The 57,671-nt window shown below is 34.6% G+C and carries 46 protein-coding genes, 1 tRNA gene, 1 pseudogene and 3 riboswitches (2 of these 51 running past the window's edge); of the genes and pseudogenes, 34 read left to right on the top strand and 14 right to left on the bottom strand.

Translation table 11 applies throughout. The features are described 5' to 3' along the window. Together ACX5JI_RS18870 and ACX5JI_RS18865 are read right to left on the bottom strand one after the other, a co-directional pair. Nucleotides 1-149, bottom strand: partial view of a Phr family secreted Rap phosphatase inhibitor gene (locus tag ACX5JI_RS18870; RefSeq protein ID WP_459502576.1) — the beginning only. 199 nt of this gene lie to the left of the window's left edge; 149 of the gene's 348 nt are visible here — the first part of the coding sequence; the start codon lies at nucleotides 147-149; its stop codon lies beyond the left edge, outside the window. Continuing rightward, nucleotides 149-1,189, bottom strand: a complete 1,041-nt coding sequence (locus ACX5JI_RS18865; protein WP_459502585.1) for a response regulator aspartate phosphatase — start codon at nucleotides 1,187-1,189, stop codon at nucleotides 149-151. Before ACX5JI_RS18865 ends, ACX5JI_RS18870 begins: the two co-directional genes overlap by 1 nt. A 534-nt stretch (nucleotides 1,190-1,723) precedes the next feature. Between ACX5JI_RS18865 and ACX5JI_RS18860 the strand changes: the two genes are divergently transcribed. The 10 genes from ACX5JI_RS18860 (at nucleotide 1,724) to yhbH (ending at nucleotide 12,449) form a co-directional block, all read left to right on the top strand. Further along, nucleotides 1,724-2,443 (top strand): YebC/PmpR family DNA-binding transcriptional regulator, encoded by a 720-nt coding sequence (locus tag ACX5JI_RS18860; protein WP_459502575.1) that lies wholly within the window; start codon nucleotides 1,724-1,726, stop codon nucleotides 2,441-2,443. 134 nt (nucleotides 2,444-2,577) lie between these two features. Further along, on the top strand, nucleotides 2,578-3,039 hold the full coding sequence (locus tag ACX5JI_RS18855; RefSeq protein WP_459502574.1) for an NUDIX hydrolase: 462 nt from the start codon (nucleotides 2,578-2,580) through the stop codon (nucleotides 3,037-3,039). Between the two features lie 639 nt (nucleotides 3,040-3,678). Continuing rightward, a complete protein-coding gene (locus tag ACX5JI_RS18850; protein ID WP_459502573.1) occupies nucleotides 3,679-4,455 on the top strand; it encodes a transglycosylase domain-containing protein in 777 nt (258 codons plus the stop codon). A 190-nt stretch (nucleotides 4,456-4,645) separates the two neighbouring features. After that, the gene (locus ACX5JI_RS18845) at nucleotides 4,646-5,299 is read left to right on the top strand and encodes a DsbA family protein (RefSeq protein WP_459502572.1); all 654 of its coding nucleotides are present in this window, start codon (nucleotides 4,646-4,648) and stop codon (nucleotides 5,297-5,299) included. A 115-nt stretch (nucleotides 5,300-5,414) separates the two neighbouring features. Continuing rightward, nucleotides 5,415-5,488: transfer RNA gene (locus ACX5JI_RS18840), tRNA-Gly, on the top strand. 209 nt (nucleotides 5,489-5,697) lie between these two features. Further along, on the top strand, nucleotides 5,698-6,840 hold the full coding sequence (gene queG, locus ACX5JI_RS18835; protein WP_459502571.1) for a tRNA epoxyqueuosine(34) reductase QueG: 1,143 nt from the start codon (nucleotides 5,698-5,700) through the stop codon (nucleotides 6,838-6,840). A gap of 44 nt (nucleotides 6,841-6,884) precedes the next feature. Continuing rightward, nucleotides 6,885-7,772 (top strand): amidase domain-containing protein, encoded by an 888-nt coding sequence (locus tag ACX5JI_RS18830; protein WP_459502570.1) that lies wholly within the window; start codon nucleotides 6,885-6,887, stop codon nucleotides 7,770-7,772. Between the two features lie 58 nt (nucleotides 7,773-7,830). Continuing rightward, nucleotides 7,831-8,319, top strand: coding sequence for a tRNA (uridine(34)/cytosine(34)/5-carboxymethylaminomethyluridine(34)-2'-O)-methyltransferase TrmL (trmL, locus tag ACX5JI_RS18825; protein WP_459502569.1), 489 nt, complete (start codon nucleotides 7,831-7,833; stop codon nucleotides 8,317-8,319). Nucleotides 8,320-8,699: 380 nt separating this feature from the next. Then, nucleotides 8,700-10,595 carry a PrkA family serine protein kinase gene (locus tag ACX5JI_RS18820; protein WP_459502568.1) on the top strand — a complete coding sequence of 632 codons (1,896 nt, stop codon included), beginning with the start codon at nucleotides 8,700-8,702 and terminating at the stop codon, nucleotides 10,593-10,595. A gap of 678 nt (nucleotides 10,596-11,273) precedes the next feature. After that, nucleotides 11,274-12,449: a sporulation protein YhbH gene (yhbH, locus tag ACX5JI_RS18815; protein ID WP_459502567.1), complete on the top strand. Its 1,176-nt coding sequence runs from the start codon at nucleotides 11,274-11,276 to the stop codon at nucleotides 12,447-12,449. A 213-nt stretch (nucleotides 12,450-12,662) separates the two neighbouring features. On the opposite strand, the gene ACX5JI_RS18810 is transcribed toward yhbH, so the two are convergent. From ACX5JI_RS18810 to ACX5JI_RS18790, 5 genes are all read right to left on the bottom strand, one after another. Further along, entirely contained in the window at nucleotides 12,663-13,364 is a 702-nt protein-coding gene (locus tag ACX5JI_RS18810) for an MgtC/SapB family protein (RefSeq protein WP_459502566.1), read from the bottom strand. A gap of 85 nt (nucleotides 13,365-13,449) precedes the next feature. Continuing rightward, on the bottom strand, nucleotides 13,450-16,134 hold the full coding sequence (mgtA, locus tag ACX5JI_RS18805) for a magnesium-translocating P-type ATPase (RefSeq protein WP_459502584.1): 2,685 nt from the start codon (nucleotides 16,132-16,134) through the stop codon (nucleotides 13,450-13,452). 150 nt (nucleotides 16,135-16,284) lie between these two features. After that, nucleotides 16,285-16,851 (bottom strand): undecaprenyl-diphosphatase, encoded by a 567-nt coding sequence (locus ACX5JI_RS18800; protein WP_459502565.1) that lies wholly within the window; start codon nucleotides 16,849-16,851, stop codon nucleotides 16,285-16,287. 35 nt (nucleotides 16,852-16,886) lie between these two features. Beyond that, nucleotides 16,887-17,999 carry an FtsW/RodA/SpoVE family cell cycle protein gene (locus tag ACX5JI_RS18795; protein ID WP_459502564.1) on the bottom strand — a complete coding sequence of 371 codons (1,113 nt, stop codon included), beginning with the start codon at nucleotides 17,997-17,999 and terminating at the stop codon, nucleotides 16,887-16,889. Between the two features lie 178 nt (nucleotides 18,000-18,177). Then, the gene (locus ACX5JI_RS18790) at nucleotides 18,178-18,522 is read right to left on the bottom strand and encodes a magnesium transporter MgtE N-terminal domain-containing protein (RefSeq protein ID WP_459502563.1); all 345 of its coding nucleotides are present in this window, start codon (nucleotides 18,520-18,522) and stop codon (nucleotides 18,178-18,180) included. Nucleotides 18,523-18,677: 155 nt separating this feature from the next. Further along, nucleotides 18,678-18,853: riboswitch (M-box (ykoK) riboswitch) on the bottom strand. A 620-nt stretch (nucleotides 18,854-19,473) separates the two neighbouring features. After that, nucleotides 19,474-19,637, top strand: a riboswitch (M-box (ykoK) riboswitch). Nucleotides 19,638-19,798: 161 nt separating this feature from the next. On the opposite strand from ACX5JI_RS18790, the gene ACX5JI_RS18785 reads away from it, so the two are divergent. From ACX5JI_RS18785 to ACX5JI_RS18730, 12 genes are all read left to right on the top strand, one after another. Then, nucleotides 19,799-20,743, top strand: coding sequence for an LCP family protein (locus ACX5JI_RS18785; RefSeq protein ID WP_459502562.1), 945 nt, complete (start codon nucleotides 19,799-19,801; stop codon nucleotides 20,741-20,743). Nucleotides 20,744-21,022: 279 nt separating this feature from the next. After that, a riboswitch (M-box (ykoK) riboswitch) is annotated at nucleotides 21,023-21,188 on the top strand. A 256-nt stretch (nucleotides 21,189-21,444) separates the two neighbouring features. After that, entirely contained in the window at nucleotides 21,445-22,773 is a 1,329-nt protein-coding gene (gene mgtE / locus ACX5JI_RS18780; RefSeq protein WP_459502561.1) for a magnesium transporter, read from the top strand. A 1,110-nt stretch (nucleotides 22,774-23,883) separates the two neighbouring features. Continuing rightward, nucleotides 23,884-24,144, top strand: a complete 261-nt coding sequence (locus tag ACX5JI_RS18775) for a hypothetical protein (RefSeq protein WP_459502560.1) — start codon at nucleotides 23,884-23,886, stop codon at nucleotides 24,142-24,144. A 238-nt stretch (nucleotides 24,145-24,382) separates the two neighbouring features. Continuing rightward, nucleotides 24,383-28,294 (top strand): SpaA isopeptide-forming pilin-related protein, encoded by a 3,912-nt coding sequence (locus ACX5JI_RS18770; RefSeq protein WP_459502559.1) that lies wholly within the window; start codon nucleotides 24,383-24,385, stop codon nucleotides 28,292-28,294. 35 nt (nucleotides 28,295-28,329) lie between these two features. Next, entirely contained in the window at nucleotides 28,330-29,982 is a 1,653-nt protein-coding gene (locus tag ACX5JI_RS18765) for a SpaA isopeptide-forming pilin-related protein (RefSeq protein ID WP_459502558.1), read from the top strand. Between the two features lie 343 nt (nucleotides 29,983-30,325). Next, a complete protein-coding gene (locus tag ACX5JI_RS18760) occupies nucleotides 30,326-30,874 on the top strand; it encodes an NfeD family protein (RefSeq protein ID WP_459502557.1) in 549 nt (182 codons plus the stop codon). A 12-nt stretch (nucleotides 30,875-30,886) separates the two neighbouring features. Next, complete coding sequence (gene floT / locus ACX5JI_RS18755) at nucleotides 30,887-32,446, top strand: flotillin lipid rafts scaffold protein FloT (RefSeq protein WP_459502556.1); 1,560 nt, start codon at nucleotides 30,887-30,889, stop codon at nucleotides 32,444-32,446. A gap of 526 nt (nucleotides 32,447-32,972) precedes the next feature. Next, the gene (locus ACX5JI_RS18750; protein WP_459502555.1) at nucleotides 32,973-33,686 is read left to right on the top strand and encodes a response regulator transcription factor; all 714 of its coding nucleotides are present in this window, start codon (nucleotides 32,973-32,975) and stop codon (nucleotides 33,684-33,686) included. Then, nucleotides 33,683-34,741 (top strand): sensor histidine kinase, encoded by a 1,059-nt coding sequence (locus ACX5JI_RS18745; RefSeq protein WP_459502553.1) that lies wholly within the window; start codon nucleotides 33,683-33,685, stop codon nucleotides 34,739-34,741. Before ACX5JI_RS18750 ends, ACX5JI_RS18745 begins: the two co-directional genes overlap by 4 nt. Before the next feature lie 120 nt (nucleotides 34,742-34,861). Then, nucleotides 34,862-37,165, top strand: coding sequence for a binary toxin-like calcium binding domain-containing protein (locus ACX5JI_RS18740; protein ID WP_459502552.1), 2,304 nt, complete (start codon nucleotides 34,862-34,864; stop codon nucleotides 37,163-37,165). Nucleotides 37,166-37,527: 362 nt separating this feature from the next. Next, on the top strand, nucleotides 37,528-37,839 hold the full coding sequence (locus ACX5JI_RS18735) for a heavy metal-binding domain-containing protein (protein ID WP_000587631.1): 312 nt from the start codon (nucleotides 37,528-37,530) through the stop codon (nucleotides 37,837-37,839). Between the two features lie 213 nt (nucleotides 37,840-38,052). Continuing rightward, nucleotides 38,053-38,319 carry a YnaG family membrane protein gene (locus ACX5JI_RS18730; RefSeq protein ID WP_459502551.1) on the top strand — a complete coding sequence of 89 codons (267 nt, stop codon included), beginning with the start codon at nucleotides 38,053-38,055 and terminating at the stop codon, nucleotides 38,317-38,319. A 154-nt stretch (nucleotides 38,320-38,473) separates the two neighbouring features. Here the strand turns inward: ACX5JI_RS18730 and ACX5JI_RS18725 are convergent, their stop codons facing one another. After that, a complete protein-coding gene (locus ACX5JI_RS18725; protein WP_459502550.1) occupies nucleotides 38,474-39,268 on the bottom strand; it encodes an EcsC family protein in 795 nt (264 codons plus the stop codon). Nucleotides 39,269-39,515: 247 nt separating this feature from the next. Here ACX5JI_RS18725 and ACX5JI_RS18720 point away from each other — a divergent pair, with 247 nt between their 5' ends. From ACX5JI_RS18720 to ACX5JI_RS18710, 3 genes are all read left to right on the top strand, one after another. Continuing rightward, nucleotides 39,516-39,770 carry a hypothetical protein gene (locus ACX5JI_RS18720; protein WP_459502549.1) on the top strand — a complete coding sequence of 85 codons (255 nt, stop codon included), beginning with the start codon at nucleotides 39,516-39,518 and terminating at the stop codon, nucleotides 39,768-39,770. 186 nt (nucleotides 39,771-39,956) lie between these two features. Beyond that, a complete protein-coding gene (locus tag ACX5JI_RS18715; RefSeq protein WP_459502548.1) occupies nucleotides 39,957-40,901 on the top strand; it encodes an alpha/beta hydrolase family protein in 945 nt (314 codons plus the stop codon). Beyond that, nucleotides 40,874-41,704 carry an ankyrin repeat domain-containing protein gene (locus tag ACX5JI_RS18710; protein ID WP_459502547.1) on the top strand — a complete coding sequence of 277 codons (831 nt, stop codon included), beginning with the start codon at nucleotides 40,874-40,876 and terminating at the stop codon, nucleotides 41,702-41,704. The genes ACX5JI_RS18715 and ACX5JI_RS18710 overlap by 28 nt, the downstream gene beginning before the upstream one ends. A gap of 49 nt (nucleotides 41,705-41,753) precedes the next feature. Here the strand turns inward: ACX5JI_RS18710 and ACX5JI_RS18705 are convergent, their stop codons facing one another. The 6 genes and pseudogenes from ACX5JI_RS18705 to ACX5JI_RS18680 form a co-directional block, all read right to left on the bottom strand. Further along, nucleotides 41,754-42,899: a hypothetical protein gene (locus tag ACX5JI_RS18705; protein WP_459502546.1), complete on the bottom strand. Its 1,146-nt coding sequence runs from the start codon at nucleotides 42,897-42,899 to the stop codon at nucleotides 41,754-41,756. Then, nucleotides 42,896-44,232, bottom strand: a pseudogene (locus ACX5JI_RS18700) (F390 synthetase-related protein). The gene ACX5JI_RS18705 and the pseudogene ACX5JI_RS18700 overlap by 4 nt, the downstream one beginning before the upstream one ends. Continuing rightward, nucleotides 44,225-45,076 (bottom strand): MBL fold metallo-hydrolase, encoded by an 852-nt coding sequence (locus tag ACX5JI_RS18695; protein WP_459502545.1) that lies wholly within the window; start codon nucleotides 45,074-45,076, stop codon nucleotides 44,225-44,227. Before ACX5JI_RS18695 ends, ACX5JI_RS18700 begins: the two are co-directional and overlap by 8 nt. Beyond that, nucleotides 45,073-46,059, bottom strand: coding sequence for an NAD-dependent epimerase/dehydratase family protein (locus tag ACX5JI_RS18690; protein WP_459502544.1), 987 nt, complete (start codon nucleotides 46,057-46,059; stop codon nucleotides 45,073-45,075). The genes ACX5JI_RS18695 and ACX5JI_RS18690 overlap by 4 nt, the downstream gene beginning before the upstream one ends. Beyond that, complete coding sequence (locus ACX5JI_RS18685; protein WP_459502543.1) at nucleotides 46,056-47,219, bottom strand: ATP-grasp domain-containing protein; 1,164 nt, start codon at nucleotides 47,217-47,219, stop codon at nucleotides 46,056-46,058. The genes ACX5JI_RS18690 and ACX5JI_RS18685 overlap by 4 nt, the downstream gene beginning before the upstream one ends. Beyond that, nucleotides 47,209-48,198 carry a beta-ketoacyl-ACP synthase III gene (locus ACX5JI_RS18680; RefSeq protein ID WP_459502542.1) on the bottom strand — a complete coding sequence of 330 codons (990 nt, stop codon included), beginning with the start codon at nucleotides 48,196-48,198 and terminating at the stop codon, nucleotides 47,209-47,211. The genes ACX5JI_RS18685 and ACX5JI_RS18680 overlap by 11 nt, the downstream gene beginning before the upstream one ends. A gap of 88 nt (nucleotides 48,199-48,286) precedes the next feature. Between ACX5JI_RS18680 and ACX5JI_RS18675 the strand changes: the two genes are divergently transcribed. From ACX5JI_RS18675 to ACX5JI_RS18635, 9 genes are all read left to right on the top strand, one after another. Beyond that, nucleotides 48,287-48,553, top strand: a complete 267-nt coding sequence (locus ACX5JI_RS18675; protein WP_459502587.1) for a hypothetical protein — start codon at nucleotides 48,287-48,289, stop codon at nucleotides 48,551-48,553. 650 nt (nucleotides 48,554-49,203) lie between these two features. Continuing rightward, nucleotides 49,204-49,875, top strand: a complete 672-nt coding sequence (locus ACX5JI_RS18670; RefSeq protein ID WP_459502541.1) for a response regulator transcription factor — start codon at nucleotides 49,204-49,206, stop codon at nucleotides 49,873-49,875. Further along, on the top strand, nucleotides 49,872-51,134 hold the full coding sequence (locus ACX5JI_RS18665) for a sensor histidine kinase (protein ID WP_459502540.1): 1,263 nt from the start codon (nucleotides 49,872-49,874) through the stop codon (nucleotides 51,132-51,134). Before ACX5JI_RS18670 ends, ACX5JI_RS18665 begins: the two co-directional genes overlap by 4 nt. Nucleotides 51,135-51,457: 323 nt before the next feature. Next, nucleotides 51,458-52,234, top strand: coding sequence for a transporter (locus ACX5JI_RS18660; protein WP_459502583.1), 777 nt, complete (start codon nucleotides 51,458-51,460; stop codon nucleotides 52,232-52,234). Nucleotides 52,235-52,256: 22 nt separating this feature from the next. Continuing rightward, nucleotides 52,257-53,036 (top strand): C39 family peptidase, encoded by a 780-nt coding sequence (locus ACX5JI_RS18655; RefSeq protein WP_459502539.1) that lies wholly within the window; start codon nucleotides 52,257-52,259, stop codon nucleotides 53,034-53,036. Nucleotides 53,037-53,162: 126 nt separating this feature from the next. Next, nucleotides 53,163-54,770 carry a sensor histidine kinase gene (locus ACX5JI_RS18650; protein WP_459502538.1) on the top strand — a complete coding sequence of 536 codons (1,608 nt, stop codon included), beginning with the start codon at nucleotides 53,163-53,165 and terminating at the stop codon, nucleotides 54,768-54,770. Continuing rightward, nucleotides 54,767-55,474, top strand: coding sequence for a response regulator (locus ACX5JI_RS18645; protein ID WP_459502537.1), 708 nt, complete (start codon nucleotides 54,767-54,769; stop codon nucleotides 55,472-55,474). The genes ACX5JI_RS18650 and ACX5JI_RS18645 overlap by 4 nt, the downstream gene beginning before the upstream one ends. 122 nt (nucleotides 55,475-55,596) lie before the next feature. Further along, on the top strand, nucleotides 55,597-56,925 hold the full coding sequence (locus ACX5JI_RS18640; protein WP_459502536.1) for a 2-hydroxycarboxylate transporter family protein: 1,329 nt from the start codon (nucleotides 55,597-55,599) through the stop codon (nucleotides 56,923-56,925). Nucleotides 56,926-56,994: 69 nt separating this feature from the next. Next, nucleotides 56,995-57,671 carry the 5' portion of an NAD(P)-dependent malic enzyme gene (locus tag ACX5JI_RS18635; protein WP_459502535.1) on the top strand. The gene runs 523 nt beyond the window's last position, so the window shows 677 of its 1,200 coding nt (coding positions 1-677); it begins with the start codon at nucleotides 56,995-56,997; the stop codon falls past the right edge of the window.

Below are 57,671 nucleotides of genomic sequence, written 5' to 3'. Positions count from 1 at the left end.
ATATTTACTGCTAAATCAGGTCTTTGTGGTGCAGGAGTGTCGGCGTGACCTGCTTGATATGTGAATGAACTATATAAGCCAGCAGATACAATACCGATAACGGATAAACCTAAAACAACGGAACCAACCTTTTTAATTTTCTTAAACATTATTTTAATGCCCCTTTCTCAAATGTTTTTTCTTTAGCTTGTAATGCTGTGTGGAAATACTCACTTGCTTTTACATGGTCGTTTTCACTGTAAAACTTAACTGCTAGTTTCTCTGTATATTCTTGAGTGTAATTATATAGTGATTCTTTGTCGAAATAGGTAATTCCTTCAAAGATAATTTTTTCTAATCCTTCGGCTGTGGTATTATTATTTAATGCTTTCAAAATAGTAAAGTGATGTATATATTCTTCATTATTCAATTCAGTACAAATGTTTAACCCTTTTATAAGTAATTCTTCAGCAACATTTATTTCACCTAGCTTATGATGTTCTCTAGCTTGTAGAAAAATAGCTTTGAAATGCATTGGTTTTTTCTCTGTTACTTCTGATAGGTGGCGAATTGCTAGTGTAGAAAGATTTTGGTTTGCATATAACCAACCTAAGTTATTGCGAACACTTAAAACTAATTCGCTTTCATCAAACTTTTGGAAAATACTAATTGCTGAATTATACTTTTCCTCCGCCTGTTCAAATTGCTTTAAATAAACACATGAAGCACCTAACATGTTTTTGCATAATCCAATTCGTAATTCATAGCCCTCATTATTAGTGAAAATTTCTTTTGCTTTTGTTGCATATTGAATTGATTCTATTGGTTGGTAGAAATGATAAAGGAAAATACAAAAACGATAATAAAATTCAGCTTTTTCAAGTTCGTCAGGCACATACATTAAGAGTTTTTCGGCTTTCTCAAAATGTTCACTAGCTTCAGTATAGTTTGTAGTTAATGTGGCATGAATGGCTTTGAAGAAGTGATAATAATAGGATAGAAAGCTGTTGTTGGGTATATCAAAGGAGTTAATTTCATTAAAGCTATCTTTTGTAATGCTTAAACCATCAGTTAATACGTTATATCTAAAATCTAACAGTGAGTAATATAATGATAGATTCTCTTCTTTCTTTATATCGGAAAGCTTATCCTCAATTTCTTGTTTTAAATTTGTTGCCTTTGAAACATGTTGCTGTAACATAGAACATATTTTCACTTGTGGTGTGTCTTATGGAAGTGTTCAAGTTCCATTAGCAATGATTAAAAAACATCAATTGTCTACACACTAATTTACAAAGACGAGAGAATCGTCTTTTTTTATTTGTCTTCGGATTGATCATATTGTATATACTAAGTATTGTTTACTTGGATAAGGAGTGTTTTTTGCGTACCCAGATGAGCACTGCTTACCGGTCAATTACAATTCCAACATAAACGTAAGTTAACTTACGGAAAAATTACAAGTATCTCGGTAATTGAGTATTGAGATAGTTATCGTCTGCGGCTCGTCACTTTCATTTATACTGCCAAATCATGTTATTGAAGTATTAAATTCGTAATGAATTATAGAATTAAGGTATAATATAATTCGGTGCATGAACAAAATGATATCAATTTATATTATGTCAATAATGTGAGCCGATAATGAACTTTTTGTATTTATTTTGAAAAAGTGTTGAATAAACATTATATTTCATATTAATATTTTTTATGTAGATTTAAACGTGAAAGAGAGTGAAATAGTATGGGTCGTAAATGGAACAATATTAAAGACAAAAAAGCATCAAAGGATGCAAATACAAGCCGCGTATATGCTAAATTTGGACGTGAGATTTATGTAGCAGCAAAACAAGGTGAGCCAGATCCAGAATCGAATCAAACGTTAAAAGTTGTACTTGAGCGTGCAAAAACGTATAGTGTACCAAAAACGATTATTGATCGTGCGATTGAAAAAGCAAAAGGTGGTTCAGAAGAAAATTATGACGAGCTTCGTTATGAAGGATTTGGACCAAACGGATCTATGGTAATTGTAGATACACTTACAAACAACGTGAACCGTACTGCAGCAGATGTACGTGCTGCATTTAGTAAAAACAGTGGTAATATGGGTGTAAACGGATCTGTAGCATATATGTTTGATGCGACAGCTGTTATTGGGCTTGAAGGAAAAACAGCAGATGAAGTACTTGAAATCCTAATGGAAGCAGATGTAGATGCACGTGATATTTTAGAAGAAGAAGAGGCAGTTATCATTTATGCTGAGCCTGATCAGTTCCATGCGGTACAAGCAGCACTTAAGGATGCTGGTATTACAGAGTTCACAGTTGCTGAACTAACAATGCTTGCACAAAGTGATGTCACTCTTTCAGAAGATGCACAAGTACAATTTGAAAAAATGATTGATGCGTTAGAAGATTTAGAAGATGTTCAACAAGTTTACCACAATGTGGACTTAGGCGAGTAATATATGAAAAAGAGACCTTTTGTTATTTAAAGCAAAAGGTCTTTTTTTATTTATAAATAAAAGGGATTTTCTCTTCTATTGATGAATATTAAAATATATTGTATTAACAATTAATATTCTCTGGAGGTTTCATTATGGAATATATAGCACCTAAGCACATTGTTGCTGTTTCGGCATGTATAACGAATGAAAATAATGAAGTTCTATTAGTAAATGTACAGTGGAGAGCTGATACGTGGGAAATGCCTGGAGGCCAAGTAGAGGAGGGCGAACCTCTTGATCAGGCAGTTTGCCGAGAAGTATTTGAAGAAACGGGTCTTATAGTAAAACCAGTTGGAATTACAGGTCTTTACTATAATGCTTCAAAGTATATTTTATCGGTGGTCTTTAGAGCAGAGTATGTAAGCGGAGAAATAAAAGTCCCACCAGAAGAAATAAAAGAAGCAAGATTTATTGCTTTGAATGAAGATAATATTGATGAATATATAACACGTCCTCATATGAAATCAAGGACACTTGATGCGATAAAAGCAAACACCTTTATTCCGTATGAAACTTGGAAAGTAGACCCTTATAATTTAATAGGGAGATTATAAATATATAAATACAAATTGAAAAAATGACATAAAACCATTCTTTTTAGATGGGAGAGAGCAGCCGGCCATGGATAGAAGCGGTCAGTGCCTTTTTTAGTCCCATTCCATGTGAAAACAAAAGGAGAAAATGAGTGAAGGTCTCTGTTTGTTCTTCCTAACCAGAATGTATCTGTTAGAAAATCAAATTGGATTTATATAGATGAAAGGACAAGTGATTTGAAATATCTCAAATTACTTGTCCTTTTTATGTATAATATGTGTTTAGTGTGATGCTTAAAGAGGTGAAAATAAGTAATAAAATAGAATACACGTATACCATTTGTAAGAACGTTTGTTTGGTGCTATAATTATATTCTCTTTCTTAAGATTACATTTGTAAAACTACTCTCTAAAAAGAAGGTTAGATGAAAACTATTTAAAGCTGAAAAAGGCTAGATGGTATAATGGAAGAAAGATTAATATGTAATTTTAAGATCCATTAATATAAATAGAGATGTACTGTTTTTCTGTTAAAATGTATATTTTATAACTTACAACATTGTAAGATAGGTGTAAGAAAAATCGATGGGAGAGCGTTTGAGTAAACGATATTCTTAATATAAGGAAGTCTATACGCTGTAAGGAAAAGAGGTGTGCACAATGAAAGAACGAGTACTGTCTAGAGGCAACTACCAACAAAAAGTTTTATTCAATCCAATCATAAAATTTCTGTATAAAGCTATTATTTTATTATTATTACTTTGTTGTACATTATTATTGATTGGAAATGTAATGGTTGAACGAAGCGATATCAGTAAACTACATGTACCTAATAAGTTAGAAGTGCCAGAGTCATTGGCTCATGCTTTTATTGCGACAGAAGATAGAAGGTTTTATCATCATAATGGTCTAGACTATATAGCAATTGTTCGAGCTTCTGTTGAAAATATAAAAGCTGGTCGTGTTGTACAGGGGGGAAGTACAATTACACAACAGCTTTCTAAAAATGCTTTTTTATCTAATGAACGTACATTTTCTCGTAAATGGAAAGAGCTTTTCTATACAAAGAAAATTGAGCGTACATTTACTAAAGATGAAATTTTAAAATTATATGTAAGTAATATTTATTATGGAGAAGGAGCATGGGGAATTGAAAAAGCATCCCGGTTATATTTTGGTAAAAAGGTAAATCAATTAACATTGAGTGAGAGTGCAATGATGGCTGCTGTTGTGAAGGCACCTGCTTATTATTCTCCTACTCAGAATTATGATAAAGCAGTAGAAAGACGAAATATCGTTTTAAAGTTAATGGAGCGAGAAGGATATATTAGTCATGATGAATATGTGCAAGCGGTTGGTGAAAAGTTAGTGATTCGTCATGACATTTTGAATAAGCATTCGTTGCAAAAAGTAGCTCGTGAAAAGGCAGTAAGTTAAAGGCGAAGTTCCGTATAGGGAACTTCGTTTTTTGGAATAGAATAGTCAAAGATGGGACACAATATTGACACATTTGTCGTATTTTTAGAAATTATGTGAGCGTGTTCATTGCACGACATGTATAAGTATTGATATTATGTGTAATGTGTACAACAATGTATACAGAATATGAATTTAAAGAGGAATGTATATGAAATCATCAAACAAAATCATGGCTCTTGGTATTGTTTTTTCTATCGCAGTATTAATTGTAATCGGGACAATCGCATACAGTATCATAAATGACAAAAAAGACAAAGGGGATGAGATGTTCGCTTATTCCTCGCAACAGTCTTTAGGTAAGAAAGATGCTCCTGTTAAGGTTGTAGAATTTGGAGACTTTAAATGTCCAGCTTGTCGAACTTGGGATGCGACAGTATTACCTCGTTTAAAGGATGATTATATTAATAAAGATAAAGTACAGTTTTATTTCATTAACTTCCCGTTTATCGGAAAAGATTCTGATTTAGGTGCTGCTGCTGGTGAGGCGATTTATAAACAGGATCCAGAATCTTTCTGGACATTCTATGATGAAATTTATCAAAGTCAGAAGAAAGATACTGAAGAATGGATTACAGAAGAATTGCTTCTTAATATAGTGAAGGAAAAGCTTCCGAAAATTAATGTAGACCAGTTTAAAAAAGATTTACATAGTAAAGAAATTCAAGATAAAGTACGTAAAGATTCAGATCGTGCAAAAAAACTGAAAGTACAAGGTGCTCCCTCAGTATATGTAAATGGAAATCTTGCAAATCCAGATTATGACAGTATAAAAAAGGCAATTGATAAAGAATTGAAAAAGTGATGAGTATACTCATCACTTTTTCGACTTTTTTCGATAAAATTCTTGCCTAGCATTTTGTAACGTGCTATACTACTTTACATAAGTTATTCAGATAAATTAAATTTTTTTCATATTTGCGGGTGTAGTTTAGTGGTAAAACAAGAGCCTTCCAAGCTCTGGTCGAGAGTTCGATTCTCTTCACCCGCTCCAAATTTCATTTTATATTCTCATAATAAATTGTGATCAACGCAGTGTTTCGTTTCTAAGATAAACGGGGCATTGCGTTTTTTAATGTTTGGAAATGAAGATTTTATACGAAAATAGAAGTAAGGACTATGATGAAGAAATGAATTGCTAACCATCAGTAGGTGATTACTTGTTTGATGAGGATATGTATTCATCGTAGAAGGAGGCAAAGCATGGATTTTGAGCAATTAAAACAAGATGTAATAGCGTATAGTAAAACAATTGGAATAGATAAGATAGGCTTTGCGAGTGCTTCACCATTCGAAGAATTAAAGCAACGTTTAATTCAGCAGCAACAATTAAATTATCAGTCTGGTTTTGAAGAACCTGATATCGAAAAGAGAACAAATCCGCAGCTACTATTACCGGGAGCAAAATCAATTATTGCAATTGCATTAGCATATCCATCAAAGTTGAAAAATGCACCGTTAAGTAAGCGAGGAGAACGTCGTGGTATTTTTTGTCGTGCTTCTTGGGGACAAGATTATCATCTTGTTTTGCGAGATCGTTTGCAAAAATTAGAGGCATATTTAATTGAGAAGCTTCCAGATATAGAAGTAAAGTCAATGGTAGATACGGGAGAGCTGAGTGATCGTGCTGTGTCAGAACGTGCTGGTATTGGATGGAGCGGTAAAAACTGTTCCATTATTACACCAGAATTCGGCTCCTATGTATATTTGGGTGAAATGATTACGAATGTACCATTTCCACCAGATCAGCCAATAGAAGATCAGTGCGGAAGTTGTACAAAGTGTATTGATATTTGTCCAACCGGTGCACTTGTACAGGGGGGACAGTTGGATTCCAAAAAATGTATTGCTTTTTTAACACAAACAAAAGGTTTTCTCCCAGAAGAATATCGAGATAAAATTGGAAATCGTATTTATGGCTGTGATACGTGCCAAACAGTTTGCCCAAAGAATAAAGGTAAGGACTTCCATAACCATCCAGAAATGGAGCCGGATCCAGAGCTTGTTAAACCACTACTAACGCCGTTATTAACGATAAGTAACAGAGATTTCAAAGAGAAATATGGAATTATGTCTGGATCTTGGCGGGGGAAAAAGCCATTGCAACGAAATGCAATTTTAGCTCTTGCTCATTTTAAAGAAAGTACAGCAATTCCTGATTTAATTGGTGTTATGAAAGATGATCCAAGACCTGTGATTCGAGGTACAGCGGCATGGGCTTTAGGGAAAATCGGTGGTGAAGGTGCGAAAGAAGCTATTGAAAAAGCGATGGAACGTGAAAAAGATGAAGAAGTTCTTCACGAAATGAATCGTGGTCTTGATTTATTAGCTGAGAAAAAACAGTAGTGAATGTCTCCTTTTTTCATAATGTAGTATGGGAGGGAGACGAAATGGTTGTGAAATCACATATTGAAAAACAGATGAAACAATTTTTAGGTTATATTACAAATAAACGTGTAAGTGTTGAGGCGGTTCCTGTTGACCTACTGCAGGTACTACAGCGAAAAAGGGATTTGTTTCAAAATCGTGATGCTGAAATTGTAAAGGCAACAGCAGATATATCTTTTATAGGACAATTAAATAGTAAGCAATATCAAGAAGTAGATTATCAAGTTCATTTAAAATATTTAGTTCATCATCATGACTTATACTACATGGAAGAAGAACAATTAGAACGACGCATTTATATAAAAGATGGAAGCATTGTAGAAAATAAGGAAATTGAAGTAAAAGAAGTGATGGGGCAAGGTGAAACGTTAGAGCGTGAGGGAATGAAAGGAAAGTCTGGTTCGTATCAATATAACCGTTTAGAAGCCGTCAAATATGCAGAGCATTGGTGGGATGATCGGAATCCAGCGTATCGTAACTTTCCTGATAATTGTACGAATTTTATTTCACAGTGTTTGCATACTGGTGAAACGCCAATGACTGGGTATCCTAACATTCGTAAAGGATGGTGGCAAAGGGAGAATCAGTGGAGCTGGAGTTGGGCTGTTGCCCATTCATTTTATTGGTATTTATCAGGGGCTACAACAGGATTATGTGCTAAAGCGGTAGAAAAACCAGAAGATCTTCTACTTGGTGATGTAATTGTTTATGATTTTGAAGATGATGGTAGATGGAATCATACAACGATAGTTGTAGCTAAAGATGCGGACGGTATGCCTCTTGTAAATGCCCACTCGGCTAACAGCCGCAGACGTTATTGGAACTATGAAGATTCCAGCAAATATACGCCAAAAATGAAATATAAATTTTTTCATATTATTAATGGGTAGAGATTTTTTATTCAAGTGGTATAATACGTAGTAGACAAAAGATTGAGGTGAATATCACGTGGGAGTACATGTTGTTTTATACCAACCAGAAATTCCAGCAAATACAGGAAATATTGCACGTACTTGTGCAGCTACTGGAACAGAGTTACATTTAATTAGACCATTAGGATTTTCAACGGATGATAAAATGTTAAAACGTGCAGGTTTAGATTATTGGCAGCACGTAAAAATTACGTACTATGATTCGATTGAAGAGTTTTATGAAAAAAATAGTGATGGTGAATTCTTCTATTTAACAAAGTATGGCGAAAAAGCACATACAGCGTTTAATTATAGTAATGTAGAGAAAGATTATTATTTCGTATTTGGAAGAGAAACGAACGGATTGCCAGCAAACGTAATCGAAGAAAACTTTGATCATTGTTTACGTATTCCGATGACTGATAAAGTGCGCTCTTTAAATTTATCCAATACAGCAGCAATTTTAATTTATGAAGCATTTCGTCAACAAAATTATCCAGGTTTAGATTTAGAAATTGTGTACTAAATAGATAACAAAAAATGATGGGCTTATGCCCATCATTTTTTGTTTATACCTGGTTTATCATTGTACCCTGCAGTAAAAATTGCAGTCAGAAATGTAAGTGAGACACCTAAAATTAATAATAATTTCATATGAATCCTCCTTCTGTATGTTTTATTTAGAGCTGAAGTTTATGTAGATTCTGTGGGAGTAAAGAAGAAATATTCGTAAGAATGAGAGGGATCGCCCTCTGTAATATAATTATACAGAATTTTCTTTTTAAATTGGAGTGAAATTTATAATGTTTGGAGAAGATTTCATTTTGATTTAAAGAATGTTTCAGGACATCCTCGCATACCTTTTATAATAATCCGATTGAACAAGGAGATGGGGGAGGAGCTATAATGGATATTCTAAAGAAAATTGAACAGCACCGAGAAGCAGAAGAACATTTAAAATGGGAAGGTACGTTTGCGGAATATTTAGAGCTTGTAAAAGATCGACCATGGGTGGCTCAAACTGCACACTCTCGCATTTACAATATGATTAAAGATGCTGGCATTGAGGAAGTAGATGGTAGAAAAAAATACAATTTCTTTAGTAATCAGCTGTTTGGATTAGAAGATGCTTTAGAGCGTCTTGTGGAAGAATATTTTCATCCGTCTGCGAAACGTTTAGATGTTAGAAAACGGATTTTACTATTAATGGGGCCAGTTAGTGGTGGGAAATCAACGTTAGTTACGATTTTAAAAAGAGGGTTAGAAACATATTCACGTACAGATCGAGGAGCTATTTTTGCGATAAAAGGTTGCCCGATGCATGAAGACCCTCTTCACTTAATACCACACCATTTACGTGATGACTTTTACGATGAATATGACGTAAGAATTGAAGGGAACTTGTCACCATTAAATGTGATGCGTTTAGAAAAAGAATATGGCGGGAGAATTGAAGATGTAATTGTAGAACGGATTTTCTTTTCGGAAGATCGCCGGACAGGGATTGGTACATTTAGTCCTTCAGATCCAAAGTCACAAGATATTGCCGATTTAACAGGGAGTATTGATTTTTCTACAATTGCGGAATACGGTTCAGAGTCGGATCCACGTGCATACCGTTTTGATGGAGAACTAAATAAAGCAAACCGTGGCATGATGGAATTTCAAGAGATGTTGAAATGTGATGAAAAGTTTTTATGGCATCTATTATCTCTTACACAAGAGGGGAATTTCAAAGCGGGGAGATTTGCACTTATCTCAGCAGATGAATTAATTGTAGCGCACACGAATGAAACAGAGTATCGCTCTTTTATTTCCAACAAGAAAAATGAGGCATTACATTCAAGAATTATTGTGATGCCAGTTCCATATAATTTACGAGTTAGCGAAGAAGAACATATTTATGAAAAGATGATTCGTGAAAGTGATGTTTCAAATGTACACATTGCACCGCACACACTTCGCGTTGCAGCAATGTTTACAATTTTAACACGCCTCAAGGATCCGAAGCGTCCAGATATTGATTTAATTAAAAAGATGCGTTTATATGATGGGGAAATGGTGGAAGGTTATAATGCGATTGATGTAGAAGAATTGCAACGTGAATATCAGGATGAAGGTATGGGTGGTATTGACCCGCGTTATGTCATTAATCGTATCTCATCTACTATTATTAGAAAAGAAGTACCATCGATTAATGCGCTAGATGTGTTACGTTCGCTGAAAGATGGATTAGATCAACACCCATCCATTAGTAATGAGGACCGAGAACGCTATATGAATTTCATTTCATTAGCACGGAAAGAGTACGATGAAATTGCTAAGAAAGAAGTACAAAAAGCATTTGTGTATTCGTATGAAGAATCGGCTAAGACGCTTATGGATAATTATTTAGATAACGTTGAGGCATATTGCAATAAATCGAAACTAAGGGATCCATTAACAGGTGAAGAAATGAGTCCAGATGAAAAGCTAATGCGTTCTATTGAAGAACAAATTGGCATTTCAGAAAATGCGAAGAAAGCTTTCCGAGAAGAAATTTTAATCCGCATTTCTGCTTACGCTCGTAAAGGAAAACGATTTGATTACAACTCACATGAACGTCTTCGTGAAGCGATCCAGAAAAAATTATTCGCTGATCTGAAAGATGTTGTGAAGATTACAACATCCACGAAAACACCAGATGAGAATCAGTTGAAGAAAATTAATGATGTTGTAGCACGCTTAATCGATGAACATGGCTATAATTCGTCATCAGCCAATGAATTGCTTCGTTATGTAGGTAGCTTGCTCAATCGATAGTTTGATAATAAAACGCTGTCTCTTATGAAACCGAGAGGCAGCGTTTTTGTATCCATCTGATTGAAATGATGAAATTCTACGATATAAATCCATTTTAACTTTCCAACATCTAAATTGCGGTTATGAAAACAAAGGGAAGTCGCCACTTATTACTTCTTTTTGTTTGTACATGGCATGGGGCTAAAAGGGAACTGACCGCTACTACACTTGGCTGGATGCTCTCTTCTAACTAAAAAGTAAGGGGTTTGTCGGTTTTTCAATCTGTATTTATATAGTGAATGTTTCATTTCATATATGAGCTTGTCCAAATAAAATAAATTAAGGTGCAATTTCATGAATTTATTGTCAATTATTTTCACAATATGCATATGATAGAGTAACCAACCATTCATACAGAAAAAGCCAACACAATACAATATGTTGCAAAATGAAAAAGTGTGCAACAATGAATTGTGTTTCTTTCTTATCAGCTGAAGAACGTACAATTGATAATGAATGTCAAAGCTTTTGTTAAGGATGCTCGGAGTAAAAATTAAGGGTGCTTTATGAATATGGAAAAAAGAAAATTCTAATGAACAGAATTCTTGTTACTGTTTTTGTTGCTACATCAAAACCTCAAATTCTTATATTACTGTTTATTAGAGAAAATAAGGAAAATTACAGTAAGGAGGGAAAAGGATGGGCGAAGAAAATCAACCAAATTATACAATTTCACAGGAAAATTGGTCCCTCCATCGCAAAGGACATGATGATCAACAGCGCCATCAAGACAAAGTACAAGAGGCAATTAAGAATAACTTACCAGATCTTGTGACAGAGGAAAGTATAGTGATGTCTAATGGTAAGGACGTTGTCAAAATACCTATTCGCTCTTTAGATGAGTATAAAATTAGATATAACTATGATAAGAATAAACATGTTGGGCAAGGAACTGGTGATAGCAAAGTTGGCGATGTGGTTGCAAGAGATGGATCTGGAGGTCAAAAGCAAAAGGGACCAGGAAAAGGGAAAGGTGCAGGAGATGCAGCTGGGGAAGATTATTATGAAGCAGAAGTGTCTATTTTAGAATTAGAGCAAGTGTTTTTCAAAGAACTGGAGCTACCTAACTTAAAGCGGAAAGAACTGGATGAAAATCGGATTGAACAAATTGAATTTAATGATATTAGAAAAACAGGGTTATGGGGAAATATTGATAAAAAACGGACGATGATATCAGCTTATAAACGAAATGCTATGAACGGAAAGCCGGCTTTTCATCCAATTCGTCAAGAAGATCTGAAGTTCCGAACATGGAATGAAGTAGTGAAGCCGGATTCAAAAGCGGTTGTATTAGCAATGATGGATACAAGTGGATCTATGGGACTTTGGGAGAAATATATGGCGCGTAGCTTCTTCTTTTGGATGACAAGGTTCTTACGTACAAAATATGAAACAGTAGATATAGAATTTATTGCTCATCATACAGAAGCAAAGGTTGTAACAGAAGAAGAATTTTTCTCTAAAGGAGAAAGTGGAGGAACAATATGCTCCTCTGTTTATAGAAAGGCACTAGAGCTTATCGATGGAAAGTACTCTCCGGATCGCTATAATATTTATCCATTTCATTTTTCAGATGGAGATAACTTAACGTCGGATAATGCTAGGTGTGTAAAGCTTGTGCAAGAATTGATGCAGGTATGTAACATGTTTGGGTATGGGGAAGTGAACCAGTACAATCGCCACAGTACACTCATGTCGGCTTATAAAAATATTAAAGATGAGAATTTCAGATACTACATTTTAAAACAGAAAGCAGACGTATTTCACGCAATGAAGAGCTTCTTTAGAGAAGAATCCGGTCAAAAAATGGCATGAGATCTTGATAAATGGATTTTAGAGAACAGTTTTGTTGGAATGATATGTAATAGTATCATAGTCAGAAGGTACCGTGAAATAAATAATGGGTGCCTTTTTCTTTTGTGTAGAATATATATAATGTTATTCCAAAAAGGGATAACGTTATATATATGTTCTACACTGAAAAGATAAAGGTTGTTTACAGTTCTATAATACGTAATCATAAAAGCGTTAATCTTCATCTTGGTCTATAAGAGCTTTCCAACCTACAGCTGTCACACTAACTTCTAAACTTAATCGATTTACAATTTTTTCAATAAGTTCTGTTTTCTGTGCGTTACAATGTAGAAATGCCTTTACAATTACTTTCTTTTCTTTCTCAATGTCTTCACTATACAACTCTTGAAGGCCCAGTTCTTCTGTATATACCATATGCATTAGCAATACCCTAATATGGTTTTCATCTTTCTCTAAACATGTGACGGATATTACATAACGTATTTCTTCTTGCTGGTGTCCTTGAGATTTTTTATTCATAAATACGCCCATAGGCCGGAGAAAAATGTGTACGAAAATAACACCACAAGCACCAATGATACCTGCTTTTAAAAAACCAGCTCCAATAAGAGTACCTACGGCAGCGGCACACCATAATGTTGCTGCTGTATTCAAGCCGCGAATACTAAAGCCTTCTCGAATAATGACACCTCCACCAAGAAAACCGATACCACTTACAACTTGAGCAGCGATACGAGTAGGGCTTTGTTCTTCTACCGTCATAACAGATAACAGTACAAATAAGCAGGCTCCAAGGGAAACAAGTGCATTTGTTCTTAATCCAGCCATCCGATTTCTCCATTGTCGTTCTGTTCCAATACAAGCACCTGCAAGTATTGCGGCTAGTAAACGAATAACGATATCTTGCCAAACCATATTTTCACCTCCGTATATATAATAAAGTGATATTTCCAGCGGGGAGTGCATCTTTCACTGCTGGAAAGCCTTCATCAATCGGATACTAAAGCCAACTATGAAACGTTTTGATGTATATTCGTTTTAATAATTGAGTTAATATAGCGTATCCAGCTATAATTCCTATTACCCATAAAAAGTAACGAAATGGCAGTGGGGAAAACCCTAATATTTCACTGAAAGGTGAGAATGGCAAATACATGCCAACTATCATTATAATTGTTGTTAGTAATAGCACAGGAGAAGAGGCTGTACTTTGAATAAAGGGAATATGTTGCGTACGAATCATATGCACAATTAACGTTTGAGTAAGTAATCCGACTATAAACCATCCAGCCTGAAACAAGGAGTGTTCGGCGCTTGTATTTGCGCTAAAAACATTCCATAGCACACTAAAAGTTATTACATCGAATATACAACTTATTGGTCCGATACATAAGATGAAATTACGTAAGTCTTTCGTATCCCATTTTCTTGGTTTTTCTAGAAACTCTTTATCTACTGTGTCCCAAGGAATGGAGAGTTGGGATAAGTTGTATAATAAGTTCTGAACTAGTAGTTGAATTGGTAATAGGGGAACAAAAGGAATGAATATACTAGCTAATAATAAACTACATGCATTTCCAAAATTCGAACTTCCAGCCATTTTCATGTATTTTAGTATATTCCCAAATGTCTTTCGTCCTTCTATAATACCGATTTCTAATACATCTAGGTCTTTTTCAAGTAGCATCATATCAGAACATTCTTGAGCGATATTGTCTGCCGTTTTAACAGATATACCAATATCAGCTTCTTTTAGAGCTAAAACATCATTAATACCATCCCCTAAGAATCCGACTGTATGCCCATCTTGTTGTAATGTTTTAATAATACGGAGTTTTTGTGTAGGATTTAGTTTTGCAAAAGCAGTTGTTTTTCGGGCTAACTTTGCAAGCGCTCGTTCGGGCAAGCGGTCAATTTCATAGCCGAGTACGACTTCTCCTACATCAATACCTACTTTCTTGCAGATGTTTTTCGTAATACACTCATCATCCCCTGTTAAAATCTTTATAGCTACTCCCTTATCTTGTAGAGAGCGAAGTGAAGAAATGGCAGATTGTTTCGGAGGATTTAAGAACCCTAAAAATCCAACAAGCACCATATCAGATTCATCTTCAGTAGAATAGGCCTCAGATGTGTCCGTATTGCATTCTTTATACGCAACTGCAATGACCCTCAGCCCTTGTTCATATAAAAAATGAACAAGCTGGTTATTTTTATGCTGTATATGATTAGTAATAGGAACTACAGAATGGTTCAATTGTATATGGCTACAAATGGACAAAACTTCTTGAACAGATCCTTTACATACCATAAATTGTTTTCCAGATTGCTCTTTTACAATGCTAGAAGTACGGCGCCTTTTGAAGTCGAATGGAAAATCGATGACTTTTGAAAATTGAGAAGTATCGAGAGTTCTGTTTGCTTGTGTATATTGCAAGATAGCTTGGTCAATTTCATTCTTTGTTCCTGTTTGAAAATAGCTATTTAAATAGGCCAATCTGAAGACATGTTTAGATTGTTTCCCTTCATTATTTAAACAACGTACCAATTGCATATTCTCTTCCGTTAGAGTACCTGTTTTATCAGTACAAAGAATGTCCATTGCTCCAAGGTTGTAAATAGAGCTTAATTGTTTTATGATAACCTTCTTTTTACTCATATTTACAGCACCTTTTGCTAAATTAGCTGTTACAATCATTGGCAACATCTCTGGAGTGAGTCCAATGGCTATAGCTACCGCAAATAAAAAAGCTTCCTGCCAATCGCCCTTCATAACACCGTCTATTACCATAACAAAGGGAATCATAATAAGCATACATTGAATGAACAGCCAACTCACTTTACTGATTCCTTTGTCAAAACTAGTTTCAGAGGATATTTTTGCTCGAGTTTTTGTTAAAAAACCAAAAGATGTGTTAGCTCCTGTAGAAATAACAACTGCTTTTGCGAAGCCGTCCATAATATGTGTTCCCATAAAACAAAGGTTTTCTAATTCTATTAAGTTCCCTATGCTTCTTATTTTTCGCTTTTTATACGTGTAATAATATTTGTTGGACTTTTCGACGGGTATGACTTCACCAGTTATTGTTGATTGGTTCACTAGTAAATTTTTTGATGAAAGAATGCGAACATCAGCCGGAACAATATTGCCAGCAGAGAGAAAAATAATATCGCCTGGTACAAGTTTTTCAGGGGAAACTTGTACTTTCTCACTTTGTTCGGTTTGTCCTGTATTTGGTTGTTTAAATCGTTGTGTTTTTTCTCTTAATACAGTTACGGATGCAAGAGGTATTTCTTTTAACTTGTTTATCCATTTTTGTGCACGAAACTCTTGGATGAAGCGGATTATTGAACTTAAAATTACTATAATTGCTGCAATGGTCGCACTTTTTATGTCATTTGTAATAAAAGATATGATACCTATAGCAATTAGAATAAAAATAAAAGGATTTTTGAAGCAGATAAGAAAGCTCATATACCATGATTTTGTTTTTTCGTATATGATTTTATTGTTCCCATAAATATCGTTTCGTCTGCTTGCTTCTTGACATGAAAGTCCGTTTGGATTTGTTTTTAGCATAGATAAAGCAGAATGAGTATCACATTTAGCAAGTTCAACCATCATTTTGTGATTTTTGTTTAATACTTCTTTGTGATTTGAAGCATATCGTTGTATATGTTTCAATGTCATAACAACGGCCCCCTTACTCTATTTTTTATAACTTAAGATCGGAATTATTCATCAATATATAGTGAATGTTTGATTAATGCAGATTTTTCATTTTCTCACTTCGTTTTTTCTTCTTGCTGAATTTTGAAGTGGAGATGACGGTCTTTATTTTGTTTGTAATATAGATAATTGGAAGAGTTTCTTTATAAACTTTGTTTTACATAGGTAATGAATACTTACAGCTACTACAGATCCGAAGATTGCCCCAGCTAATACATCAAATGGGAAATGTACGCCAACCCAAATTCTTGAAAGAGCAATGAGAACGGCTGATACTAAAAGGATGAATCCTAAACGGTTATAATATAGCCATACTGTAACGGCAATAATAAATGCACTAGTAGCATGATCACTAGGAAAAGAAGAGTTTGCAGCGTGTTCAACAAGTTGATTTATATGCAAGTGAGAAACAAATGGTCTGTCTCTATAGAAGAAGAGTCCAATTATTCTATTTAGTGTAAAACCAAGGCTACATGCTAACATGGTTTGAAAGATTACGATTCGACTTTTTTGTTTATTGAATATCCAAAAAAATAAGAAAGCGATAATTAATATATACTGAGCGTATTCAGCAAAAAATATCATTATATAATCTAATACAATATTTTTATTTACTTGTTGATTAATACGTTCGAAAATTTCGTAGTCTACGTAGCGTGTTGAAAGTAACATTTTTTCCTCCATAAAGTAGTGAATTTGGGTTCTTACTATTTTACTTTATTGAAAATTGAGATATTTAAAAGTATTCCCATCGCCATTAAATTTGCTATTAATGAACTGCCACCAAAACTAATAAACGGAAGAGGTGTCCCTGTAAGAGGAAATAGCCCTGTAATTCCTCCTAAATTGACAATAGACTGTATGCCGATCATGCTCCCTATACCAATTGCTATAAAACTTCCAAATGGGTCTTTACATTGTTGTGAGATTTTAAAAGAACAAAGTACGATATTCAATAATCCGATTAAAATAATGAACACACCAATAAACCCAAGCTCTTCAGAAATAATAGCCATAATAAAGTCTGTATGAGGTTCTGGCAAATAACCATATTTTTGAATGCTATTCCCTAAGCCGCGACCACTTATTCCTCCAGAACCAATAGCAATGAATGAATTTACAAGTTGATATCCATTTCCTTGTACGTCATGAAATGGATTGAGGGCAGTTGTAATACGTGCCATTTGAACTTCTGATAGACCATATTTAATTAAAAAATATAAAGATGGTACCCATAAAATAGAGCTTAAAGAAAACCATTTTAGAACAGCGTTTATATTGATCCCAGAGCAAAGAAAGATACTCATTCCTATCGCTAATATGAGAAGAGCAGAGCCTAAATTTGGTTGCTTATAGATAAGGAAAAAGGTTGTAATGAGAAAGAAAATAATTTTTCCACTTCCATACCAAGCTGGTTTATGAAAGTGTTGGCGTATGGCGAAAAAACGAGCCATTACAATTATGGTTCCTAATTTTATGAATTCAGCTGGTTGTATTCCAAATATCCATGATTGTGCATTGTTAACAACCTTTCCTTTCCATAGAACTAAGAAAAGTAGCAAAATACCCCCTGTCACAATAATTACTGAGATGATGCGCTTTTTCCATATTCGAAAAGGAAGAGTCATACAAATGATCAATCCGGCAGTTCCTAAGAAAAACTTGGTTAACTGAGAACGAAAGAAATGATCACTGTTATAACCGTAATGTTGCACAGCAACGATAGAGCTCGCACTATAAAGCATGATGAGACCTATCGTACATATAATAAAAAGAGAGAGGAGTAATCGGTAATCGAGTAACTTTAATGTTTTTTTCATTTGTATCTATCTCTTTCTATATAGGATTAAAGGTTTTCCGCATAGTGTTAAATCCGATATCCTTATATTATGTTTTTAAGCATTATAAACAGGATATAAAAATAATGAATCAGTATTTTCTAGAGAAGGAAGAGAGAAATGTAAAGAAATCATTTCGTTATGCTGTAATGAAAATACTTCAACTAGAAACGAGGTATTGCGAAGCCTTCTGTTTATGTGAATAAGAGTATTTTTCTTCTCTTTTTTTGATAAACAGATCTATTACATTCTCAATTTGTTGAGAGTCAATTGTGAGCATCATATTTACAATAATATCTATCGGTTGTTTATCTAATAATTGTTGTGCTTTATCATTACATAAATTAGTAAGAATATAATATTGTGTTTTTCGGTTAAGATAACTTAAAATTTCAGCACTTTTTTCATTAGGCAAATAATTGATGAACCATAGTTGTTCTTGGTAAGAAAGATTTTTCATTTCGAGTGCAATATCATACGGCTGTTTTTTTAGAATTAATTTCATTTTTAGTCCCTCCTTATTTACATACCAAGTTCATATTTTTGAATTCATACAAATCACTGTGTAGTGCTGTTATTTGGGGGGATTTCACATTCTTATACAAAAATCCCCTCTAGTATTCAACTAGAGGGGATGAAAAAAGACATGACTAAATAAAACGTTACTCCCCTAGTCGAGCTTTGGCACTATACAACGTAAAGTAATGAAGAGTCATTACTTAGCTATCTTAAGAAGAGCCTTAATCCGACAATTCCTGTTCTACCCATTGGCATCTTTCGATATTTTTGGGCAATAGCCTGTGTTTGTATAGGAGCCTCACCTAACAGGTTTAGCTAATATGAACTTGTTGTTTCTTTCGTGTAGAAAGCATAATATATTATTTTTTAATTTGTCAAGTGCGAAATTGTGCTTTTTCATAGATTTGTAAAGTGTAACGTATTGGCTTAAATTTCAGTATCTAGACTTATGAAATAGACGAAGTGGTACTATAGATGAATTTTTTTTATGTAAACAGAAAAAAAGGAATCTAACAAAAGTTACAGCAGATTTTGAAGTGTATCGCTTATTTTTAGGTTGCATAGAAAGTGAAACTTTAATCAGAGGGGGGGCTTCATCCTTCTCTGATTAAAAGCCCTCACCAATCGGGCTTTTACGGACAGCCCGACCCTCACCTATCTTCCTTGCTTCTCTTTAAATCTTGAGGTGGGGGGGCTTACTGCCCGTTAAAGCGGGATAAACAGAAAACCAGAAAAATTATGATATGGAGATTATATTCAGAAAATCTTACAAATCGTATCTTTTTCTGCTTAGTTTACAATTACCGGTTGATTCTGCTTTTTTTTCGGTGTAGTCTATACCTGTATAAAGCTGATGTATGAACAGGTTCTTTTATTTCTCACATAAAAGGCTGGATCGGCACGAAAGAAGATTGTTAGCTTATGTATTAAAAATCGTATATTTCTTTGTTAGGTGAGGCTCCTGTATAGAGAAACGCTGCTGCCCAAAAATGTCGAGAGACGCCAATGGGTCAACAGGAACGGTCGAATTAAGGCCCTTCTTAATGTAGCTGGTTTCAAACCTATGCTATACAGTGCTAAAACTCAACGAGGAGGAAAGTACAGCATGCCTATTACCTATTAACAACGTATGTTAATTTGTTTCATTCGTTTTTTGTAGTATGCAGACCTTTGCTCATCGCTGAGTTAAAGGTCTTTTTTGTGTGAAAAAGTTCTCTCATATGCTTTATATGGTCAATTTTGTTAAGAGAGGATGTATGAGAATGAAAAAAAATTGGTTTTATCAAAATAAAATAAAGGTTATTTTGGGGACCTTATTTATTTTTCTGTTTTTGGGCGGAAGCTATATATATTCTCAATTCAATCATTTCAACAATAAAACATATCATGGATTAGAGAGGGGGCGGAAATCTGTAAAACGAATAAATGATATATCACCCTTAAAAAATAATATTTCTATTCTCATTATGGGGGAAGATAATAGTGAAACGAGAGAAGGGGAATATGGGGAAAAGGCTCGGACAGACGCATTATTGTTAGCTACTATAGATAAAAGCGATAGCTCAGTTAATCTAGTAAGTATTCCAAGAGATACGAAAGTGTATATACCGACTAAAGACAAAGCAGATAAAATTGCTCACGCCCATGCCTTTGGAGGGATCGATAGTACAGTAGATACGGTAGAGAAATTTTTAGATATACCGGTTGATTATTATATTAAATTCAATTTTGATTCATTCCTTAATCTTATCGATATAATTGGAGGTATCGATGTTGATGTTCCTGTTACTTTTACGGAACAAGACAGTAAAGATACTCCTGATGCTATTCATTTAAAGAAAGGATACCAACATTTAAACGGTGAACAGGCATTAGCATTAGTGAGAACGCGCCACATTGACAATGATTTTATGAGAGGTAAGCGTCAGCAATTAGTAATTGAAGCCATTGGGAAAAAGTTAGTGAACATAAAGTCTTTAGGAAAATTTGAGGAGATTTTAGATCAAGTTAGTCCACATGTAGCGACGAACCTTAGTACAATGGATTTACTTTCTATCGCAGGTACTATGATGGGAAAACCAGTAACAATTACGAAACAGCAAATTAAGTGTAATGATAATTATACGAATGGGATTTATTATGCTCAGCCTGATCCAAAAAGTGTTCGAGAAATTTCACAAACTTTAAAACAAGTTTTGGAGAAATGATAGATTTTATATATAAATACAAATTAAAAAACGAACATCAAACCATTCTTTTCAGATGGATGAGAGCATCCGGCCAGTTCCTTTTTTAGCCCCATCCTATGTGAAAACAGAAGGAGAAAACGAGTGAAGGTCTCTGTCTGTTCTTCATAACCATAATGTATCTGTTAGAAAATCAAATTGGATTTATATATTTGCTCTTTTAGTAGCATGAGAGTAAATCTATGAAATAAAAGCTAGTTGACAAATGTAAAAAATGACTGTATTTTTGAAAAAATAATAAATAGTCTTTGTTAGGTGAGGCTCCTGTATAGAGAAACGCTGCTGCCCAAAAATGTCGAGAGACGCCAATGGGTCAACAGGAACGGTCGGATTAAGGCCCTTCTTAATGTAGCTGGTTTCAAACCTATGCTGTACAGTGCTAAAACTCAACGAGGGAGAGGTATATAATTTGTTAGAACGGCATCTCTAAGGTAATAGAGATATGTTTCTAATGTTTGATTTGTATTGTAAAAAACCTTTACTCCTTTTTGAGTAAGGGTTTTTCTGTTTTGTTTAGGAAGTGCATGAAAAAAGTTGTGATATTTTTTGAGTGAAAAATAATATTAGAATAATTTATGGAATTCCTACCAATTTAGAACAAATCAAACCAATCCCTAGTAAAAATCGAGAGTCTCTCCTACTAATTTTAAGGAGGAATAAAAGTGAAAAACCGATTAAAAGAATTACTTACCACAAAAAATATTTTAATTGTAGAGGAGTTGTCATCTCATCCACCTTATGACATTGCACAAGAAATTAAAAAGTTTTCACGTGAAGGTCAGGTGCAATTAATAGATATGATTCCTGTTGTAAAAAGCTCTAAAATTCTTAAACATATGAATCCAGAGGAACAATATAAAATTTTAATTCATTTATCTGTAGAGAAAGCAAAAACATTACTGAATTCACAACCCATTGATGATCTTGTTGATTTATTTTTAGCGATTCATCCGAAACAAGATGAACGGTTAATGGCGTATTTGGATCAAGTTACACAACAAAAAGTAAAAGAGTTAATGATTTTTGGACCTGAAACAGCAGGAAGTCTTGTAACAAGTGATTACGTCTCAGCTCGGGAAAATTGGTCAGTAAAAACGACATTAGAACACATTAGAAAATGTGCGACTCATGTAGAATCTGTATCGTATATGTATGTTCTTGATAACTATGGTCATCTTAATGGAATTGTGTCTATACGTGAGTTATTAGTAGCAGTAGATACAGAAATCTTATTAAATATAATGACTCAAGATGTGATTTCAGTACATGCTGAAGTCGATCAACAAGAAGTGATAAAAAAGCTAACAGATTATAATTTATCTGCTTTGCCAGTAACAACAACCGATAATAAAATGATTGGCATTATAACGTTTGATGATGTAATGGATGTAATGGAAGAAGAGGCTACCGAGGATATTCAAAAGTTAGGTGGGAGCGGGCCGTTAAATCAATCTTATTTCGAAGCTTCTATTTGGAGTATTTTTTCTAAACGGATTCCTTGGTTATTGCTTCTTTTTGTAGCTGAAGCATATACAGGTACAGTGCTGAAGCATTTTGAAGATGAAATTGAAACGGTTGTTGCGCTTGCATTCTTCGTTCCATTATTAGTAGGTACTGGTGGAAATACAGGTACACAGATTGTAGCAACAATGATTCGTGCGATAGGGATTGGAGAAGTGAAATTTAAAGATATTTTCCGTGTGATGAAAAAAGAACTTTTGATAGGTACGCTATTAGGAGTTACACTCGGTATAGCTGGGTTTATTCGTGCAAATATACTAGGCGTAGGGACAGAGGTTGCGCAAGTGGTAGCAATTACGTTGGTATGTATTGTACTTTGGTCTTCTATGGTAGCATCTGTTTTACCGCTAGTTCTTAGAAAATTCAAATTGGATCCTGCTGTAGTTTCTGGACCATTTATTACGACATTTGTTGATGGGACTGGATTAGTAATTTACTTTATGGTTGCAAAAACGCTATTGAATCTATAAATAATGTCATAAAGTGAAACTTGAAGTGGTAGAGGTTTTCTGTATTTATTTCGTGTTTTTTCGGAATTATACTCTCTTTTAATGTAAGGATAGGAATTGAAGGAATTTAAATAAAACTACGGTATCTAATCTATGAAAAACCTCAACGATTTCTGATACAAACTCATTTATAGGAAGATCTCTTTTCTTAGGATTTTGTGTGCTAACTTAATTCTATCGAGAAAAGGTCTTTCTTTTTTATGTTTTTATTCATTTATAAAAAGTATTTTATGTCAGCATGTTCTTTAAAAGATATTCTAGTATAATGATATGTTATAAATATGGATAAATATTAAAAATATATTAGTTTATATATAGTCAGTAAGGGGTTGTTGAAGTATAATGTAGTGCGGAGTGTTGATAAACATTGTGAGCATCTTGTTAATACTAAAAATATATTTGAATTACAGTGCAAAGAATGGGGAGGGGAAAATTCGAGAAAAGGCTAAAGGATTCATTTTAGTAATTATGTATAGTATGAATACCACTGACATCAATGTTGTTACGATATGTAAAAGGAAGATTACTCTTTATAATAGCTAAGACATCAGATGAGCCAACATTAGTTTTTGCTAATATGTATAATAGGAATGCGTCTAACATTGATGTGGTTACGAGTATATATTACTTATATATTGGTAAGACATCAGGTGACTGAATGTGTTAATTACGAAATGAAGTATGGTAAAAATGATGCGAAGCGTATATTTCGTAATTAGCAACAATAGTATTCTTATTGCAACCTCGAACACATCCCACATAAATTTTCTGTTCAATTTTTGCACATTTCAAAACTATCTATTATTTATTCGAATAGATGAATATATCCAAAGTATATCATGAATTCAGCTTAATGAAAATCATTTTTTTCGTTTCTTTCGTTATTGCTAGGATGTATGGAAGTGCCATACATTATGGAACTCGTGGACTAAGTTTCTTACCAGACGAAAGACTGTTAATGGTTGTAGGGAAAGTTGATAATCCGCTGTTATCTGTTCTTGATAAGGATACACTGCTAAAGCTACACCTACACCGCTTGATCCGATTCAAGGGACCGGTTCTAAGGAAATATTGAACTTAGCATCCAGAATTACACCAGATTTTCTGACACTTGATCCGAAATTAGAGACTGTAAAAACAGCGAAGAACGTAGCAGGGAAACCAAATAATGAAGTCCGCGACATAATTGAATACATAATCCAAGCGAGAAATACAGTTACAAAGAGTATCATACATAATGTTACAGTTACCGATGTAAATCTAGCAGGCCTTGAATATGTTTCAGGGACAATTAAAGTAGACGGAACAACTGTGACAGATGCAGTGGGGTAAGAAAAAGCTCAATATATAAGTGGATCGGCGACAAGTAAATTTGGTGATGTAACAGATACAAATTAGCATACCGTTACATTTCAGGTGAAAATTATGTCATTTCAGCAGGAAACACAATCAAAAACATAGCACAAGTGTCTGGCGACAATGTACCACAAAAAAAGTCAAATGAAGGGGGGGATGCCGGTAACAGAGTCCTAAATTTGTTAATAATGTTTGGAGAGGAGGATATTCGTCAGTGAAAAAATATGTTGGTAAAACGTTGATACTGATGATATCAGTGCTATTGTTTCTTCAGCAATTCGCTATATCAGTAGTAGCTGCTACATCAGAAGTATCAAATCTGGAACTGAATTTTAAGGCGCTACAACAAGAAGTACTTTCTGGAAAAACAGCTGATTTTGAGTTAGATGTAAAAGTGACGGAATCACAAACAACACTAACGAACGGAAAAATGGTTGTGAACTTACCGAAACATGCTGACGTTTCAGTGGTCTATCCACAGATTCAGAATGGTGTTCCTGATAAAACTTTAACAATCGCAGGGGTTAGTCCCATTTATGATGCACAGCGAGGTACATTAACGTATACTTTTCCAGAACTAAAATCTGGACAAGTCTATAAGACTACTATTCAGGCAATTCCTGAATTAGAAAAAACACCTGTCAATGATAAAGATAAAAACATCAGAGAACTAGAATCAGATGTGAGTATGACGGTAGATCAATACAAGGATGCGTTGAATTCAGGAACGAAAACAACAAAGGTAATTTCAAATGAAGCTGTTAATGCTTCTAAAGCTGAAGAAGAAAAAGCAGCTCAAGAAGCTAAAGCTAAAGAAGAAAAAGTAATTCAAAAGTCTACAACGACATTGCAAACAGCAACTCAGAGGTTGGCAGCTACAGCAGGAACAGCAAATTTAGAGTTGTATTTAAACCCACTACAACAAGAAGTTCTTTCTGGAAAAACAGCTAATTTTGAGCTAGATGTAAAAGTGACGGGATCACAAACAACATTAACGAATGGCAAAATGGTTGTGAACTTACCGAAACATCCTGAAGTTCCAGTGATTTATCCGCAGATTCAAAATGGTGTTCCTGATGCAACTTTAACAATTGCAGGGGTTAGTCCAATTTATGATGCGAAGAACGGTACATTAACGTATACCTTTCCAGAACTAAAATCTGGGCAAGTCTATAAAACGATTATCCAGGCAATTCCTGAATTAGGAAAAACACCTGTCAGTGGTGCAACTCAAAACATCAGAGAACTAAAATCAGATGTAAGTATGACAGTAGATCAATATTCAGGTGCGTTGAATTCAGGAACGAAAACAACAAAGGTAATTTCAAATGGGGCTGTTAGTGTTTCTAAAACTTACACGAGTACAAAGAAATACCAAAATAATACGTGGAATGTAAGTGATGATGCGCCGGTTCAAGGAGATTTAGGTGGTTGGACTATTAAGGTTAACATTCCAAAAACAGACGCAGGACTTAGCTATATTCAAGAAAATAGTAAAATCCGCATTGTGGATCAATTACCTACAGGTCTTAATTTTGACCCGAATTTGCAAGAACCAGGTTTTTCAGGTGTATATAATGCAACAAATCGAACGATTACTTGGGAATTTAATGCGCCGACTTTTGCACAGCAAGACCAAGTAAGTATGAATGGGAATTTGTTTGAAAAAGAGTTAAAGCTTAATTTAAAATTTGACTCTAGTCTCAAAAATTACTCGACTATAACAAATACTGCCACTGCTACTTATCAGCCCTATAGTATTGGAAACATATCCCCTATTAGTACAGTAGGAAGTGGCGATATAATGATTGCAAGTGGTGGAGGGGAGACAACACCTGCAAATGGTGAATATTATTATGGGTATTATAGAGGGGCCCTAGATGGTATTGGGAATATCCAGGATAATGTTTCAGATTTAGATTATATACCAACTGTTACAGATGATGCGTATTTGCATTTTAAAAATGCCCTATCTATAGCGCCTTATCAAATGAACTACCGCATCAATTCTGGAACTTGGCAATCAGGAGATTATCCAGATAATTTTTTTAAACGAATAGTAAATTCAGGATATAAAAACTATACGATGGAATATACCGTTGATAGTAAATTAGATTTAATACAACTTCAATTCACGAAACCTTATGAGCAGTATATTACAACAGATCCAGTATCACCGCTTACACGAGTACCAGATACGTTTATTCAATTAAAAATAAATGGTGTATGGAAATCAGAATATCCTGTTCAATATCCAGTTTCAAATCAAATTAATACGCAAACAGATAAATTGGACGTAACGCAATTTGGTAAGGACGGTCATGTCGAAGCTTTTCGTGTCACTTATAGAAATGCTTCTGGTAAAATGCATGCTAAAGTGGATTCTTTTTATAATGTAAATCCAGGTGCTGTAGGACTGACAACCAATAGTGTGAAGTTTAATTATGAGTTAAATGATGGTGCAAAAGTAGAACTTAGACCTATTGCTAATGATCAATCGGCTCAGGGGGATCGTCATGTTAATATTGTCCAAACGACTAACTCAACACCAATTGTCCAAACTGCGATCCAATTTGTAGAAGGTGGAGATAAGCCGCTATCAGGATCGACTATTCAACGGGGAAATAATCGAATCAAAATTGAGTTCGAAAATACTTCGTCTTCTCAAGCGAATATTCAGGGGCCAATTGAATTGGTCGCGTTATTACCAAAAGGGGTCAATATATTAGCACAACCGAATGTGCTGTATAGCTCAAATTCGTCGAATCCAACTTATACAGTTTTAGGAGAAGTAAATGGTCAGCAACAAATTAAATTTACTTGGGATAATCGAAGGTTATTACCTAGTGAAAGCGTAACTGCGAGTTTTGATGTTGACGTAACTAGGCAGGCTTTATCAGATTTAAACATGGAAGTCTATGGTTTCTCAGAAAATCAGAAACTGCAAGTACCTAGTTCTCAGGGAAATACGATTACGCAATCTGTTTTACAAACGGATACAAGTGATTTAAACAAAAATGGAAACATAACCGAGCCACGTGTAAAGTCGGCAAATCAGTATTCACTTGTTAAAAACGATAACTTACAAATTGAGAAACTCGTAAAAGGTAGTTTAGACAATGAATTTTCATTGTTTGGGCATACGAATCCAAATGGAGATGTAACGTATCGTTTCAATTTAACGAATACAACGAATGAAATTATTGAGCAGTTTATGTTTTTAGATGTATTACCTTCAGTAGGAGATTTAGGTATAACAGATAATAAGGCGAGAGATAGTAAGTTTGAAACAACATTAAAAGGACCAATTAGTTTTACCAATACAAAATGGCAGGATAAAGTTACTGTTTATTACAGTAAATCTAAAAATCCAAAGCGTGATGATTTATATGCGACAGTAGATTATTCGATCGGTTCTACACCACAACCGAACCCAGCTGGTGCAGAGAATCCAAATTGGATGCTTGCAAATATGGTTACAGATTGGAATCAGATTCATAGTTTTAAAATTGTGATGAAAGAAGGCGTTGATTGGTTAGAAGGCCAAAATGTTCAATTTGACATACAGGCAAAAGCACCAGCTTTACCAGTTGATCCAGCACTTCTAGATGAAACGATTCCAGAAGTTAATCGTGCCGCATGGAATTCTTTTGCGGTGACGACGAACGGACTGCTAGCTGTAGAACCATTACGGGTAGGGGTTGCGATGAAAGCACTACCTGGATCGCTTGAACTTACAAAAGTAGACGATCAAACAGGAAAAGTTCTTTCAGGTGCAACGTTTGAACTTCGGAAATATGAATCAGGTAGTTCAACTCAGTATTCAGTAATAGCGAGTGGTACTACGGATGCATTAGGGAAACTTATATTTAAGGATCTCCCATTAGGTTCATATAAGCTTGTTGAAACGAAAGCACCAAATGATTATATGCTTTTAAGAGATCCGGTAGACGTTACTATTAAAACATCAGGCGAAGTGGTAAAACTAACAGTGAAAAACGCTAAGACGGGATGGGTAATACCAGCAACAGGCGGAAGCGGAACCATCTTGTTTTATGGCATGGGTGTATTGCTTATGATCATTGCGTTATTTCTATTTCTACGCAAGAAAAATAAAAATAAATAGATTCGAAAATTTATAGGGACAGTGAGGAGAAGCAAATGAAAAAGATTTTAAGTCTATTATTAATTTTTGTATTAACGTTCTCAACGTTGCCAAGTATGTTTGCAAATGCAGCAGCTCCAACGAAAGGGTCTTTAACGATCCACAAGTATGAACAAGAAAAAGGTGCAACAACAGGAGAAGCAACAGGGGAAGCAGGTCAAACTGTTACAGATGCAAAGGCATTACCAGGCGTAACATTTGAAATTAAGCAAATTGCTTCATTTAACAAAATTAATAGCGATGGAACAGTTGCAGCAGAATCTGTAACACCAGCAACAGGTACGCCAATTCAAGTAACAACAGATGCAAACGGGCAAGCGGTATTCCCAGATCTACCACTAGGTCGTTATGAAGTAAAAGAAATTGCTGGTCCACCACATGTTAATTTAAACACAAATACGTATACAGTTGACGTGCCAATGACAAGTAAAGATGGTGCTGCATTAAACTATGATGTACACATCTATCCAAAGAACGAAACAAAACGCGGTGCAGTAGAATTAACGAAAAAAGGTGCAGAAGGTAAAGTACTAGAAGGTGCAACATTCTCTATCTTTAAAGCAGATGGTACAGAAGTGAAAGCAGGTTTAGTAACAGGTGCTGACGGGAAAATTCGTGTAGACGGTTTAGAATATGGTGATTATTATTTCCTAGAAACAGCAGTACCAGCAGGATATGTATTAGACTCAACAAAACATGCATTCTCGATTAAAGAATCAGGTACAATTAACGCAGATGGTAGCATTACTTCTGGTGTTGTCGTACCAGTAGAAATCACAAACTATTTAGAGCCAACAATTGATAAAAAGATTAATACCGATTTAGAGTTTTTAGGGATTAATCCGTTAAAAGATTATAACTATGATATTAAAGCACTAATTCCAGAAGATATTAAAGACTACAAAAACTATGTTGTAACAGATAATGTAGATGATCGCTTAAACATTATCGGTACACCAGTTGTGAAAATTGATGGTGTAGTAGTAGATTCTAGCGTAGTAGAAGTAGTTGTAAATGGTCAACAAGTAACAGCGACAGTAAAAGATTTTTCAAAATTAGATGGTAAAAAAGAATTCTATTTACAAATCGTAGCGCAAATTAAAGAAGGCGTACCAGCAGGAACAGAAATCCCGAATACAGCAACAATTGACTTTACAAACAAAAACGATGTAACGGGTGAAAAGGAAACAAAACCAGTTATTGTTACACCAACAATTGGTAGCATTCAGTTAACAAAAGTAGATAGTGAAGATGGAAAAACATTAGCAGGTGCAGAGTTTGAATTACGCGATAAAGACGGTAACGTGGTAGTAGTAGAAGGACAACCAGTAAAAGGTGTATCAGATGCAAGTGGTCTAATTACATGGAATCATATCCCTTACGGAGATTACCAAATCGTTGAGACAAAAGCACCAACTTATACAAAAGAAGATGGTTCAACAGGATCTTACCAATTGTTAAGAGATCCAATCGACGTAACAATTAATGCAGATAAGCAAGAGATCAAATTAAACGTAGAAAATAATAAGAGCGGCTGGATCCTTCCATCAACAGGTGGTATGGGAACAATCCTATTCTCTGTAGTAGGTATCGCATTAATGGCTGCAGCAGCATTTATTTTCTTCAGAAGAAAAGCTGTAAATAACTAAATTGTTATAAAATCAAATAGGTAATAAATGAAAAGAGGAGAAGCAAATTGCTTTTCCTCTTTTTATTTCTATTAACAGAGTCACCTCATCTTTTGGTGATAAACCAATTAACAGCAACTTTACTTTTTATTGGAAATAATATATTATAAAGATATACAATATAACGGTTATTTTCTAGGAGGAGTCTGACACCATAGGCTTCTCCTGTTCTTTTTTAAGCAGCCTACCGTACATAGGTTTCTTTAAAAAGTAAAATAACTGAAAATTAAGAAAAGGAGTTTTTTGAAAGAGGTGATGCATACATATAACAAAGAGAGAAGCGATGGTGAAAGGGGGATAAGGAATGACTTTGTTTGGTTATCCACTTGAGATAATTTATTTATATGGATTTATTATTGCAACCATACTTACCGTTATTTATATCTTTTTTGGAGATATATTTGAATCGCTATTTAGCTTCGGAGGTGGATCGACATCCGTTGTAACGTTACTGCTTAGCTTCTTTGCAATGCTTTGTGGGTTTAGTTATATCGGAGAGTATTTATTTTCTTGGAATAGTATTGTGATTTTTAGTCTTTCTTTTGGCATATCTTTTATCGGTGTTTTTTTAATGAAGATATTGATTTTAAAACCGATTGCAGAAGCGGAACAAAATACAGTACAGCGTATGGATGAATTTGTTGGCTGCAAAGGAGAAGTGATTATTACAATACCAAAGGAAGGGTTTGGAGAAGTATTGGTCTCTTCGAAATTTGGAAGCAATGCGATAATGGCTAAGACAATCGGAAAGACAGATATTATGCAAGGAACTGAGGTCATGATTGAGGGAGTTCAAGATGGTGTTTTGCTTGTACAAAACATCGCTTATTCTTTAAAAAAACCAAAGTTATAAGGGGGAATTTGAATGATTCCATTAATTATCGGTGGTGTATTACTCGCAATTGTACTTTTACTTATTTTGGTGTTTATTACAAAATACCGCACAGTTGGTCCAGATGAAGCATTAATTGTTACTGGAAACTGGCTTGGAAGCGGAAAGAATGTTGTTACAACGGATGACGGAAAGAAAATTAAAATTATTCGCGGTGGTGGTACGTTTGTTGTACCAATTATGCAACGAGGAGAACCTCTTAGTTTATTAAACTACAAGTTAGAAGTTGGAACGCGTGATACGTATACGAAGCAAGGGGTACCGGTTACAGTAAATGGTGTTTCGATTATTAAAGTAGGTTCAACAATTGAAGAAGTATCGACGGCAGCTGAGCAATATTTAGGAAAAGAAACAGAAGAGTTAAAGGTTGAAGCAAAAGAGGTATTAGAAGGCCATTTACGTGCTATTTTATCTTCCATGACAGTGGAAGATGCCTATAGTAATAGAGAACAATTTGCACAAAAGGTACATGAAGTAGCTTCAACTGATTTAAAGAAAATGGGGCTTCGTATTGTCTCCTTTACCATTAAAGAAATTATGGACAAAAATGGTTATTTAGATGCGCTTGGCCAACCACAAATTGCGACGGTGAAGCGTGATGCAACAATTGCAAATGCAGAGCGCGAAAAAGAAGCACGTATTGAAAAAGCTCGCGCGGAAAAAGAAGCAAAAGAAGCTGAGTATCAACGTGATGCACAAATTGCTGAAGCTGAAAAACATAAAGAGTTAAAAGTACAATCGTATAAGAGAGATCAAGAACAAGCACGTGCTGATGCGGATCTTTCTTATGAATTACAACAAGCGAAAGCACAACAAAATGTAACAGAAGAACAAATGCGCGTTAAAATTATTGAGCGTGAAAAACAAATTGAATTAGAAGAAAAAGAAATTGCGCGTCGCGAGAAACAATATGATGCGGAAGTAAAGAAAAAGGCAGATGCTGATCGCTATGCGGTTGAACAATCAGCGGAAGCAGAAAAAGTAAGACAAATGAAAAAAGCAGATGCCGATCAATATAAGATTGAAGCAGAAGCAAAAGCACGCGCAGAGGAAGTACGCGTTGAAGGTTTAGCGAAAGCAGAAATTGAAAAAGCGCAAGGGCAAGCGAAAGCAGAGGTTCAAAAAGCACAAGGTACGGCGGAAGCGGATGTTATTAGGTTAAAAGGTTTAGCGGAAGCAGAAGCAAAACAAAAAATTGCAGAAGCCTTTGAATTATATGGGCAAGCAGCAATTATGGATATGGTTCTTAAAATGCTTCCAAGTTACGCAAAAGAACTTGCAAGCCCGCTTAGCAACATTGACAAAATTACTGTTGTTGATACAGGCAGCGGTGGAAAAAACAGCGGCGCTGGAAAAGTGGCAGGATATGCAACAGATTTAATGGCAACGATGCAAGAAACGTTAAAAGCATCTTCTGGTATTGATTTGAAAGAATTATTAGAAGGTTTTGCTGGAAAAGGTGCGGTGCAGCAAGCAGTAAGTGAAAAGCCTGTTGTGCAAGTAGTGGAAGAAAACGAGAAAACTGAAAAATAACAAAGGAAGGCCCCTAGCATTAGGGGCCTTTTTAGGCTCTAATGTAAAGAGAAAATAAAAGAGAATATAGCGCATATGTTTCTAGTGGAATTATATTGGATGATATAAGTGCAAACAATTGATGGATGAATCCTTTCTACTTTTGGACAGGCTCATTCTGTTACATGCAATTATGTTATTTTCTTCAATGTGTTAAATTTAATTTGAAAAAAGCAAACATAGATTAATGGAGAAATGATTATGTGTTAAACTACATTGAAATATATTTAATTATAATTCGTTACACGACTTGCTATAAGAACATTAGGAGGATTAGAAAGATGAGGAAATTGAAAGTAAAGATGTACAAGTATGGAAAGATTAATATCCTTTACTAAACAAGCTCATTTCAATGGAAGAAGTATTTTGAATCATTCCTGACATCGAAGAATTTCAAAAGGAATGAAAATAGCGTTAGAGAAACGGAATTAATTTAATTAGTGTGCAATTATCGCAGTTTTTATAAGGAACAGAGGAGTTTTTATGTATGAAAAAAAGAATTGCAATCATAGAAGATGAAGATAATATCCGATTAATCTGCAAGCGATACTTAGAAAGAGAAGGATATGAAGTATATACCGCTGCAAATGGAACGGAAGGTTGGAATGTAGTTCAACAACATCGACCAGATCTAATTATTTTAGATTTGATGATGCCGAAAAAAGATGGTTGGGAGCTATGTGAGGAAATTCGCCAACATTCTAATGTTCCTATTATTATGTTAACCGCTAGGGGAGAAGAAAGAGATCGAATTTTGGGATTAACAATGGGCGCAGATGACTATGTGACAAAGCCATTTTCACCTCGTGAATTAGTATTAAGGGTACAAATTATATTAAGAAGAGGAAATTATGTAACAATACAAATGCAAGAACCAGTGTCGGAAATGATAGAGTTTTTAGATTTAAAGATTTGTCCAGCAAAAAGGCGTGTATTTGTTTGTGAATATGAAATTGAGCTAACAGTGAAAGAATTTGAAGTGCTTTATATAATGGCAAAACATCCAAAACAAGTATTTTCACGTTCTCAACTTCTTGAACAAATTTGGGGTTTTGAGTATGAAGGATGTACAAATGCAGTAACTGTGTTAATGAGTCGTTTACGTGAAAAATTGGAGAAGCATACAACAAAGAACCGTTGGATTCATACAGTGTGGGGCATTGGTTATCGCTTTGAGCCAGAGGAAGGAAGTCAAGCATGAAATTACGTAACCAATTATTATTGATGAATCTATTAAGTACAAGTATCATGTTAATTTCTATTTGGTACAGTGAAAGGCGAATGTTACTTAGACCGGAACAAACAAAATTATTAATCGTAATTGTGATTGTAGCAATGATTGTTTCAACGATTATTTACTGGTTAATGACACGTCCTATTATGAGATCTATTCAAAATTTAATTGCATTAACCCAACAGTTTAGTGATAGACAATTTGGAACGATGTACATAATAGGAAAAGAGCCAGAAGAATTTAAAGAGTTAGCGACAGCTTTTCAACAAATGGCTAAAAAATTAGAAGAAAGCTTTACTAAGTTAGAAAAGGGAGAAAAAGCGCGTACAGAGCTGATTGCGAATATTTCCCATGACTTACGAACTCCTATAGCTAGTATACAATTGATGATAGAAGCGTTACAGGATGGCTTAATTGAGGAGCCTAACATGAGAATGCAGTACTTAACGACAATTCTAAACGAAATACAAAGATTAAGTGGACTAATTAATAATTTGTTCGATCTTTCTAAGTTAGAGCTTGGACAAGAAGCATTTCATCCAAGTTTAACACATGTAGATAGCATTCTATTAAAAGTACTAGATGCGCATTCTATTTTACTAGAGGAAAAAGATATTCAGTTGCAATTACGCGTTTCGGATACATTGCCACGACTTTGGGTTATGCCATGTAAAATAGCGCGGGTTATTAGTAATTTGTTACATAATGCAATTCGGCATTCTCCTACGTTTGGAACAATCGAGTTAATTGTAGAGGAAAATAAACAGAAACAGCAGGTCAAATTCACTTTGCGTGATGAAGGAGAAGGGATTTCTTACGATGATCAATTACGTATATTTGATCGTTTTTTCAGAACAGACCCATCAAGAAGTTCACAATCTGGAGGATCTGGACTTGGACTCGCCATTGCAAAATCGCTAGTTGAAATGCACAAGGGAGAAATTGGTGTTCAGGATCGCCCGGATGGAAGACAGGGATGTGAATTTTGGTTTACTCTTCCCGTTATATCAGAAAAGAAATAAGACGGTTGAAAGACTTTTGTAACATTTATGAGAGAGAAATGAAAGATTTGTTAGCTATGATGAAGTTAATCTTACTAGTAGATGTTCGAACTCATCTAGAAAACAAGGAGAAAAATGACGATGAAGAAATTAAAACCAACACTTGGGGTATTAAGTAGTGTAACAATGGCGCTGACTTTAGCATCCCCTACTTTAGCTGAAACAACACCTGAACAAGGCGGAAAAGTGGAAACTTTTAAAGAAGATAAAAATGTGAAGGAAGGGCAAAAGATTATTTATGATGGTTCTGAAAAAAAGGGAATCATGATTATGGAAGAGCCTCAGGAAAATAATGACTGGGATAATGATGGCATTCCTAATGATGTAGAAGAAAAAGGATTTAAAATTGTATTTAATAAAAAGATAGGAAAAAATGAAGCACAACTATGGGATCAACAGCAAGACTTTGGTGAAAAGAGATTTATAACAAATCCTAGGAGTGCAAACTCAGATGGAGATCCTTTTACAGATAGCTATGAAGTGGAGCATTATGGCAGTGATTCTGATGTAGATTTCAATCCCATGATTGCGAATGTACCAAATCTACAAATTGCTGTAAAACGCATCGATATTACTCCAGTTGCTAGTATTACAGATTCAAATGGTGAATCACGTACTAAGAGTTGGGAAAAAAGTTTATCTGTACAACATTCTTTTAATATAGGTTTAGCTGGTGAAGCCGGTGCTGAGGGATCAGCAGCGGGTCCTGTACCTTCAGGAAAAGGATCGTTAAATGTGGGGTATGGTTATTCTAATACAAAAACGGAAACAGAAAGTATCTCTAATAGTTTTGATTGGTCAACAGCAACAACTGTTGATTCAGCTAAAGCAGCAAATGTGCGCTTCCATCTAGAATATAAAAATACGGGTACAGCATCTGCTGGGGATGTTTCACCTCACTTTAACATTCGATTAGGAAATAAAATTATCAATACTGTAAAGGCAACACAAGACCGTTATAAAGCCAACTTGTTAACTACAGAAAAAGGAGGAAACAATAAAACTGAAATTTTAATGGACAGTGTAGAAGGTCAAGCCGATGTGAAAATTTCCCTAACACTGGATGAATTAAAAGCAGTAGAACAAGGGGCACCTCTTTCTATTGAAGTATTGCCTACTAGTACGATGAATGTGTATACAATGAAAGATGGAAAGTTTGAAAATTTAGGAGATTGGGCGCATTTTGCGTCTAATGTAAATGCTTCTACTACATTAGTAGAAACAAATTTGGGTTCTATACCAAAATTTAGAGTGTATACACCAAAAAAGGATAAAACAAAACCTGCTAGCGTTGATTATAACCTTTCAGTGGACGAATTTTTAAAAAATAGCGGGATAGATAGTTCTGCTTGGACAGTAAACGCTGTAGTGAATGGTCAGTTAAACAAAAATCTAGTTCGTTATGGTCCGAATCGTTCTCTTTTAGAACGAGGTGTGAACCTTGGTTTCTTTGATAACCGCGCACTACGACCAACTCTATCATATAGCAGCTATGATTATAGCAAGAAAAAGATTTACGCATCGGTTATACCAGGTTTATTTAATATAAGTGAAGAAATCTTTGTTACGGTTAATAATAAAGAAGGTAAGCAACAAAAGGTAAAATTAGTTCGAAATAAGAATTCAAATGTGTATGAATCTAAAGAGAATGAACCTGTAGACTTAGCAGTAAACAAAAGAGCTCTTGGAGAAACTCCGGTTAAGTTTGAACTCAATGATGTCCAAAATAATAAAACTGAAGTTTCTGTGCCTCTTGTTTCAAATAAAAGCTATCTAGAGGCTATCGATAAATTAGTAGTAGATAATTCCGGAGAACCTATTCTAGAAGGAAAACAGTACTATTTAAAGACGAATGTTAACATACGTGAAGGTGTACAGGAGGATTGGCACATTGGTTTAAGCCAAACAATTAATGGGCGATATGTACACTTTTCACCTCAGTCCTATTGGGATAGATTGAGACTCGGTCCTATACAAAAGGCAATACATGGGGCAGACATTCAAGCAACACCAGTAATCATAGAAAGAAAAGGACAGCCTAAACCAGGACAACCATTCAAAAAAGATGAAGAAGTGTTCCTTAAATTTACTAACAGTAGTTATAGTGGTTACCAGTATTTAAATATTGGAAATGGTTATGATTATAACTGGTTAGATACTGAAAACAATAGATCTTCTATTAAATTAGACAAGCTTCCTAATGAGAAGAGTTTCTATCTAAAATCTGATTCTACTTATATCACATTTAGACAAAATAAGTGGCAAAGTACTGTTGCAGATAATGGTAGCGCCCCAGTTGTAGCAGCTAGTGAGTTTATTTTAAAACCTGAGCATACAACTTCACCAGGTAATAACCATAAATGGGAATTAGAAAGTATTAAGTAAAGTAAGAGATTGTAAGGCCGCAAGTATGATTTTAGAAGACTTAGCGACCTATGCATATTTGAAGGCTACGTGTGGTAACAATTAATAAAAGTTAAGTTTATCTTGTTAGTGGAGCGGACAGTAATACTCCTGCTTAAAAACAAAGAGTAGAAGTATTACTGCCCGTAAAATTCTAGTTGGTGAGGACTGATAATCAGTGGGGATGAAGGGTTTGCCACTGATTATCAGTCCTCACCTATGAAATCTTACAAAACTGTCATCTTTATGTAAGGTTATTAGATGGTTCATTTATTATTTCAATGTGATAATAAAGGTATAAGAAATACTAGTAAATTTTTAGATATTATAGGAGAGTGTCAATCATGATTATAACAACAACTTCAACGATTCAAGGAAAAGAAATTATCGAGTATATTGATATTGTAAACGGTGAAGCGATTATGGGTGCAAATATCGTACGTGATCTATTTGCTTCTGTTCGTGACGTTGTCGGTGGCCGTTCTGGTGCATATGAAAGTAAATTAAAAGAAGCTCGTGATATTGCAATGGAAGAGATGAAAACTCTTGCGAAGCAAAAAGGTGCAAATGCGATTGTTGGTATTGATGTAGACTACGAGGTCGTTCGTGATGGAATGTTAATGGTTGCTGTTAGTGGTACAGCCGTACGTGTATAAAATAAAAAGTATAATTGCTAAAGCACCTTGTTAAGAGCGAGGTGCTTTTTCTTTTTTATAAAGTTAGAAAGGTGAAACACCTGAAAGGAAATAATATCTTATTTTCTTTAAGCTACTTTAGTGTTTTTTGAAGTGTTAATATTTCCAATTATGGTATATTTTTAGCGAAAGAAGATGTTCAATTAATCATTTAATAAAAAGGGGAATATTTTGTTGGGGAAAAGTGGGATAACTACAATTATATCGATTTTAATACCAGTGTTATTAATCTTACTCATAGTTAACTTTATAAATGAAATTATTTTGACTGTATTTCATGGGAGTTCTCTTATTTTACCTTTATTTCTTTGTCCTATTGGATTTATTTTAGCTATTTTTTCTTATAAAGTAGATAAAAATAATGGAGCAAAGATTGGGATAGTATTAAATGTGTTAGTATTATTAGTTCCTTTTATTTTGCTGATACGGGGAACGATGTGATTTCTATTTTAGTTATATGTAAATAGAGTTACCTTCTCAAAAGGGAAAAAAACGTAAAAAAATCTTTGGGAATTTTTGAGGGATTCTGGTGCAAGAAATATATGGGGTATATTCTTTTTTATTTTATCTTTGCACCAGTCCACCTTTTTAGAAACTATTTAGAAGTGTATTTCATTCCTTCTAGTCTATCCAGTACTCTTCTTTTTTTATAAAACATTTTTCCTACTTCTGCAATTTCTTCAATTGTTTTTCGGTTGAAATAGGCCCCAAAAATCATGCCAGCAACAGGAATCATCTGAAATAGCTTTTTCCAACCGTAATTGTCACGATACACAGTAAACACCTCTCGCCATGATTTAATTTGAGACATACTGTCGTCGTGATTGGCACGAGCATCAAAATGTTTTAATTCATGAAGGATTGTTTGCTTCCCTACAATATCAGATGAAGAAAATTGTAAGCATTTTACGATAAATAACCGCTCTTGAATATCTTTTGGATTATACCCGTAGCAAATTGCAATTTCTTGCAAAACATTTAGTGACATACTTAAAACTGATGGAATATCAATTGCTAGAGTGAAAATACCACCAAAGCCAGTTGTGGCACCTTGTGCAGTTGCAACAGATTTTCTATTTTCGATGATTTTATCAACGATTGCGTCCATCTCACTTAAAGAGAATCTTTGAATATCAGTTAAAGAAGTTGCATTTTCAAATTTCTCTATTGTTGATTGTGGATGAATTAAATATTTACTTCCAGAGTTGAGATATTGAATGAGCTCATCTAGTAAGATATTAATTTTTTTATGGATAAACTTTGGGGTTAGCTTATCAAGAATAGCAAACGGAATTTTTCCCCATTTTTCAAAGAACCAAAGATCTTCTTGGTCTCTCTCCCATTTTTCAATCATTGAGATTTCTTTTAATAAAAGTTCCTGTGACTCCATTTTCCCCCTCACTCTCTTATAACCGTCGCTTTTATTTTAGTAGATATTTTTTGAATAATAAATAAAATTAGGAGTTTGGATTAGGATGGAATATGGTAAATAATTAGAGAAATAACGTTATTAAACGCATAATTGTCATTTTGTTTATGAATTTAATTTTGAATTTTTAAAAACATAATGTGTTTATTACATGAGTGATAAAATAGATGAGAAAATAGAGAAGCGTGAAGTAGGGAGTAGATTTTGAATGAAAGCAAAGATTGAAGAGATTTGTAGTTCATATAAAGGAACAGTAGAAGAGATTTTTGTTGATGAATCATCTTACGTATACGAATGGGAGAAACTCATGACGGTTCGAAAAAATGATGGTACGTTAGAAGAAATTAAGGTTGGTATAAGCGGACATATACGATCTGTAAATATAGAGGTTGGTCAGGAAATCGATGTGGATACATTGCTACTTAAGTTAGAGGATGATTTGCTGATTACTGGTTGTGAATGATAAAAGATGTGTAGAAATTACTACACATCTTTTTTTATTAGTAATAGTTCTTCGTATATCATACAAACGGTTGTTTGTATGATATACGTGTTCTCATTTCTGGTAATATAGGCATAGGATATATGAGGAAAGAAGGACGATGTTCACTATATATGATTCCTGAAAAACAGTGAGGAGAAGATGAACATGGGGAAAGAACTGCTTGTGACGATGGAATGTGCGTATACACTTCAAGGAACATTAACACTCCCTACATATTATTCTGAATCGTATCCAGCTATTTTAATCATTGGTGGTGCTGGAAAAGGAAATCGTGATGGAAATACAAGTCGTTTACGGTTAAACTTATATAAAGAATTAGCGGATTATTTTACCTCTCTAGGATTTGCAGTGCTTCGTTATGATAAGCGTGGTATTCATAAAAGTAAAGGTGATTATTATAAAGCAGGGGTGAAAGATTTCATTGATGATGCGGTTTCCTGGATTAGATTTTTAAAGGGTCATCCGCAAATTGATCCGAAGCGTATTATTATTGCAGGGCATAGTGAAGGGGCTTTACTTGCCCCAGCTGTCTATGTAAGAGAATCAGCTGCAGGGTTACTATTACTTGCTGGTGCCGCGGAACCATCTAAATTGCTCTTCGAAAGACAAATAAATAAAGTTGCTAATGAGTTAGAAAACGCATCAGGGTCCATTGGTTTGTTATCTAGAATGCTGAAGATGCCAGAGCGGATAAAAAGGCAAAATGAAGTGCTTATGAAAAAGGTGGAAGAGTCGAATGAAGCTGTTATGTGGCTAAAAAGTATAAAAGTAAATGCAAAATGGCTACGAGAACAGTTACAATATAATGTAGTTACATATTTAGAGCAAGTGTCATGTCCTGTTTTAGCAGTTACGGGAGACAGGGATATACAAGTGCCACCTGAGCATGCTAAACAGATTGCTTCATACGTTAATGGTGAAGCAGAATGGCATATCATTCCGAACATGAACCATATTTTAAGAAATTATGAACATAAGCATACAATGATTCGATTAATGAAGGAATATAAGGGGCTTATGGATAAATCTATTGAAGAAGAGTTGTTACATGTGATGAAGGGATGGTTAGAAAAACATTATCTTTCATAGGAGCTGTAGTTGTGAGGAAACAAAAGTTTTTATTATGTATGTTATTAGGGCTTTTCATTATGATAGTAGCTTGTGAAAAGCAAGAAGAGGTTGAATCTAAGCCGGTTCAAGTGAAAAATGAAAAAAAACAAGAGAAGGCGCATAAAGAGGAAGAAGAGAGTAAAGAGAAAAAAAGTATGAATTTAATGGATAAGCAATTATTACTTTCAGCAGCGCTGGGTGATACAGAGACAGTTATGGAATTAATAAAAGATGGGGCTAACATAAATATAGCAGGGGAGAAAGAAGAAACACCTGTCATGGCAGCGACGTATCATAATCATGTTGAGACAGTGAAAGCATTGATCGTTGCAGGGGCAAATATTGAGTTGCAAGATAAAAATAAAGAAACGCCATTCCTTTATGCGAGCAAAGAGGGTTATGTTGATATTGTGAAACTAACAATTGATGCAGGAACGAATATTAGGCAAACAAATCGTCATGGTGGGACAGCACTCATTCCAGCAGCTGAAAGAGGGCATGTGGAAGTTGTAAAAGAGTTATTGAATCGTACCGATATTGATGTGAATTATCGGAATGATCTTGGTTGGACGGCATTGTTAGAAGCGATCGCTCTTGGAAACGGTAGTGAAAATCATAAACAAGTTGTTCAGTTACTCATTGATCAAGGGGCAGATGTAAATATGGTGGATCGCGATGGAGTTACGCCGCTAGAGCATGCAGAGAAGCGAGGGTTTAAAGAGATTGTAAATATGTTAAGGTTAGCTGGAGCAAATGAAATAATAAAACAACCTACGGAATAATGTAGGATATGGAAAAAGAGATAAGAGGGAATCTTATCTCTTTTTTTGTTTAAAATCGATTTTTTTTTGCCATTGGCTCTATACATGTATTTAATATCCAACTTAATACTTTCCATACTTTTTGTTGATTAGGTGGCAAATGAGCATTATATATATAGCTGTATTCAATCTGCTGTTTTGCACCACGATTTCGTTTGAACTCTCCAGCTCCAGCGCTACAATGACAAATTAAATTTTTTTCGATAGAATCCATTGTAATAAGGAGGGAAAGAATGCGATATAAGCCTTGTTGCTGGTCAGCATTTGTATCATATCCAAGTATAGGGGTAGTCATAACTCCATCTCGAATAAAATAAGCAATGACACCATCAATTGTATCTCCTTTTTTTATGACCTTTATCTCAAATAAATGATGCTGAAGCGCATTCCATAAATAAGCTGGTGTAAACATTGGGTTATGATCGGAATATTTCTCAATGTATAGTTGATTGTATAACTTGGAAACCTGTAAAATGTCCCCTTTTGTTAATCTCTCATTCGTGATTATTTCATAATTGCTTTTCTTTAATAAACTTTTATCATTTAATAAGTCTCTTCTTTCTTTTCGATTCATTTCTGGATAGTGTTTTGGATCAAATAAGTATACGGAACGAGACATAATTTTATTGTAGCCTACTGTAGATAATGCTTGTGTAATTGCAGGATATAATTTGTTATTTAAAGAACGGAATAGAATCGTATGCTCTGGAAATTTTTTAACAAGTAAATTCGTAATCTGTTCGATTTGCTGTTTATTTATAGAATGATAGAGATTTGTTGAGAGCATCCAATTATTCACTACAATTACTTTATTAATATTCGTTCGGCGTAGCCAGCTTCCGATAAGATGAATCGGATAGGTTAGTAATTTCTCTAACCATGGTTTCTTTAATTCCCATAACTCTTCTAGTGCATAGGATATGTAATGTGTATAAGGAGAACATACATATGAATTGTTAAACTCTTCGTTATTAACAGTAATTGGTAAGATGAGGTCGTCAATCTCTAATAGAAATAGCTGCGTGTTAACATTTTCAATAAATGCTGTAATGCCATTTTGTAAGAGGGGCAGGAAGCTGTCTCTTACATATGCTCCATCTCGTTTTGTAGACCAGTCGATGCTGTACAAGGAATGAACATTATGTAGCTTAATCATATACGCTCACCATGTTTTATAAGGCTTTCTATTCTTTTTAATTTTTTATCATATAATTGAATATCGTAATGTGAAAAGAAGAAAAGTGGTATAACACATTTTTTAGTGGACCACAGTTTATGTAATTCTTGTATCACATTTGATTTACATGATTTGAAATATTCAGGTGGTATTTTAAGTTTAATTTCAGTTTTGTCTATGCTGTGCTGAATCACTTTAAATTCTTGAATTTCATTAGATGCAAACATAATCGCCCTTCGAATGAAATCAGGGAAAATAGATACCTCACTTTTATCAAATTCGCTTATCCCGATAAAGATATCATCGCATCGACCATCAATTCGTTCTAAGGCTAAGAAGGGAGAGCCACAGGTGCACGCTGTTTTTTTCTCAATTAATATGTCATTGAGACGGTAGCGAATTATAGGCTGTGTCTTCCTCATGAAATCAGTAATAATGGGAACGAATATCCCTTTTTCTTGATCTAAATATTCTTTTTCAATATGAACAAGGTCTTCATTGATATGTAATGTACCATGTTTACATGTTGTAGCAAGAAAACCTTCTGTACATTGATAAACTTGGTGTACTGTCTGTTGAAAAATTGTACTGATAAACTCCCTATCAATATCTTCAAGTACTTCTGCTACAGAGATAATTTTTTTGGATAAATGATAATAAGTCCTTCTTGTTGCCACTGAGCGATTTTTCGCAACATAGAAGGAGGTGCAATTAAAATAGATGGATTTATTTCATTTAGTCGAGCGATATGTTGATGAAACGAATCTAGTAAATCAAAAAAATGAAACGAAATTCGCTTATTATTCGTTGCCTCATATAAATTGCTGTTCGCCCGTAAGAAAAAAGCGATTGTATGTTTATGTAGAATGCTAGAAGGAAGTACTTTACCGATAATAGAACCGGCCCACATTGTTTGTTCTTCCTCTGAAACGAGAAAAACTCCGCGATTTCCACTAGTGCCTGATGATAGCCCAACAGTTATATTACGAATAGTTGGAGAAAAATTCCGGGTTTTTTCAGCTTCAAACGCGACATGAAAGGCTTCTTTTTTTGAAATATTAACTGTATTTAACGTATCAAAGTGCTTCATCATTACTTCTTTATCAATGATGGGGAGTGCAGCCAAATTTCCCTTTTCGATTTCTTTTAACAAAGGTGTATATAATTGACGATAGAAAGGAGACTGATCTATAGTAAACAAAAGTTGTTTGGTTATTTTTTTCTTGTGAAATTGTTCTAGTTGCTTGCGATTTGAAAATCGTAAGCGATATTTTGTTTTCAAATATTGCTGGAGAATCCGTAATTTATTCATAGTACACCCCTGCTTTAATTTGATTCCATGTGCGTTCACAATGAGTTGGAAGAATTTCAATTTCTGGTGATATTTGCGATAAATGATGCAACTTTTCAATGTTGTGACGATAAGATTTTGCATCTCCAGTTAAAAGATTGGCAATCTTACTTGGAAATACAAGGTTTTCATATGTTTTACTGAGCCACACTGCGTCTGCACAAAGAAAAACAATTTTATTACTACGTAAATGGACAAATATACCAAATTGTCCAATTGCATGCCCCGTTAGATCAACAGCGAGTAATGAACCATCACCAAATACATCATAACCCTCTTCAAACTTTCCGTATGTAGGAGATAAGCTCGATGGTGGGGTTTGATCAATGAATGTCATCCGTTGTTCTAAATCAATTGGTAATGTATCTTTTAAGCAACCTTTTAATAGAGCCCCAAATTTACTTCTTTTTTTTATATCTTCATAAGCTTTTGCAAAGGTTAGTATTTTGGCTTTTGGAAAGTCAGGTAGCCCTGCTGTATGGTCACCGTGAAAATGAGAAAGAATAATATATTTAATTTCTTCTGGTTGAATATCATCAAGAAGTAGTTGCTGTTTAATAGATTGCTCCGCTGTAAAATGAACAGGGGTAAGTTTTGCATATACAGAGTAAGGAAATTTACTGGTCGCTTCTTTAAAGTGCTGAGCATATCCGGTATCAAACAAAATATAACCTAAACTTGGATGTTGAAGTAATCCCACTGTAGCTGGAAAGCAAATTTGTTTCCAACTCCCCTTGGAATATGCAACTTTTTCAGGGTGTGTGCAATATCCTGTATCGTATAGCTTTAAAGATTTGATTTTCATTGTGTTTTCCACCATTCTACAAATTTTGTGATTCCTTCTTCTATACTAATCTTTGGAGCATAGCCTAGTTCTTTTTTAGCCTTATCAATACTTAATGTCTGGCTCTTTGAAAGAACACTAACAGTATATTTTGTGAGAATAGGTTCTTTACCGAATAAAATAGTTTTTGAAATACCTTCTAGTATAGCAGCTAGTGTAAAAGCGGCTTTGTAGGAAAATTTTTTATATTGTACCTCCTTATCAAGGCGTTTCATTACATTCTCAATTACTTCATATAAATTTACACGTTCGCCATTTGTTATATTGTATTTTTCTCCTAATGTATGTTTTGGGGAATGCATACAAAGAAGTACGGCATCTATAACATTCTCGACATATGTAATATCAACCAGTACATCTTCTGAACCAATTCTCGGTAGAGCGCCTTTTTCACATACTTTAATAAGGCGTGGAAGAATGGCATTATCTCCTGGGCCAAATAAAGCACGTGGACGTATCGTGATAACTGGTAAACCATGATTGAACGCTTGATCAATAGCTTGTTCGGCCATGTACTTGGTTTTCGCATAATGGTTTACAAATGTATCAGGAAGCTTCGCATTTTCTACTACATCTTGTCGTTCATCATAATAGAAATAAATACTGGGTGTTGATACATGGATAAGGCGTTTTATGCCAGACTTTTGACTTCCTTCGATAATATGCTTTGTGCCTAACACATTCGTATTGTAAAAATCTTTATATTTGCCCCAAGGAGAAGAAAGGGCACCACTATGAAAGATATAATCTTTATCTTTACAAACTTGTAGAACACGATTCCTGTCCTCAAGGGGACAATGTACAAATTCAATTCCATTTTGTTCTAATAATTTACCGATTGTTTTATTTCTCCCGGTTGCTGTTACTTCATAGCCCATACTCGCTAATCGAAAAGCGAGTTTTTGTCCTAGAAAACCAGTTCCACCAGTTACTAGCATTTTCATAAATTTTCACCATCCCATGATATGTCATATGTTGTTTGCTCCAAAATAGTCCGTTTATGTTTACAACTTTCACGCCATAATTTATACATGCTATAAAACTGATAAAAAAATGGTTTCCTATCAGAGCGACTATAAATGATATCTGGATAGGAACATAGAACTTCCCACCATTGTTTACGTGTTTGCTTGCTTTTTAAGTGGGGAGTTCCATATAAAAGCATTGCTAATCGAATTGCACACTCAGAATTTGTTTTTGGAATTAGCGTATTATTCATTTTTTTATCAAAAAAAGCGGATAATATTTCCTCATCGAATAAATGTAATCCACTTGTGGTACGTGGATTACATTCAATTGGAATAGCATTTCCATCTTCTGTAATGATAAAATCAAAGGCAATTTGCCCAGAGAAATTTAGCTCTTTTACGATATGCCCAACAAATTGTTCGATTTTTGGTTGATGAATATGTTCAAACGCAATGGTAGCGCCTAAACCCGCCGTGAATTCCGTTTTGTAGACAGAGTGAGCTAACACTTTCCCAAATTGGACAATACTGTAGGAGCAATGCTGTGTTCCTTTTATAAACTCTTGAATAATATAATTTTGCTTGTCTACCACGATGCCCTTTACAACATCTTCTTTTGTAATAAATGCTACTTTATCAGAAAAACGAGAAAAAATAGGTTTTAGTACAAAAGGAGTGGCGGATGATGTATGCTGAATCATTGCCTGTATGGCTTGCTCGTTATTTGTTCTATACGTTGCAGGAACTTGCCACCCTAATTTCGTTACGAACTGAATAAACTCCCACTTATTATGGAGTAATGAAAGCTTTTGAAATTCATCTACGAATACATGACATAATCGGCTTAACTCATCTTTATGTCGAGATATATAAAATATCTCTTCACAAGTAGGAAGCAAGGAATCTACATCATGTTTTTGAATAATGGATTGCAGTGCATCGATACTTTCATTTGTTTTCCATTTTGGAGAAGGAATTTCATAAAAGTAATCAGTACTCGTTGAAGCTTTACTTAATGGATAGGGAATACTATCGGCAATAATAACGGTATGACCGCTTTTCTTGAGCAGCCTGCATAGATGCAATGCTGCTGGTGCGCGTGCGCCAGTAATTAATACTGTTTTCTTAGTACTCAAGGAGAACGCCTCCGATAGAAAGCCCAGCAGAAGTACCTAGTAATAATATTTTATCTCCGCGTTGCACTTTCTTTTGTTTAATTGCTTCGAAAAGAGCGACCGGAATGGATGCGGAAATCATATTCCCATAGTCTTCAAAAATAGTCATAAAGCGATCCTCATCGACACCTAGCTTTTTACGAATCAGCTTCATAGCTGGCCCACTTGCTTGGTGTGGAACAATTAAATTGATATCATTTAACGAATAACCTGTATGCATAAGTAGTTTTTCGATAAAATCTAACATATATTTAGAGGACAATTTAAAAATGGCTCTGCCATTCATATCGAATAAGAAATCCTCTTTTCGTTCTTCGCTATATTCTCTAGGATGAATCATCGTTCCCCCGCCGCGAATTTCCGATAGATGTGCACCAGAGCTATACGTTTCCATATGAGAAGCTATAATGGAAGAAGTGTGATCACCTTTTGTTATAACAACGGCTGCTGCGCCATCGCCGAATAAAATGCTGCTTTCGTTTTGTCCCCAATTTAATCCTACAGAAGAAATTTCAGAGGAAATGATAACAACGTTTTTGTATCTTCCGCATTCAATTGCATAAGAAATTGTATCAAGTGCTGTTACGAAACTTAAGCACGTTGAGTTGATATCAAAACAAGGGATACCAGAATGCTGTAGACCAAGTTGTTCTTGAATAAGTGATGCAGTAGAAGGAATAGCCTGCTGGATTGTTCCACTTCCGCAGATGATACAATCGATATCTTTCCATGTTAAACTAGCATCTGCTACAGCTTTTTTCGCGGCTTCAGCCCCCATATAAGAAGATGTTTCATCATCAACAAAGTATCGTGTTTTCACCCCAGCCTTTTTTAATGTCCAGCCTTCTGGGACACCTAGCATACGATCTATTTCAAAAGAATCTACTTTTCGTTTTGGCAAATATGTACCAATTCCTTTTATTTTAATATATCTTTTCATTTCCTATCGCCTCTTAATCTTTTCATAAATTTATAAAATTCTATCATATTATATATTATTATAGAGAAAATATGGAAAAAATACTTTTGTGAAATTTAGTATTTTAATAAATTATTTCTATTTCATTTGTGTCGTTGTAAGAAAAGACAGCACTAAATGTATCCCGCTATTTTTGGACAGTAAGACTCCCGCCCAAAAGTTCGGTGAAAGTAAAGAAGTTATGTGGGGAGCTGGGCTGCATGTAAAAGCGCTAGAAGCAATGTATGATGGGGAAAATAGTAAAGAGGCATTGGATGAAGCAACAAAAACAACAGATTGGGAAATTAGTATTTCGAACCATACAAGTCAAAAATGAAAGAAAGCCGTATCTGTAAAAAGACACGGCTTTCCTATTAAGAGGATAAGGGATTAAAAGAATGATGAAACCTTATCTCTTTTTATGTAATTATATATGGCATAGTAGTTTTTCTCGTTTCTTTATTTGTTTAACTCGATTGCAACTTGTTTCCCATTTACGAAAACTTCTATCATCGCTACTACAACTTCAATCATTTTTGTCATCTCATATCTTACTTTAAGTATAGCGGGCAGCAAACCTTTCAACTATCGAATTAGGTGATGCAGAGATTACAGTGTTGTAAGATGTGAATTTTCCTTTTTGTTAAGGTAAAGTTAAGAAATTACTTTCATAACCATATATAGAACAGTGGATGGGGAACGAGCTGGGAAATTATTCATGTTATGACAAGCCTACATAGGCAATGATATATAATTATTTTAATTACACAGGATTTAAAGATTGCGAAGCAAATTGAATTGTTCGGATACAAGACTAGAAATTGTTTGGAAGTAGAGATAAGTATGTTGAACTGCTCTCTTTTGTTATTATGATAATGGTAACAGTAATTATTTATTCTGCCTATAAAAGCCTGATTAGTAAAGGCAGTTTCCCTTTATTAGTGGATATAAAGGGTTTTTATGTTAGATGAAAGGTGAGAAAGTGATATGCGCTTATTAGTTGTAGAGGATAATGCACCTTTATTAGAATCAATTACACAAATTTTACGCGACGAGTTTGAAGTTGATACAGCAACGAATGGGGAAGATGGGCTATTTTTGGCATTACAAAATATTTATGATGTAATCCTTCTTGATGTTATGTTACCGGAAATCGATGGTTTTGAGGTAATTCAAAGAATACGGAATGAAAAAATTGAAACACCTGTCTTATTTTTGACCGCTAAAGATTCCTTAGAGGACCGTGTGAAGGGCTTGGACTTTGGAGGGGATGATTATTTAATAAAGCCATTTCAAGCGCCAGAACTGAAAGCAAGAATTCGAGCTTTATTACGAAGAAGTGGTAATTTAACAACAAAGCGAACTATTAATTATCGTGGAATCGAGTTGTTTGGAAAGGACAAGGATATTCAAGTGGATGGAGAAACCACTAAATTGACATTAAAGCAATATGAACTTTTAGAGTATCTCATTCAAAATAGTGGAAAGATTTTAATGCGTGAACAAATCTTTGATCGTGTTTGGGGATTTGATTCAGATACGACGGTAGCGATTGTTGAAGTGTATGTTCATCACTTACGAAAAAAATTGGAGCCATTTGGTTATCAGAAAGATATTCAAACCATTCGCGGGATTGGATATATGTTAAAAGAACAATGAAGAGGATGAGTATGTTTCAAAAAACACGCATTCGCCTTACAATTTTAAATTCATTAGTGTTTATTATATTAATTGGAGTTTTAGGGAGTATCATTTATGGTTATACATATAATCGTATTTATAGTGGAGTAGATAATTCACTAGAAATGTTTAAAGCAAAAGAGAAGAAAAATGCTGAGTCTAATTCAAAAGGATCTGTTAAGGATATTCGTATTGGAGATCCAAGGATTACTGTACTGTTATGGCATGGAAAAAAAGTAGCCCTAATAGATAAGAACCGTAAGTTTATTGATCCTGTTTTTGAAGGAAATCCTTTAGTGTTTTTTCCAAAAAAATTGGAGGATTTTCAGGATATTAAAATCAAGGGGAAGAGTTTTCGAGCATTGGCTTTTCAGCATAATACTGAATTTGGACAAATGACGGTTCAACTTGTACGCGATACAACTGCCGAAAGAGATATGTTGCATACGTTATTACTAATTCTTATAGTGGGGTGTAGTGTAGGAAGTTTATGTGCAATTTGGATGGGTTTTTTCTTAGCTGGAAGAGCTCTTGTACCAATTCGTAATTCTTTGGAAAAGCAGCAACAGTTTGTTTCTGATGCATCTCATGAATTAAGAACGCCACTAGCGGTTATTCAATCTAAAACAGATGTACTATTTTTGTCCCCTTTTGCCACGATAGAGGAAAAGGCAATTGATATTTCTACCATTTCAAAGGAGTGTAGAAGGTTATCAAAGCTTGTTGCTAATTTATTATTATTAGCTCGTTCGGATTCGAATCAAATTGAAATGGATAAAAAAGAATTTGCACTAGATGAATTAGTAACGGAAGTAGTAGATCCTTATACAGAAATTGCTGCGTATCAAGAGAAAAAGATGACATTGGAAATTGAATCTAAAGTATCTTTTATTGGTGATAAAGAAAGAATTCATCAAATGGTTGTCATTTTATTAGACAATGCGATGAAATATACTGATGTTGGTGGAACGATTCAAGTAGCCTGTATGCAAACAAGTAGTTCAATTACGTTTCAGGTAAAAGACAATGGAATTGGTATAAAAGAAGATGATATCCCAAAGTTATTTGATCGTTTTTATCAAGGAGATAAAGCAAGAACGAAATCAGAAGGTGCCGGATTAGGTCTTTCAATTGCAAACTGGATTGTAGAAAAACACTATGGGGAAATCAGGGTAGAGAGTAGATTTAATGAAGGTACTTGTTTTGAAGTGATTTTACCTAAAAATCAAAGAATATAAAGAAATTAGAGACGATCTTGTTTTTTCAAGGTCGTCTTTTTTTAAGGGAAAGTTAAGAAAAGTTTTTTATAGTAGGAGTTACACAGAACGAGAAGGACTAAAGGAAGAAATTGTAACCGATTTACCTTCTTCTTAAAATAGCTAAATGGTTATATTTGTGGATAACGCAACTATTGAAATATGTCTTTTAACCTAGGAGGAGAATGAAGCATATTTTTTACGATAATGTGGAAAAAATGGAGGAGTAGATCGGATGAGAAACGTAAAGGAGGAGAAGAAGTTTGAAAAAGAAAAAGATAGCATCGTTATTTGTTATTAGCATAATGAGTTTAAGTGTAATGGGAGGAGCGTCTGCTTCTACAACGTTAAAAGGAAAAACTGACTTTTCGCAGTGTAGTAATGAACAATTGAATAACGGAGAAACGCATGTGGCCTATACAGAAGAGAAAGCACAAAAACTAGGAATTGAAACGGATGGAAAAGAGCAGCTTACGTTAGAAAAGGAGATTCATGAAACAGAAGTTGATCAAGAAGCGATACAGTTAGGAATTTCTATTGAGGGAAAAGATGTAGGGGCTCTTTCAGAAGAAATTTATGAAACAAAAATAAGACAAGAAGCAAAAAAATTAGGAATACCACTTGAAAACACATCGATTGTTGATTTAATTAATCAAATTAATACAATCAAAATAAATGATGAAGCGGAGAAACTGGGTATTTCAAAAGAGGGAAAAGAAATAGATGAAATTGCTGAGGAAGTTTATGGAACAAAGGTAAAAGAAGAGGCGGAAGAACTTGGGGTTTTTCAAGCAGAGAAAGATACTGAGGAGTTAGCGCAAGAAGTATATGAGATTAAAATTCAGCAAGAAGCAAAGAAGTTTCACATTGATTTATATGGGAAAGACATTTATCAAGTATTGCGAGAAATAAATGAACAAAAAGTAATGCAGGCCGCAGACGAGTTTGGCATAGATAAAACAAATAAAACGATTCAAGAATTAACAGAGAAAATAAAAAAAGAACAGCCTGACAAAGACCTTGTTTTTTTACCTATGGTTCAAACTGATGCAGACGCTTTTTATTCTTACTTAACCGATTAAAAGGGTGCGTGAAGATAGGGGAATGATACGGAACAGGAAGATGTATATATGTGCGTTGGTATTAGGGTTGTTTATTTGTTTTAGTGTCTATATGAAAAGAAGTGATCTATTTCTCGCGAAGAAATATATAGAAAAAGTAGAGAGAGCTGTCTCGAATCGAGGCGCTCAAAAAAAAGAAGTATCTGTAAATATGGATGATGAAAAAATATTACTGCAACATGTACCTTTTATCCAGCAGTTACCGGAGCTAGATAGAGGCTGCGAAGTAACTAGTTTAGCTATGATGTTACAGTACGTAGGTATTTCTGTAGATAAGATGACGTTAGCTGATGAAATACAAAAAGTGGCTTTTTCAAATGATGGTGTACGCGGTAATCCCAATGAGGGGTTTGTAGGAAATATTTATACTTTTTCTGAATCAGGATATGGTGTGTATCATGAACCACTTTTTCAGTTAGCAAACGAATATTTACCGAATCGAGCTATTGATTTGACAGGTGAAAACATAGATGAGATTTATAAAACTGTAAAAGAAGGCGCACCAGTTGTTATGATTACAAATGCAACATATGCTCCTTTGGATGAAGATGAATTTGATACATGGGAGACAGATTCAGGTAATATTTCTATTACGTACCATGAACATTGTATACTTCTTGTTGGTTATGATAAGGACTCAGTTTATATTCATGATCCACTTAGTGATACTTCAAGTGTAAGGGTTCCCCGCGAAAACTTTGAAAAGGCATGGATGCAGATGGGGAGTCAAGCGATTAGTTATGTAATAGATGATAAAAAATAAAAGGAGTTCAGTATAATAAATATGCTGAACTCCTTTTATTTAGTGAAAAATGTTGTATTCCTAAAAAAGAATACGTAAGATAGATTTCGCGTGTAGTAAAGCAGGAATAAGGGAGACAATAGAGGAATGAGAAAAAGAAAAAAATTGTTAAGTTTGTGGAAAACGATTACATTACTGGTTTGTACTGTCATTGTTCTTTCTTTACTTGTAACAGATATATTAATTAGTCATAATGTCGAGCGTACGACGGAAGAAAGCCAAGCTGAAAAAGCAAAAACAATCGCGCGTATTGTAGCGAATTCACCAGTTGTTGTGGATGCTTTAGTAGGAAAAAAAGGTATATCTGAAATTCAAACGTATACAAATCGTTTGTTAAAAAATACAGATGTTCAATTTATTGTGGTTATGGATATGAATGGAATAAGAAAATCTCATCCAAATCCCCAAAAAATCGGTCAGCATTTTGTAGGGGGAGATGAAGGAGTAGCCTTGAAAGGGAAAGAACATGTTTCAATGGCAGAAGGAACGTTAGGAATTTCAATGCGCGTTTTTGTCCCCATCCTTTCTGAAACTAAAGAACAAATTGGAGTGGTTGCAGTCGGAATTTCAGCCGATAATGTGTATGAGAGGATAAAAGAGAGTAGACACATTATTTATATCGGTGTCGGTGTTGGAGTATTAGTTGGTATTGTAGGAGCTATGTTATTAGCTAGACATATTAAGAAAATATTATTTGGTCTTGAACCGAGCGAAATTGCAAAAATTTTAGAAGAACGGAATACGATGTTACAATCTGTCAAAGAAGGAATTATTGCGGTTGATAAAGATGCAAGAGTTACTTTAATTAATAATGAAGCGAAACGGTTATGTAAGAAAAGTGGTCTTGAAGAAGATTTTATTGGTAAAGATGTTGAGAAGTATATGCCGAACTCATGTATAAAAGAAGTGTTACAAACGGGAGAAGCACAATTACATGAGGAACAAAACCTTTATGGCATTACGATTGTTACAAATAGAGTTCCTTTATATGTGAAAGGAGAAATTGTTGGTGCGATCGCAACATTCCGTGATAAAACGGAGATTAGGAAGTTAGCAGGACAATTAACGGATATTCGGCTGTATGCAGAAGCACTAAGAGCACAATCTCACGAGTTTATGAATAAAATGCATGTTGTATTAGGACTTACCCATATGAAGCATTATGAACAATTAGAGACGTACATTAGTAATATGGTCTCGGAGCATCAATATGAAATTGGTGGTGTGATGCGAAAAATAAAAAATCCTGTATTTGCAGGGTTTATGCTTGGTAAACTGAGTTACGCAAGGGAAAAGAATATACAGCTTATTGTAAGTGAAAGTTCGTACTTACCAGAGCCAGATGATGAAAGTATTATTCATGAGCTCATTACAATTGCAGGGAATTTAATCGATAATGCATTAGATGCAGTGATGAATTGTCAACAAAAGCAAGTATACGTCTCCATTCAATATCAGGATAAATTAATGATTACAGTACAAGATACAGGAAATGGCATGCAAAAAGAGGAAATCGATAAAGTATTTGTCAAAGGATACTCTACAAAAGGAGAGAATCGTGGTTACGGTTTATATCTTGTAAATGAAAGTATCGAGCGAACAAATGGAGATATACATGTTGATTCACAGGTAGGGAAGGGAACGATAATAACAATTGAAATACCATACCAAAATAGGGATGAGATAGAAACATGATCAAAGTGTTGATTGTAGAAGATGATCCAATGGTAGCGATGTTAAATAAGCATTATTTAGAACAAGTGGGAGGATTTGAGCTTGTTGATATTGCTCATTCTGTGGGTGAAGCAGTAGAGATAGTAAAGGAGTCCCCTATAGATCTCATATTACTTGATATTTTTATGCCTGGTGATACAGGATTTGAACTGCTACTGCATATTCGAAATCAAGAGAAAGAAATTGATGTTATGATGATTTCTGCTGTACATGAAATGGGAAGTATAAAAAAAGCACTTCAATACGGAGTTGTTGATTATTTGATTAAACCATTTACATTTGAAAGGTTTAAAGAAGCATTAACTGCATATGGAGAGAAGTTTATATTTATGAAAGAGCAGCAACAAATTAGTCAATCTGAATTGGATGCGTTAATTTTACAAAAAGAAAAAGTGGAAGCGCATGTGAATAAAGAACTTCCAAAAGGTTTAACAAAACAAACATTACAGTTGATTTGGAAGAGAATAGAATCACTTCAGGGACAAGCGTTTACAACAGATGAAATGGCACAACTAGTTGGAATTTCAAGGGTTTCTATTCGAAAGTATGTCATGTTTTTAACTGAAATTGGAGTTTTAGAAAATGAGATGGTGTATCAACATGTGGGGAGACCAGTAAGTAAATTACGATGTATTGATGAAAATAAAATACGTTTGTATGTATAAGCAGCTTGCAAGAGCTGCTTATACTTTTTTTAATTACAAAACTAGTTACAAAACTTACAAAACCTATTTTTACTATTGAAAGCGTTTTAATATTGTAGATAAGAATATAAGGAGGTGCTTGTATGGGAATTCCCAAAAATGCGGAAGCAGTAGAAATAGAACAAGAATCTTTTGTTTCGAGACTCATGAATATTAAAATTGGTGTGATACCTTTGCCGTTATATATCGTATTAGCAGCTATTATTTACGGAGCATCTGTATATAATAAATTGCCTGCGGATATGATTGGTGGATTTGCAGTTATTATGATTATGGGGATTTTCTTAGGTGATATTGGAATGAGGATTCCGATCTTAAAAAATATTGGTGGACCAGCAATTCTCTCATTATTTATTCCATCATTACTTGTATTTTTTAATTGGATGAATCCAGCTTCAATGGAAGCTGCTACTATGTTAATGAAAAAGTCGAACTTTTTATATTTATATATTTCTTGTTTAGTAGTAGGCAGTATTTTAGGGATGAATCGTAAAGTGCTAGTACAAGGGTTTATTCGAATGTTTATTCCTTTAGTAGTAGGGACACTAGCTTCAGTCGTAGTTGGATTGTTAGTCGGGTCATTATTTGGATTTGAAATGAAACAGACATTCTTCTTTATCATTGTGCCAATCGTGAGCGGTGGTATAGGAGAAGGAATTTTACCACTTTCACTAGCGTATAGTGATATTTTAAATGAATCTTCTGCGACTTTTGTATCACAGCTAATCCCAGCAGCTATTATTGGGAATATGTTTGCGATTGTAAGTGCTGGATATATGAAACGCCTAGGTGAGAAAAGACCAGAGCTTAGTGGTAATGGTATGTTGGTAAAAACAGGTGATCAAGCAGAGTTATTAAAAGAACAAAACACAGAAAAACCAATTGATTTCTCATTAATGGGAGCGGGTTTATTAATTGCATGTACGTTCTTTATCTTTGGAGGATTTGCTTCTAAATTTATTGGTATTCCAGGAGCAATCATTATGATCTTCTCTGCGGCAATTGTGAAATACTTTAAATTAATGCCAGCGAAAATGGAACAAGGAGCATTCCATTTATACAAATTTATTTCGAAAAACTTAACGTGGCCATTAATGGTTGGATTAGGATTGTTATATATTCCGTTAAAAGATGTAGCCGCTGTTCTTTCAGTTGGATATGTCGTTGTATGTGCGTCAGTAGTACTTACAATGATAGCATCGGGTTACTTTGTCGGAAAAGTAATGAAAATGTATCCAGTTGAATCGGCAATTGTGACAGGATGTCATAGCGGGTTAGGTGGAACTGGAGACGTTGCCATTTTATCAGCTTCAAATCGTATGGAATTAATGCCATTTGCACAAATTTCCACGCGTTTGGGCGGTGCTGCAATGGTCGTAACAGCGACGATTTTATTAAAAATGTTTTCGTAATGTATTATCAGACAAGCTAGCTATGTAAAGACGTAGCTAGCTTGTCAAATTAGGAGGAGTTTATTTATTATGTTAGAAAGTCAAATTAAGGAGCGTTCATTACTACTTCACAAAGAATTGGTAGGGAAGATTGAAATTACAAGTAAGGTAGAAGTTAATTCAGCAGATGATTTAAGTTTGACATATACACCGGGAGTAGCTGAGTCTTGCAAAGCAATTGCAGCAGATGAAGAAACAGCTTATGACTATACAGCACGTGGTAATATGGTTGCAGTTGTTTCGGATGGAACAGCAGTACTTGGATTAGGGGATATTGGACCGAAAGCGGCTATGCCTGTTATGGAAGGGAAAAGTATTTTATTTAAAAAATTTGCTAATGTAGATGCATTTCCGCTTTGTCTTGGAACGACTGACGTAGATGAAATCGTAACTATTGTTAAAAATTTAGAACCTACATTTGCTGGAATTAATTTAGAAGATATTGCGGCACCGCGTTGTTTTGAAATTGAAAAACGATTAAAAGAAGAAACGAATATTCCGGTATTCCATGATGACCAACATGGCACAGCAATTGTTGTTTTAGCTGCAGTTATTAATGCTTTAAAAGTTGTCAGCAAAGAGATGGATAAAGTGAAAATTGTTATTAATGGTGCTGGATCTGCAGGGATAGCGATTGGAAAATTATTATTAAAAGCTGGGGCGCAGCATATTACATTAGTAAGTTTAGAAGGAATTGTTTGTGAAGG

The organism is Bacillus sp. C1, assembly GCF_054570475.1.
Note: the sequence above shows the minus strand (reverse complement) of the source record. Positions and strands in the feature narration are given on the sequence as shown.

Bases quoted from the DNA above. Each gene is read 5' to 3' on its own strand.
- ACX5JI_RS18860 (WP_459502575.1), top strand. From the start codon at position 1,724: ATGGGTCGTAAATGGAACAATATTAAAGACAAAAAAGCATCAAAGGAT.
- ACX5JI_RS18855 (WP_459502574.1), top strand. From the start codon at position 2,578: ATGGAATATATAGCACCTAAGCACATTGTTGCTGTTTCGGCATGTATA.
- ACX5JI_RS18850 (WP_459502573.1), top strand. From the start codon at position 3,679: ATGAAAGAACGAGTACTGTCTAGAGGCAACTACCAACAAAAAGTTTTA.
- ACX5JI_RS18845 (WP_459502572.1), top strand. From the start codon at position 4,646: ATGAAATCATCAAACAAAATCATGGCTCTTGGTATTGTTTTTTCTATC.
- queG (WP_459502571.1), top strand. From the start codon at position 5,698: ATGGATTTTGAGCAATTAAAACAAGATGTAATAGCGTATAGTAAAACA.
- ACX5JI_RS18830 (WP_459502570.1), top strand. From the start codon at position 6,885: ATGGTTGTGAAATCACATATTGAAAAACAGATGAAACAATTTTTAGGT.
- ACX5JI_RS18820 (WP_459502568.1), top strand. From the start codon at position 8,700: ATGGATATTCTAAAGAAAATTGAACAGCACCGAGAAGCAGAAGAACAT.
- yhbH (WP_459502567.1), top strand. From the start codon at position 11,274: ATGGGCGAAGAAAATCAACCAAATTATACAATTTCACAGGAAAATTGG.
- ACX5JI_RS18810 (WP_459502566.1), bottom strand. From the start codon at position 13,364: ATGGTTTGGCAAGATATCGTTATTCGTTTACTAGCCGCAATACTTGCA.
- ACX5JI_RS18800 (WP_459502565.1), bottom strand. From the start codon at position 16,851: ATGTTACTTTCAACACGCTACGTAGACTACGAAATTTTCGAACGTATT.
- ACX5JI_RS18795 (WP_459502564.1), bottom strand. From the start codon at position 17,999: ATGAAAAAAACATTAAAGTTACTCGATTACCGATTACTCCTCTCTCTT.
- ACX5JI_RS18790 (WP_459502563.1), bottom strand. From the start codon at position 18,522: ATGAAATTAATTCTAAAAAAACAGCCGTATGATATTGCACTCGAAATG.
- ACX5JI_RS18785 (WP_459502562.1), top strand. From the start codon at position 19,799: ATGAAAAAAAATTGGTTTTATCAAAATAAAATAAAGGTTATTTTGGGG.
- ACX5JI_RS18765 (WP_459502558.1), top strand. From the start codon at position 28,330: ATGAAAAAGATTTTAAGTCTATTATTAATTTTTGTATTAACGTTCTCA.
- ACX5JI_RS18760 (WP_459502557.1), top strand. From the start codon at position 30,326: ATGACTTTGTTTGGTTATCCACTTGAGATAATTTATTTATATGGATTT.
- floT (WP_459502556.1), top strand. From the start codon at position 30,887: ATGATTCCATTAATTATCGGTGGTGTATTACTCGCAATTGTACTTTTA.
- ACX5JI_RS18750 (WP_459502555.1), top strand. From the start codon at position 32,973: ATGAAAAAAAGAATTGCAATCATAGAAGATGAAGATAATATCCGATTA.
- ACX5JI_RS18745 (WP_459502553.1), top strand. From the start codon at position 33,683: ATGAAATTACGTAACCAATTATTATTGATGAATCTATTAAGTACAAGT.
- ACX5JI_RS18740 (WP_459502552.1), top strand. From the start codon at position 34,862: ATGAAGAAATTAAAACCAACACTTGGGGTATTAAGTAGTGTAACAATG.
- ACX5JI_RS18735 (WP_000587631.1), top strand. From the start codon at position 37,528: ATGATTATAACAACAACTTCAACGATTCAAGGAAAAGAAATTATCGAG.
- ACX5JI_RS18725 (WP_459502550.1), bottom strand. From the start codon at position 39,268: ATGGAGTCACAGGAACTTTTATTAAAAGAAATCTCAATGATTGAAAAA.
- ACX5JI_RS18720 (WP_459502549.1), top strand. From the start codon at position 39,516: ATGAAAGCAAAGATTGAAGAGATTTGTAGTTCATATAAAGGAACAGTA.
- ACX5JI_RS18715 (WP_459502548.1), top strand. From the start codon at position 39,957: ATGGGGAAAGAACTGCTTGTGACGATGGAATGTGCGTATACACTTCAA.
- ACX5JI_RS18710 (WP_459502547.1), top strand. From the start codon at position 40,874: ATGGTTAGAAAAACATTATCTTTCATAGGAGCTGTAGTTGTGAGGAAA.
- ACX5JI_RS18705 (WP_459502546.1), bottom strand. From the start codon at position 42,899: ATGATTAAGCTACATAATGTTCATTCCTTGTACAGCATCGACTGGTCT.
- ACX5JI_RS18695 (WP_459502545.1), bottom strand. From the start codon at position 45,076: ATGAAAATCAAATCTTTAAAGCTATACGATACAGGATATTGCACACAC.
- ACX5JI_RS18690 (WP_459502544.1), bottom strand. From the start codon at position 46,059: ATGAAAATGCTAGTAACTGGTGGAACTGGTTTTCTAGGACAAAAACTC.
- ACX5JI_RS18680 (WP_459502542.1), bottom strand. From the start codon at position 48,198: ATGAAAAGATATATTAAAATAAAAGGAATTGGTACATATTTGCCAAAA.
- ACX5JI_RS18670 (WP_459502541.1), top strand. From the start codon at position 49,204: ATGCGCTTATTAGTTGTAGAGGATAATGCACCTTTATTAGAATCAATT.
- ACX5JI_RS18665 (WP_459502540.1), top strand. From the start codon at position 49,872: ATGAAGAGGATGAGTATGTTTCAAAAAACACGCATTCGCCTTACAATT.
- ACX5JI_RS18660 (WP_459502583.1), top strand. From the start codon at position 51,458: ATGAGTTTAAGTGTAATGGGAGGAGCGTCTGCTTCTACAACGTTAAAA.
- ACX5JI_RS18655 (WP_459502539.1), top strand. From the start codon at position 52,257: ATGATACGGAACAGGAAGATGTATATATGTGCGTTGGTATTAGGGTTG.
- ACX5JI_RS18650 (WP_459502538.1), top strand. From the start codon at position 53,163: ATGAGAAAAAGAAAAAAATTGTTAAGTTTGTGGAAAACGATTACATTA.
- ACX5JI_RS18645 (WP_459502537.1), top strand. From the start codon at position 54,767: ATGATCAAAGTGTTGATTGTAGAAGATGATCCAATGGTAGCGATGTTA.
- ACX5JI_RS18640 (WP_459502536.1), top strand. From the start codon at position 55,597: ATGGGAATTCCCAAAAATGCGGAAGCAGTAGAAATAGAACAAGAATCT.